This is a genomic window from Gemmatimonas groenlandica (assembly GCF_013004105.1).
GTDB classification, from domain to species: Bacteria; Gemmatimonadota; Gemmatimonadetes; order Gemmatimonadales; family Gemmatimonadaceae; genus Gemmatimonas; species Gemmatimonas groenlandica.
The window spans coordinates 2,593,104-2,650,774 of record NZ_CP053085.1 but is presented as its reverse complement, the minus strand read 5'-3'; the positions used below and the strand labels follow the sequence as shown (position 1 = coordinate 2,650,774).

49 protein-coding genes and 1 pseudogene (2 of these 50 cut by a window edge) are annotated in these 57,671 nt (G+C 66.3%); 21 read left to right on the top strand and 29 right to left on the bottom strand.

Annotated features, from left to right (window positions below; all coding sequences use genetic code 11):
- Nucleotides 1-337, top strand: the 3' portion of a protein-coding gene (locus HKW67_RS11230; protein WP_171225472.1) for a beta strand repeat-containing protein. 3,131 nt of this gene lie to the left of the window's left edge; the window shows 337 of its 3,468 coding nt (coding positions 3,132-3,468); its start codon lies beyond the left edge, outside the window; its stop codon occupies nucleotides 335-337.
- 110 nt (nucleotides 338-447) lie between these two features.
- The gene (locus tag HKW67_RS11225; protein WP_171225471.1) at nucleotides 448-903 is read left to right on the top strand and encodes a hypothetical protein; all 456 of its coding nucleotides are present in this window, start codon (nucleotides 448-450) and stop codon (nucleotides 901-903) included.
- Between the two features lie 96 nt (nucleotides 904-999).
- On the opposite strand, the gene lipB is transcribed toward HKW67_RS11225, so the two are convergent.
- The 8 genes and pseudogenes from lipB to lipA all read right to left on the bottom strand — a co-directional run bounded on the left by lipB (nucleotide 1,000) and on the right by lipA (nucleotide 11,183).
- On the bottom strand, nucleotides 1,000-1,701 hold the full coding sequence (lipB, locus tag HKW67_RS11220) for a lipoyl(octanoyl) transferase LipB (RefSeq protein WP_171225470.1): 702 nt from the start codon (nucleotides 1,699-1,701) through the stop codon (nucleotides 1,000-1,002).
- A gap of 78 nt (nucleotides 1,702-1,779) precedes the next feature.
- Nucleotides 1,780-3,183 carry a dihydrolipoyl dehydrogenase gene (lpdA, locus tag HKW67_RS11215; protein ID WP_171225469.1) on the bottom strand — a complete coding sequence of 468 codons (1,404 nt, stop codon included), beginning with the start codon at nucleotides 3,181-3,183 and terminating at the stop codon, nucleotides 1,780-1,782.
- 59 nt (nucleotides 3,184-3,242) lie between these two features.
- The gene (locus HKW67_RS11210) at nucleotides 3,243-6,734 is read right to left on the bottom strand and encodes a hypothetical protein (protein WP_171225468.1); all 3,492 of its coding nucleotides are present in this window, start codon (nucleotides 6,732-6,734) and stop codon (nucleotides 3,243-3,245) included.
- A gap of 145 nt (nucleotides 6,735-6,879) precedes the next feature.
- Complete coding sequence (locus HKW67_RS22305; RefSeq protein ID WP_206044384.1) at nucleotides 6,880-7,749, bottom strand: dihydrolipoamide acetyltransferase family protein; 870 nt, start codon at nucleotides 7,747-7,749, stop codon at nucleotides 6,880-6,882.
- 280 nt (nucleotides 7,750-8,029) lie between these two features.
- Nucleotides 8,030-8,158: pseudogene (locus HKW67_RS22660) on the bottom strand (biotin/lipoyl-containing protein); the annotation flags it as partial.
- 49 nt (nucleotides 8,159-8,207) lie between these two features.
- Entirely contained in the window at nucleotides 8,208-9,188 is a 981-nt protein-coding gene (locus HKW67_RS11195; protein ID WP_171225465.1) for a pyruvate dehydrogenase complex E1 component subunit beta, read from the bottom strand.
- Between the two features lie 13 nt (nucleotides 9,189-9,201).
- A complete protein-coding gene (pdhA, locus tag HKW67_RS11190; RefSeq protein WP_425486254.1) occupies nucleotides 9,202-10,137 on the bottom strand; it encodes a pyruvate dehydrogenase (acetyl-transferring) E1 component subunit alpha in 936 nt (311 codons plus the stop codon).
- Between the two features lie 161 nt (nucleotides 10,138-10,298).
- Nucleotides 10,299-11,183 (bottom strand): lipoyl synthase, encoded by an 885-nt coding sequence (gene lipA, locus HKW67_RS11185; protein ID WP_206044383.1) that lies wholly within the window; start codon nucleotides 11,181-11,183, stop codon nucleotides 10,299-10,301.
- 205 nt (nucleotides 11,184-11,388) lie between these two features.
- On the opposite strand from lipA, the gene HKW67_RS11180 reads away from it, so the two are divergent.
- Nucleotides 11,389-11,604 carry a hypothetical protein gene (locus HKW67_RS11180; RefSeq protein WP_171225462.1) on the top strand — a complete coding sequence of 72 codons (216 nt, stop codon included), beginning with the start codon at nucleotides 11,389-11,391 and terminating at the stop codon, nucleotides 11,602-11,604.
- A 272-nt stretch (nucleotides 11,605-11,876) separates the two neighbouring features.
- Here the strand turns inward: HKW67_RS11180 and HKW67_RS11175 are convergent, their stop codons facing one another.
- Nucleotides 11,877-13,811 carry a glycosyltransferase family 2 protein gene (locus HKW67_RS11175; RefSeq protein WP_171225461.1) on the bottom strand — a complete coding sequence of 645 codons (1,935 nt, stop codon included), beginning with the start codon at nucleotides 13,809-13,811 and terminating at the stop codon, nucleotides 11,877-11,879.
- A gap of 141 nt (nucleotides 13,812-13,952) precedes the next feature.
- Between HKW67_RS11175 and HKW67_RS11170 the strand changes: the two genes are divergently transcribed.
- Genes HKW67_RS11170 through HKW67_RS11160 form a run of 3 tightly spaced genes read left to right on the top strand, consistent with a single transcriptional unit; the run spans nucleotide 13,953 to nucleotide 17,149 of the window.
- Complete coding sequence (locus tag HKW67_RS11170) at nucleotides 13,953-14,684, top strand: hypothetical protein (protein ID WP_171225460.1); 732 nt, start codon at nucleotides 13,953-13,955, stop codon at nucleotides 14,682-14,684.
- Between the two features lie 54 nt (nucleotides 14,685-14,738).
- A complete protein-coding gene (locus HKW67_RS11165; protein WP_171225459.1) occupies nucleotides 14,739-15,383 on the top strand; it encodes a hypothetical protein in 645 nt (214 codons plus the stop codon).
- The gene (locus tag HKW67_RS11160) at nucleotides 15,380-17,149 is read left to right on the top strand and encodes a BamA/TamA family outer membrane protein (RefSeq protein ID WP_171225458.1); all 1,770 of its coding nucleotides are present in this window, start codon (nucleotides 15,380-15,382) and stop codon (nucleotides 17,147-17,149) included. The genes HKW67_RS11165 and HKW67_RS11160 overlap by 4 nt, the downstream gene beginning before the upstream one ends.
- 14 nt (nucleotides 17,150-17,163) lie before the next feature.
- Here the strand turns inward: HKW67_RS11160 and HKW67_RS11155 are convergent, their stop codons facing one another.
- From HKW67_RS11155 to HKW67_RS11130, 7 genes are all read right to left on the bottom strand, one after another.
- Nucleotides 17,164-18,699: a peptide MFS transporter gene (locus HKW67_RS11155; RefSeq protein WP_171225457.1), complete on the bottom strand. Its 1,536-nt coding sequence runs from the start codon at nucleotides 18,697-18,699 to the stop codon at nucleotides 17,164-17,166.
- 11 nt (nucleotides 18,700-18,710) lie between these two features.
- On the bottom strand, nucleotides 18,711-19,712 hold the full coding sequence (locus HKW67_RS11150; protein WP_171225456.1) for an ABC transporter ATP-binding protein: 1,002 nt from the start codon (nucleotides 19,710-19,712) through the stop codon (nucleotides 18,711-18,713).
- Nucleotides 19,709-20,755, bottom strand: coding sequence for an ABC transporter ATP-binding protein (locus HKW67_RS11145; RefSeq protein WP_230981002.1), 1,047 nt, complete (start codon nucleotides 20,753-20,755; stop codon nucleotides 19,709-19,711). Before HKW67_RS11145 ends, HKW67_RS11150 begins: the two co-directional genes overlap by 4 nt.
- Complete coding sequence (locus tag HKW67_RS22435) at nucleotides 20,752-21,642, bottom strand: ABC transporter permease (RefSeq protein ID WP_230981001.1); 891 nt, start codon at nucleotides 21,640-21,642, stop codon at nucleotides 20,752-20,754. Before HKW67_RS22435 ends, HKW67_RS11145 begins: the two co-directional genes overlap by 4 nt.
- On the bottom strand, nucleotides 21,639-22,586 hold the full coding sequence (locus HKW67_RS11140; protein ID WP_171225454.1) for an ABC transporter permease: 948 nt from the start codon (nucleotides 22,584-22,586) through the stop codon (nucleotides 21,639-21,641). Before HKW67_RS11140 ends, HKW67_RS22435 begins: the two co-directional genes overlap by 4 nt.
- A 17-nt stretch (nucleotides 22,587-22,603) precedes the next feature.
- Nucleotides 22,604-24,274: a peptide ABC transporter substrate-binding protein gene (locus HKW67_RS11135; RefSeq protein WP_171225453.1), complete on the bottom strand. Its 1,671-nt coding sequence runs from the start codon at nucleotides 24,272-24,274 to the stop codon at nucleotides 22,604-22,606.
- Nucleotides 24,275-24,350: 76 nt separating this feature from the next.
- Entirely contained in the window at nucleotides 24,351-25,226 is an 876-nt protein-coding gene (locus HKW67_RS11130; RefSeq protein WP_171225452.1) for a lipoate--protein ligase family protein, read from the bottom strand.
- Nucleotides 25,227-25,316: 90 nt separating this feature from the next.
- Here HKW67_RS11130 and gcvP point away from each other — a divergent pair, with 90 nt between their 5' ends.
- Complete coding sequence (gcvP, locus tag HKW67_RS11125; RefSeq protein WP_171225451.1) at nucleotides 25,317-28,214, top strand: aminomethyl-transferring glycine dehydrogenase; 2,898 nt, start codon at nucleotides 25,317-25,319, stop codon at nucleotides 28,212-28,214.
- A gap of 715 nt (nucleotides 28,215-28,929) precedes the next feature.
- On the opposite strand, the gene gcvH is transcribed toward gcvP, so the two are convergent.
- The 3 genes from gcvH to HKW67_RS11110 all read right to left on the bottom strand — a co-directional run bounded on the left by gcvH (nucleotide 28,930) and on the right by HKW67_RS11110 (nucleotide 30,866).
- The gene (gene gcvH, locus HKW67_RS11120; RefSeq protein WP_171225450.1) at nucleotides 28,930-29,316 is read right to left on the bottom strand and encodes a glycine cleavage system protein GcvH; all 387 of its coding nucleotides are present in this window, start codon (nucleotides 29,314-29,316) and stop codon (nucleotides 28,930-28,932) included.
- A 28-nt stretch (nucleotides 29,317-29,344) separates the two neighbouring features.
- Nucleotides 29,345-29,974 (bottom strand): dephospho-CoA kinase, encoded by a 630-nt coding sequence (gene coaE / locus HKW67_RS11115; RefSeq protein WP_171225449.1) that lies wholly within the window; start codon nucleotides 29,972-29,974, stop codon nucleotides 29,345-29,347.
- Between the two features lie 76 nt (nucleotides 29,975-30,050).
- Nucleotides 30,051-30,866 carry a helix-turn-helix domain-containing protein gene (locus HKW67_RS11110; RefSeq protein ID WP_171225448.1) on the bottom strand — a complete coding sequence of 272 codons (816 nt, stop codon included), beginning with the start codon at nucleotides 30,864-30,866 and terminating at the stop codon, nucleotides 30,051-30,053.
- Between the two features lie 224 nt (nucleotides 30,867-31,090).
- Here HKW67_RS11110 and HKW67_RS11105 point away from each other — a divergent pair, with 224 nt between their 5' ends.
- Nucleotides 31,091-34,174 carry a PAS domain S-box protein gene (locus HKW67_RS11105; RefSeq protein ID WP_171225447.1) on the top strand — a complete coding sequence of 1,028 codons (3,084 nt, stop codon included), beginning with the start codon at nucleotides 31,091-31,093 and terminating at the stop codon, nucleotides 34,172-34,174.
- Here the strand turns inward: HKW67_RS11105 and HKW67_RS11100 are convergent, their stop codons facing one another.
- Nucleotides 34,175-34,786, bottom strand: coding sequence for a thymidine kinase (locus HKW67_RS11100; protein ID WP_171225446.1), 612 nt, complete (start codon nucleotides 34,784-34,786; stop codon nucleotides 34,175-34,177).
- Between the two features lie 2 nt (nucleotides 34,787-34,788).
- Nucleotides 34,789-36,585 carry a DEAD/DEAH box helicase gene (locus HKW67_RS11095; protein WP_171225445.1) on the bottom strand — a complete coding sequence of 599 codons (1,797 nt, stop codon included), beginning with the start codon at nucleotides 36,583-36,585 and terminating at the stop codon, nucleotides 34,789-34,791.
- A gap of 309 nt (nucleotides 36,586-36,894) precedes the next feature.
- On the opposite strand from HKW67_RS11095, the gene HKW67_RS11090 reads away from it, so the two are divergent.
- Nucleotides 36,895-38,088 (top strand): pyridoxal phosphate-dependent aminotransferase, encoded by a 1,194-nt coding sequence (locus HKW67_RS11090; RefSeq protein ID WP_171225444.1) that lies wholly within the window; start codon nucleotides 36,895-36,897, stop codon nucleotides 38,086-38,088.
- Nucleotides 38,089-38,136: 48 nt separating this feature from the next.
- Nucleotides 38,137-38,415 carry an Lrp/AsnC family transcriptional regulator gene (locus HKW67_RS11085; protein WP_171225443.1) on the top strand — a complete coding sequence of 93 codons (279 nt, stop codon included), beginning with the start codon at nucleotides 38,137-38,139 and terminating at the stop codon, nucleotides 38,413-38,415.
- A gap of 12 nt (nucleotides 38,416-38,427) precedes the next feature.
- On the opposite strand, the gene HKW67_RS11080 is transcribed toward HKW67_RS11085, so the two are convergent.
- Nucleotides 38,428-39,411 carry a hypothetical protein gene (locus HKW67_RS11080; protein ID WP_171225442.1) on the bottom strand — a complete coding sequence of 328 codons (984 nt, stop codon included), beginning with the start codon at nucleotides 39,409-39,411 and terminating at the stop codon, nucleotides 38,428-38,430.
- Nucleotides 39,412-39,514: 103 nt separating this feature from the next.
- Here HKW67_RS11080 and HKW67_RS11075 point away from each other — a divergent pair, with 103 nt between their 5' ends.
- The 6 genes from HKW67_RS11075 (at nucleotide 39,515) to HKW67_RS11050 (ending at nucleotide 48,246) form a co-directional block, all read left to right on the top strand.
- Complete coding sequence (locus HKW67_RS11075; protein ID WP_171225441.1) at nucleotides 39,515-40,543, top strand: hypothetical protein; 1,029 nt, start codon at nucleotides 39,515-39,517, stop codon at nucleotides 40,541-40,543.
- A 19-nt stretch (nucleotides 40,544-40,562) separates the two neighbouring features.
- A complete protein-coding gene (locus tag HKW67_RS11070) occupies nucleotides 40,563-42,548 on the top strand; it encodes an ATP-binding protein (RefSeq protein WP_171225440.1) in 1,986 nt (661 codons plus the stop codon).
- Between the two features lie 71 nt (nucleotides 42,549-42,619).
- Nucleotides 42,620-43,537: a hypothetical protein gene (locus tag HKW67_RS11065; protein ID WP_171225439.1), complete on the top strand. Its 918-nt coding sequence runs from the start codon at nucleotides 42,620-42,622 to the stop codon at nucleotides 43,535-43,537.
- 57 nt (nucleotides 43,538-43,594) lie between these two features.
- Nucleotides 43,595-44,791: a metallophosphoesterase family protein gene (locus HKW67_RS11060; RefSeq protein WP_171225438.1), complete on the top strand. Its 1,197-nt coding sequence runs from the start codon at nucleotides 43,595-43,597 to the stop codon at nucleotides 44,789-44,791.
- A 3-nt stretch (nucleotides 44,792-44,794) separates the two neighbouring features.
- Nucleotides 44,795-47,272 carry an AAA family ATPase gene (locus HKW67_RS11055; protein ID WP_171225437.1) on the top strand — a complete coding sequence of 826 codons (2,478 nt, stop codon included), beginning with the start codon at nucleotides 44,795-44,797 and terminating at the stop codon, nucleotides 47,270-47,272.
- Between the two features lie 2 nt (nucleotides 47,273-47,274).
- Nucleotides 47,275-48,246 carry a GNAT family N-acetyltransferase gene (locus HKW67_RS11050; RefSeq protein ID WP_171225436.1) on the top strand — a complete coding sequence of 324 codons (972 nt, stop codon included), beginning with the start codon at nucleotides 47,275-47,277 and terminating at the stop codon, nucleotides 48,244-48,246.
- A gap of 9 nt (nucleotides 48,247-48,255) precedes the next feature.
- Here HKW67_RS11050 and HKW67_RS11045 read toward each other — a convergent pair whose 3' ends face one another.
- The gene (locus HKW67_RS11045; RefSeq protein ID WP_171225435.1) at nucleotides 48,256-48,426 is read right to left on the bottom strand and encodes a hypothetical protein; all 171 of its coding nucleotides are present in this window, start codon (nucleotides 48,424-48,426) and stop codon (nucleotides 48,256-48,258) included.
- A gap of 374 nt (nucleotides 48,427-48,800) precedes the next feature.
- Here HKW67_RS11045 and HKW67_RS11040 point away from each other — a divergent pair, with 374 nt between their 5' ends.
- The 4 genes from HKW67_RS11040 to HKW67_RS11025 are packed head-to-tail and all read left to right on the top strand — an operon-like array spanning nucleotide 48,801 to nucleotide 51,231.
- Entirely contained in the window at nucleotides 48,801-49,214 is a 414-nt protein-coding gene (locus tag HKW67_RS11040) for a 6-carboxytetrahydropterin synthase (protein WP_171225434.1), read from the top strand.
- A gap of 37 nt (nucleotides 49,215-49,251) precedes the next feature.
- Nucleotides 49,252-49,863 (top strand): GTP cyclohydrolase I FolE, encoded by a 612-nt coding sequence (gene folE / locus HKW67_RS11035; RefSeq protein WP_425486253.1) that lies wholly within the window; start codon nucleotides 49,252-49,254, stop codon nucleotides 49,861-49,863.
- Nucleotides 49,863-50,573, top strand: coding sequence for an SDR family oxidoreductase (locus HKW67_RS11030; protein WP_171225432.1), 711 nt, complete (start codon nucleotides 49,863-49,865; stop codon nucleotides 50,571-50,573). Before folE ends, HKW67_RS11030 begins: the two co-directional genes overlap by 1 nt.
- 19 nt (nucleotides 50,574-50,592) lie before the next feature.
- Nucleotides 50,593-51,231, top strand: coding sequence for a hypothetical protein (locus HKW67_RS11025; protein WP_171225431.1), 639 nt, complete (start codon nucleotides 50,593-50,595; stop codon nucleotides 51,229-51,231).
- Nucleotides 51,232-51,233: 2 nt separating this feature from the next.
- Here HKW67_RS11025 and HKW67_RS11020 read toward each other — a convergent pair whose 3' ends face one another.
- From HKW67_RS11020 to HKW67_RS11005, 4 genes are all read right to left on the bottom strand, one after another.
- Nucleotides 51,234-53,114 carry an AMP-dependent synthetase/ligase gene (locus tag HKW67_RS11020; protein WP_171225430.1) on the bottom strand — a complete coding sequence of 627 codons (1,881 nt, stop codon included), beginning with the start codon at nucleotides 53,112-53,114 and terminating at the stop codon, nucleotides 51,234-51,236.
- A 114-nt stretch (nucleotides 53,115-53,228) separates the two neighbouring features.
- Complete coding sequence (locus HKW67_RS11015; RefSeq protein WP_171225429.1) at nucleotides 53,229-54,074, bottom strand: hypothetical protein; 846 nt, start codon at nucleotides 54,072-54,074, stop codon at nucleotides 53,229-53,231.
- Complete coding sequence (locus tag HKW67_RS11010; RefSeq protein WP_171225428.1) at nucleotides 54,071-54,850, bottom strand: ParA family protein; 780 nt, start codon at nucleotides 54,848-54,850, stop codon at nucleotides 54,071-54,073. The genes HKW67_RS11015 and HKW67_RS11010 overlap by 4 nt, the downstream gene beginning before the upstream one ends.
- A gap of 1 nt (nucleotide 54,851) precedes the next feature.
- A complete protein-coding gene (locus HKW67_RS11005) occupies nucleotides 54,852-55,355 on the bottom strand; it encodes a tetratricopeptide repeat protein (RefSeq protein ID WP_171225427.1) in 504 nt (167 codons plus the stop codon).
- Between the two features lie 179 nt (nucleotides 55,356-55,534).
- Here HKW67_RS11005 and HKW67_RS11000 point away from each other — a divergent pair, with 179 nt between their 5' ends.
- The gene (locus tag HKW67_RS11000; RefSeq protein WP_171225426.1) at nucleotides 55,535-56,068 is read left to right on the top strand and encodes a phosphoribosyltransferase; all 534 of its coding nucleotides are present in this window, start codon (nucleotides 55,535-55,537) and stop codon (nucleotides 56,066-56,068) included.
- 21 nt (nucleotides 56,069-56,089) lie between these two features.
- Here HKW67_RS11000 and HKW67_RS10995 read toward each other — a convergent pair whose 3' ends face one another.
- Together HKW67_RS10995 and ligA are read right to left on the bottom strand one after the other, a co-directional pair.
- Complete coding sequence (locus HKW67_RS10995) at nucleotides 56,090-56,635, bottom strand: hypothetical protein (protein ID WP_171225425.1); 546 nt, start codon at nucleotides 56,633-56,635, stop codon at nucleotides 56,090-56,092.
- 79 nt (nucleotides 56,636-56,714) lie between these two features.
- Nucleotides 56,715-57,671, bottom strand: partial view of an NAD-dependent DNA ligase LigA gene (gene ligA, locus HKW67_RS10990; protein WP_171225424.1) — the final stretch only. Its footprint extends 1,068 nt past the window's final position; only the last 957 of its 2,025 coding nucleotides appear in the window; its start codon lies beyond the right edge, outside the window; it ends in the stop codon at nucleotides 56,715-56,717.

Here is a 57,671-nt window from a genome sequence, read left to right as displayed (position 1 = left end):
CAACTCGCCGTTCGATCGCGTCGACTTCTACGAGTTGCTGGCCGGTAACTGGCAGTACATCGGAAGCGTCGATGGCAAGTCCTCACCGAGCGTCTCGCCGGTTGGCGCGGGCCCGGTGTACATCGCCGACAACGGCGCGACCCGCGTGTGGACGTACCGTCTCACGCAGCCGGTCAACGGTGCCAGCAGCCTGAACACGCCTGCTGCCCTGAGCTCGGTCTCCGGTCGCCGCTTCATCGCGGTCGGCACGGGTGGAACGTTCGCCGCTCCGACGGTCCTCAAGGGCCGTGCGCTGTCGACGAACGCTGGTGTGACGCCGTCCACGGTCACGCCGTAATTCGCTCGATCGCATGATCGCATGAAGGTGGGGGGGAGGCCTTCGGGCCTCCCCCCCATTTGCGTTTGCACGACTTCGACGTATTCTCCGCTTCACCCTTTCGTCAGGCTATGCACACTCGTTTTGTCAAATCAGCGCGACTCGCGCTTGTCACTTTCGTTCTCGCGTCACTGGCCGCATGTAGCTCCGACCTCGGTGCCGCCAAGATCAAGAAGATCCCTAAAGAGGGCACGGTCGAGCAGGTCATCGCGGAGCTGGGCGCAGGTCCACTCAAGGCGCCGCTGCCGGCCGATTCAGTGCGCCTGATCAGCGGATTCCGTCGCCAGACCTACATCGCCGGCGGCGGAAAGGTCGACGTGATCTGGTACCGTGAGGAGCCAGGCACTCTCGAAGACGCCATCGCGAAGGCCACAGAAACGCCCGTTGTCCTGAAGGACGGCAAGTTCCAGGGCGGCGGATGGAGCTTCTACGAGGAGTTCGCCGGCAAAGCGGGCATTCCGAACGCCATCCGCGGGCGTGAACGCCTCGACTCGATCAGCAAGGCGCAGTCGGGCGGCAACAAGTAAGTCGCTCGATTCGGTCGCGTCGGCTATGACAAGCGGGCCGCTCTCCTGGAGAGCGGCCCGCTTTCGTGCGTTTCGCAACGTTCGGACACGGCGCGGTTAGAACATCGCGTTCAACGATTCCAGCGTCACCCGCTCGGGCGTGAGTCCGAACACCGACGCCACTCCCCCCGCGACCGCGTGTGATACCTCGCCCAACGACGGTGTCCGCAACCCGGCGACCGCGCTCTCGCGCGCGACAGTGCTCATTTGCACCTGATCGATGCCGCAGGGCACCACGTGGTCGAAGGTCGACAGATCGTTCTCTACGTTGAGCGCCACGCCGTGCCACGTGACCCAATCGCGCGCGTGGACGCCGATGCTGGCCAGCTTGCGCCGCTCGCCGGCGTCCTCCCTCCAGACGCCCGTGAGGCCCGCCACGCGACTCGTCTCGAGGCCAAACGTGCGCAGTGCCAGTATGATCGATTCTTCGACCTGCCGCAGATACCAATGCAGGTCCTGTTTGTGGCGCTTGAGATCAATGATAGGGTAGGCCACCAGTTGCCCCGGCTCGTGGATGGTCACGTCGCCACCGCGCTCGACATCGCGCAGTTCCACGCCGCGCGAGGCCAGATACTCGGGTGTCACCAACAGATTGCCGGGCTTCGTACTCCGCCCCAGCGTTACCACCGGTGGATGCTGCACCAGAATGAGCAGATCCTGATCGAGCGTGCCCGCGCTGCGCGCCAACGCCGCGCGCTTCTGCAGCGACCACGCGACGTCGTAGGGGGTGAGGCCGAGATCCAGGACGTACAGAGACATGGAAGCAGTAAGGGGTAGGGAGGACGGAGTAGGAAGTACCCCATACGCCGTACCCCATACCCCTTACTTCGCAGTTACTTACGCGTGCAGCATCTTCCCCAACGAATCCAGCACCGCTTCGCCGATCGCTTCGCTGAGCGTAGGGTGGGCGTGGACCGCGAGGTCGATCTCTTCGACGGTGAACTCGTTTTCGCGGGCGACCACGAGCTCGTGAATGATCTCGGTGGCGTGCGCGCCCACGATGTGTGCGCCCAGGATCTCACCGTACTTCGCGTCACGGATGATCTTCACGAAGCCGTCAGTCTCTCCGCTGGTGCGTGCGCGGCCGTTCGCCGAGAACGGGAACTTGCCCACTTTGTAATCGAGCTTCTGATCCTTGCACGCCTGCTCGGTGAGGCCGATGCTGGCGACTTCCGGATGGCAGTACGTGCAGCTCGGGATGTTGTTGTAGTTCACGAGATGCGGATGCTCGCCGCCCAGCAGATCGGCCAGCACGTGCCCTTCGCGTGAGCCCTTATGGGCCAGCATCTGATTGCCGGCCACATCGCCGATGGCGTAGTAGCCCGACACGTTGGTCTCGAACTTCGGGTTGATTTTCACGAAGCCGCGTTCCGACTTGGCGATGCCCACCGCCTCGAGGCCGATCTTCTCGACGTTCGGCGCGCGCCCGGCCGCCACCAGCACCTTCTCGACTTCCAGCGTGTGCGTGGTGCCGCCGGCTTCGACGACCAGCGTGGCCCCCGTCTTCGTGACCTTGGTGCTCGTGATCTTGGCGCCGGTGAGGACGTCGATCTTGCGCTTCTTGAACGCCTTCGCGAGTTCCGCGCTGCAATCGGCGTCTTCGATGGGGAGAATCGTGGGAGCGACTTCGACCATCGTGACCTTCGTGCCGAAGGCGGCAAATACGTCGGCGAACTCCACGCCGACCGCACCGGCGCCCACCACCACCATCGACGCCGGCGCCTTCTCGGCGACGAGCACGTCGTCGCTGGAGAGCACGACGTTCTTGTCGAGCTCGAGGCCAGCCTGCGGCAGCCCCTTCACGCGCGATCCGGTGGCGATCACCACGGCCTTCTTGGCCTCGTGCGTCTCCTTCTTTCCGTCGGCAAGCGTGACGCTCACCTTCTTGCCCTTCTCGATCACGCCTTCACCGCGGATCCACTGCACCTTGTACTTCTTGAACAGAAACTCGACACCCTTGGAGTTCTGAGCGCTGATGCTGCGTGAGCGCTTCATCGCCGGGCCGAAGTCGAGCGTGATGCCGTCGATGGTGATGCCGTGTTCGGCGGCCTTGCCGAGCTTGACCGCGAGGCCGGCGCTTTCGAGCAGCGACTTGGCCGGGATGCAGCCCCACAGCACGCAGGTGCCGCCGAGCGCTTCGCGTTCGATAACGGCCACCTGCATGCCCAGCTGGGCGCAGCGGATGGCGCAGACGTAGCCGGCGGGACCGCCGCCAAGAATAATGACGTCGAACAAAGCCATGATAGTCGGGGATAGACGTGTTCTAGGGAGAGCACCCGAAAAGTAGCGGAAAACACACGCTACCGGCGAACCGTGCGCACTCCGTCCGAGAAGATCACGTCTACCGCCCGACCACCGGTCACGACCGCGTCGCCGGAGCGCCGCACGAAGCCCATCAACGCGCCCGTCGACGCGTCACGCACCATGGCCATGGGATAGGCCGAGCTGTTCCACGTGACACGCGCCCGTCCGTCCGTGGTGCGTTCGACCTGCGCCTGCAGTTGCGGCGCGATCGGCGTACCACCTGTACCAGCCGCGGCCGGGGCCGTCATCCGCGCGCTCTTGCGGGCCACGGCCGACAACGGGGAGCGCACGTCGCGTACCCGGATGGAGGCGAGTCGCGCCTCGAGCGTCGTGCTCCACGGCACGATGACCGCGAACTGGCGTTCGTCGGATGCCGTCGCATGATCGACCCGCTGCGCCTCGATGGGCGTATCCAGCAGCGTGGTACCGTCGGCATCGAGCAGCTCGAGCCGGTGCGACGCGGACGGGGCGCTTGCGCTGACCGGGGCAGTGACGCGGAATGCCGGCTCGAGCTGAATCTGTCCGTTCACGACCCGGCCCCACACCAGCAAGCCCTCCCCCGACGCGTCGGCTGACGACACGCCGCCGGAGGCACTGCGATACTGCATCACGGCCGCCCAGTTGTAGTCGCTGATCCACTGGTTGCCGCAGTAGCCCATGACGTCGGTCCAGGTGGGCGACACCAGCGTGTTCGACAAGCTGTTCCAGCCCCAGAAGTTGATCACACCGCCTGCATACGGATAGCTCGCATCGCCCGACGTTCCACAGGGCGCGTGCTGCCGCGAAAAGTTATGGCCCCACTCATGGGCGGCCACCAGATCGCCGCTGGGCAGATAATCCCAGCCGATGGCGGCGCGCCCGGGCACGTAGCCATACCCGGCGATGCCGCTGGTGTACGAGACCTTCAGCACGCCGTAGTAGTGCATCGTGCTCGGCGCGCCATCGGTGGTGCGCAACGCGTTGATCTCGCTCAGCACGGTGAGCCACTGGCCGTTGCCGTCGTTGCTCTGGATCGCGGTGGCGCTCGAGGTGAACGGCGCGCGCACATCCGACGACACCGCGCTCAACGGGAACATGCGCTGCACCGATGACAGGAATGAGGCTTTGTTGCCCGCCGTCACATTGCCGGTGAGCGCGCCGACGACGATCGGCACGAACCGCACGTTGAACGTCGGCACGGTGTTCACGCTGATACTCTGCGGCGTGCCGTTGGTCGGCCACGTGTTGTCGCTGCGGTCCGCGTCGGTGACTGCGAGTGTCGGATCGAGATCGACCAGCACACGCGTGCTGGTGCGGATGTTGGCACCGGCCACCAGCAGGTTCCACGTCGAGGTCAACGTGCCCTCGGCCATCGCGGTGCGGACGCTCGTCTCAGGAGCCGAAATCGTGGTGGTCTGCAGCAACGAGGCGCCGTCGTAGATGCGCACGCGCACATCGGGGCGCGCGGTGTTGGCGGCATTGGCCTGGACGAATACGCGGAGCAGTGCGTCGCGACCCGCCACCAGCGTGACCGAGTTGTCGAGTTTCTGAATGGCCTGCGTGAGGTAGACGTTGGTGATCGCGTAGTTCGTGGCCACCGTCGTCGTATACGCGAAGCTGGCCGTCGCGGTGCCGTTCGGCGTGATCGACACACTCTGCGACGACGGCGCTGGCGTGTAGGTGGTGGCGCCACTCACGATCGTGTTGGCGCTGATGGTCCAGCTCCCGACTTCCAGCGAGGACACCGTGCCGGCGCCGCTGGCCGAACGCGGAGCACCCGTACCGGTAAGCGAGAATGTGGGCGTGACACCGCCCGGCATGCCGCTGGTGGAAATAGCCACGGCGCCGGTGGCCAGCGCATACGACACGGTGGCGGGCGAGGCCACCAGGGAGGCCACCACGGTGACCGATTGCGAGGTGGGCGTCGGCAGGTAGGTGGTGCCGGCCGGCGCGACGCTGGCGGCGGACACGGTGTAGCTGCCCGGCGCGAGCAGGGTGAGCGTGCTGGTGCTGGTCACGTTCTGCGTGTAGCCGCCCGGTCCGGTGACGGTCACGCTGCCGGCGGCGCCACCGGGGAGGCCGCCCACGACTATCGCGATCGACCCGGTGGTGATCGTGTACTGCACCGGCAACCGAAGCGTGTCACCGGGCGTGACCGTGGTGTCGCGCGACGTCGGCGTGGGCAGATAGCTCGCGCCGCCGCTGGTGACACTGCCGGCCGTGAGGCGCCAACGTCCTGCCGCCGCAGGGCTGACGCGGGTGGTCGCCGTCACTGGCGACGCGTCGCCGTTCGGGGCGGTGAGCGAAATGTTCGCGCCGGTGCCGTTCGGCAAACCGGACACGGGTACCTCGACGACCGTCGGCACGACGCTGAACGCCACGTTGACGGTGGTCGTGTTTCCGGTTGTGACTGCCAGACTCTGAGTGGCCGTGGCTGGCATGTAGCGCACCCCGGCGACGGTGAGCAGGCCGGCCGACAGGGCGTAGCTGCCCACGGGGAGCGAATCGAGCGTGGCGGGGCCACTGAGGGCCCGCGCGACGTTGCCGCCGGTCAGGGTCATCGCCGGCGTTGCTTCGCTCGGGAGTCCGCTGGTCGTGACGACCACGCGACCAACCTGGGCGGCATAGGCGACCGTCGCCGGCGCTGCGGTCAGCGAGGCGCTGACGGTGACATTCACGGTATCGGCCGCGGGCCGATAGCTGATGCCGCCCGCGGTGACGGTCGAGGCGATCACCTGATAGGCCCCGGGAGTGAGCTCGGTGAGGGTGACCGTGCCAGTGAGGGCACGATTGAAGCCCTCCGGACCGGTTACCTGCACCGCGCCGGCCAGGCCGGTGGGGAGTCCGGTGAGCGCAACCGCCAGCGCACCACTGGACACGTTATAGCGCACTGTCACGCGCGCCGTGTCGCCGTACAGCACGAGCGTATCGATGGCCGCGGGCGACGGCGCATAGCGGAATCCGCCGGAGAGCAGCGTGCCGGCGGAGACTTTCCAGCGGCCGGTGTTGGCGTTGGTCAGCAGGCGTGAGGCCGGCGCGGCGATATCGCCTCCGCCGGGCGCCGACACAGTGACCGGGGCATCGATGCCACCCGGCACGCCGGCGATCGCCAGGTCGAGTGCGCTGGGCAGCGGCGCGTATGTGATTGTCGCGGTCGTCGGTGTGGATCCGCTGACCACGGTGACGCTGAACGAGGACGGCGTCGCGGCGTAGGTGCCGTCGGCGGTCCGCACGGGACGGACGGAAATCGTATGCTGGCCGGCGGGCACATCGACCCAGCTCACGGTACCGCTGGCGGCGCGCGCGAAGGCGGCGCCGGCAACGGTGATATCCGCGTTGGTGCCGGTGGGTAGCCCCGCTACCGCGATGCTCAGCACGCCCGGCGGAATCGGGGCCGGTGTGGGGGGCGGAGGCAGCGTCGTCGGTCCGGCCGGCGAATCGCCGCCGGAGCAAGCCGAGAGCACTGACAGGACACAGAACAGCGCTAAGCGCGTAGAGAATCGTCGCATTGACCGGGCGTTGAGGGCTGCGTCAAGGACGATCGACAACGCCGAACGCACCAACTGCGCGTGGCGATTGGTGCGTTCGGGTACTGGCGGTGATACTAGCGGCGGTGTCGTAACGATCCGGGATCTGGAACGTTGGAGTCGTGAACTAGAAGAGCATCATCATGGGCGCTTCGAGCAGACTGCGCAGCGTCTGCAGGAATTTGGCGCCGACCGCGCCATCGATCACGCGGTGATCGCAGCTCATCGTGACGCGCATGCGCTGCCGCGGCACGAACTGGCCGTTCTCCCACACCGGCTTCGTCTCCGTCGCGCCGACGGCCAGAATCGCCGCCTCGGGCGGATTGATGATCGCCGTGAACTGATCGATCCCGAACATGCCGAGGTTGGACACGGAGAACGTGCCGCCCGTGAACTCGGCCGGTTGCAGTTTCCGTTCACGTGCCTTCTTGGCGAGCTCGCGCGCCTCCTTACCGATCTGGCCGAGCCCCTTGAGCTGCGCGTCGCGAATCACCGGCACGATCAGACCGTCGTCGGTGGCCACCGCCATGCCGACGTGCGCCGCGCTGAAATAGCGGATGTGATCCGTCATCCAGTGTGCATTGCACTCAGGGTGACGGGTGAGCGCGATGGCGACGGCTTTGATGATGATGTCGTTGACGGACACCTTGTACTGATCGCCGTTCGCTACCATCTGCTCGCGCAACTGTCCCACCTTCGTCATGTCGATTTCCGACGTGAGATAGAACGTCGGTATCGGGCCGATGGACTCGCTCAGGCGACGTGCAATCGTCTTGCGCATCTGCGTGAGGGCCACGTCCTTGAATTCGCCGTCGATCTGCATGGCGGTGGCGACGGCAGTCGGCGCCCCCTTGGACGACGCGTTGGCCGCCGGTGCTGCGGACGGCGCCGGCGCCGGCGCGGCGGCCGCGACTGGTGCCGCGGCGGCTGCGCCTTCGATGTCGCGACGGATTACGCGGCCGCCCGGTCCGCTGCCATGGATGGCGCCGATGTTCACGCCTTTTCTCGGCGGCCATGCGCCGCGCGAGCGGAGACGAACGCACGGGGCCCGATGGCGCCGCGACGTCGGCGGCCGGCTCGACAGCCGGTGCGGCGGCCGGCGCAGCAGCAAGGGCAGCAGCCGGTTCAGCAGCAGGGGCAGCAGGCGCGGGTGAAGCCGCGGCGGGCGCCGGCGCGGATCCGCCGGTGAGCGCCGCGATGTCTTCGTCGGCGGCGGCGATCACCCCGATTACCGCGCCGACGGCAGCCGTGGTGCCCTCGGTGATCAACTGCGCGCGCAACACGCCGTCACCGCGGGCGACGAGTTCCATGATCGCCTTGTCGGTTTCGACTTCACCGATGGTGTCACCGGTCTTCACGGCATCACCGACGTTCCTCACCCACTTCACGAGGCGTCCTTCCTCCATCGTGGGAGAAAGCGCCTCCATCATCACTTTCGTTGCCATGATCGCTCGGTCAGTCGAGGTAGAGAACCTGTCGGATTGCCGCGATCGTCTTCGGCAAGTCGGGCTTGGCGGCCTTTTCGAGACTCTTGGTGTAGGGCATCGGCGCATCGGCCTGATGCACGCGGAGCACCGGTGCATCGAGGTAGTCGAAGCAATGGCGCTGGACGTAGTCCACCACCTGCGCGCCCACGCCGCACACTTCCCATCCTTCTTCCACCACGACGCACCGGCTGGTCTTCTTCACCGACGCGGTGATCGCGTCGACGTCCATCGGGCGGATCGTGCGCAGATCGACGACGTCGCAGGTAATGCCTTCCTTCGCCATCTGATCAGCGGCCTGCAGGGCCACCAGCACCATCTTGCCATGTGACACCAGCGTCACATGCTCGCCTTCACGCTTGAGCTCCGCCTTGCCGATCGGCACGATGTAATCATCGTCGGGCACTTCGCCCTTCGTGTTGTAGAGCATTTCGCCTTCGAGGAAGCACACCGGATTGTCATCGCGGATGGCCGCCTTGAGCAGTCCCTTCGCATCGTACGGCGTGGCCGGCGCCACGACCTTGAGGCCCGGGATGTGCGCCAGCCACGATTCCCACGCCTGCGAGTGCTGCGCGCCGAGTTGCAGCGCGGCGCCGTTCGGGCCACGGAATACCATCGGCATCGGGAACTGACCGCCTGACATGTACAACATTTTCGCTGCGGCGTTGACGACCTGGTCGATCGCCAGCAGCGCGAAGTTCCACGTCATGAACTCGATGATCGGACGCAATCCGGCCATCGCGGCGCCGACGCCGACGCCGGCGAAGCCGAGTTCGGTGATCGGCGTGTCGACCACGCGCATCTCACCGAATTCCTGCAGCAGTCCTTTCGAAACTTTGTACGCGCCCTGATAGACGGCGACTTCCTCACCCATGAGGAATACGCGGTCGTCGCGGTGCATTTCTTCGCGGAGCGCCATGTTGAGCGCATCGCGGTACGTGATCACGGCCATGGTCGTTGGGCTCTCAGCTCGTGGTTTCGACGAGGATGTCTTCCATGAGCGCCTCGAGCGGCAACTCCGGGCTCTGCTCAGCAAAGTCGATGCTGTCCTGCACGATCTTCTTGATCTCTTCGTCCATCGCGGCCACGTCGGCGGGCGAAATCTCTCCTGCCTCTTCCATGCGCTGACGGTGCAGCGCGATGGGGTCGCGCTTGAGGTACTGCTCCAGCTCTTCCTTCGTGCGATACGTGCCGCTCACCGCGTCGGACATCGAGTGGCCCATGAAGCGGTACGTACGGATTTCGAGCAGCGTCGGCGTACCGTCGGTGCGCGCGCGCTCGATCGCTTCTTCGGTCGCTTTGCGCACGGCGTGCACGTCCTGGCCATCGACCACATCGCGCGGCATGTCGTACGACGCGCCGCGCTTGTAGATGTCGTGAATGGCCGAGGCGCGCTCGACGGCGGTGCCCATGCCGTAGCGGTTGTTCTCGATGATGAACAGGCACGGCAGCTTCCACAGCGCCGCCATGTTGAGCGCTTCGTGGAACGCGCCGTTGTTCACGGCCGCCTCGCCCATGAAACAGACAATCACCTGATCGCCGCCGCGGTACTTGATGGCGAAGCCGACACCGGCGGCGATCGGAATGTGACCGCCGACGATGCCATGTCCACCGAGGAATCCGAGCTGCTTGTCGAACATGTGCATGGAGCCGCCCTTACCCTTCGCGCAGCCGTCCTGCCGTCCGAACAACTCCGCCATCGCGGCGCGTGGCGTCATGCCGCGGGCCAGTGCCTGACCATGATCACGGTACGTCGTGATGATGTAATCGTCGGCGCGAAGCAACGAGATCACGCCGGTCGAAATGGCTTCCTGTCCGATGTACAAATGACAGAAGCCGCCGATACGTCCGATGGCATACATCTCGGCGACGCGCTCCTCGAAACGACGCTGCAACAGCATCGAATAGAGCAGCTCACGATTCGTGGCGGCCGACGTGACCTCCGATGCTTTGGCATCAGCCTTGGCATCGGCGCGCACAGTCTCGCCCTTCTTGCGGGTTTTCGCGGTCGACATGGGGAGTGTTCAGGTGTGAAATACGAGGTCGAGCGATGCGCGTCCGGTCAGACGCCGGCGGCCTGCACCTGCTCCCACGCGTGGTAACTGGAGCGCACGAGCGGGCCACTTTCGACATGCTTGAAGCCGAGTTGCATACCGACCAGGTACAGCTCGCGGAACTCCTCGGGCGTGACATAGCGATCGAGCGCGATGTGTCCGTCGGAGGGGCGGAGGTACTGGCCGAGCGTGAGAATGTCGACGTCGACGGAACGGAGCTCCTTCATGACCTCGACGACTTCTTCGTTGGTCTCGCCGAGACCCAGAATGATGCCGGTCTTGGTGGGGATATCGGGGGCGATACGCTTGGCGATCCGGAAAATTTCCAGCAGCCGCTCGTAGCGACCGCCGGGGCGCGCCTTCTTGTAGAGGCGCGGCACCGTTTCCGTATTGTGGTTGTAGATGTCGGGTCGCGCCTCGAGCACGGTGCGGATTGAGTCTTCGTTGCCCTGAAAATCGGGCACGAGCACTTCAATCGAGCAGCCGGGCAGGCGCTGATGGATCTGACGAATCGTTTCGGCGAAGATAAACGCGCCGAAGTCGGGGAGATCGTCACGATCGACCGAGGTAATGACCGCATGCCGCAGATTCAGCTCGGCGATCGCCTGACCGACTCGCGACGGTTCCTCGATGTCGTACTTGGGCGGACGTCCGTGGGAGACGGCGCAATAGGCGCAGTTGCGCGTGCAGACGTCACCGAGAATCATGAAGGTGGCGGTGCCGTGTTCCCAGCATTCGCCGATGTTGGGGCAGTGGGCCTCCTGGCAGACGGTATGCAGGTCGAGTTCCTGCATCATCTGCTTGAGACGCACATAGTTTGCGCCTCCAGGGGCCTTCACCTTGAGCCACGATGGCTTACGCTCGGGGAGCGCTTCGCGGCGGTGGCGTCCCATAATCTGAACCAACTGCTCGGCCATATTCTGCTGGGAAAGGCCCGGGGTGGTCCGGGACGTGATGTGGTGAAGGTAGCCCGGTGCACGGTCTCGGGAAACACGTCAGTAACCATCAAACGCAAAATAGACGGAATGCCGGAGTGCGGAAACTTTGCGGGACGGCTAGCGTACGTGGAAGAAACCCCACTTTGACCTGAGGCAGACCATGCTCCGTACCCTGTTTACCGTCGGCCTGATCGCCATGCTTGGCCTGGTCGCCCTGAAGTTGGTCTTCGGGCTGCTGGGGCCGCTGGTTGGGCTCTTGTTCATGCTGCTGGGCTTCGCGATCCGCGTCGTCCTGATCGGCGCCGTGATCTACTTCGTGATCCGGGTAGTGAGCCCGGCCACGGCGGAGCGGATCGAACGCGCGATCCGGGGATAGGCGGGCGGACCCGACGGATTGGGCGGATCAGTGCTCAGTTTTCTGAGTTCTGGCTTGAGACTTTTTATAGTGTTCGGAGTCGAGCAACGACAGTCCACAGTCGCGAGGCGTTTGATGGAGTGCGCGGTCGGATGTATCGCGCCCACTCAACACTGAACCAAACGCCTCGATACTGTGGACTGCTGTTGCTGAAGTCCGACCGCTATAAAAAGTCTGATCCCTGAGCCTGACTGTCTGAGCTCTGAGCTCGGCGCTTGCGCTGTGCGTGTTGCTCAGCCTTCCGCGTCAGCGCCGCCGGCATCAGCGCCGCCACCCTCTCCGCCGTCCTTGTCGCGACGCCCGCGTGACCGTCGCGCCCCGCCGCGCCGTCCGCGGCGTCCACGCCGCCGCGCGCGTGCCGCGCTATCGAGGTCCGATTCGTCGCCGTCGACCTCGGCCAGCGCACCGCTGGCCTCCTCGTCGCTCTCACCCTCGTCCGCGTCAGCTTTCGGGGCACGACTGCGGGAACGGGGCGGAGCTCCCGCCACGGGAAGGTCCGCGTCGATGGCGCCGGACTCGCTTGAGGAGTCGGCGTCGGCCTCGCCTTCCTCGGAGGTGTCATCATTGGCCGTGCCGTCCGTCTTGGCGCGTCCGCGACGCGACCGGCGGTTACGCCGGCGCTTCTTGCGCGGCGCGGCGCCGTCTTCACCCTCGGCACTCTCCGCACCTTCGGTGCGCTCGCCCAAGTCACCATCGACCTCGCGGCCGTCGTCGCCATCATCATCGCGACGATCGACGGCAGGCGGCATGGCGCTGCGTTCAGCGTACGGCGTCTCGCTGTCGGACGTCCGCGAGCCGGTGGTCGGCTCGCTCGCATCGACGGGTCCAAGGGCACGCTCGAGCGCGCGATCGGGTCCATCGCGCTTCGCCGAGGGAGCCGCGAACGGATCCTCGAGCTCGATTGATGGATCGCTATACGGCGAGCGCGATTCCTCACGCCCGCGCCGTGGCGGTCGCGGGGCGTCGCTTTTTGCCGGACGCTCGCCTCGCGGCAGACGCTCGGGGCGCGCTGGCTTGGCCTCGCCGTCGGCCGTCTCGCCACGCGGGCGCTTGGGGCGCTCCGGGCGCTCGGCGCGCGGCGGCCGCGATTCGGTCACCGGCCGCTCCGGCGCGCGCTCCACGACGCGCTCCGCGACAACAGCGGACGGCGCGCGCTCCACGACGCGCTCCACGACGCGCTCCGCGACAACAGCGGACGGCGCGTCTCCCTGTTCCTCGGCAGGACGCTCGCCCTTCGCCCGTTCACGCTCGCGACGCCGACCTTCGCGCCGGCCGTTGAACGACTCCTCGTCCTCGATACGCGGCCGGTCACGTACACGCTCACGCAGCTTTTCGACCGAGAGTTCGGTCTCTTCGCGTCGCTTGCCGGCGGGTGCGCCTCCGCGGGCCGGACGGCGTTCCGTGTCGCCCGACGTTTCCGCGGCCGATCCAGCCACGGCACGTCGGCCGCGCGCTCCCCAGGCCCATTTGAGGGCGGCGAGGGCATCGCGCACGGCCACGCGGCGTGTATCACGCATGCGCACGCCGTAGGTCGGCTCCATCGGTACGGATTCCACCCGACGGGCCAGCGGGACGAGCTTGAGCAGCAGATCGGCGTTTGCCGTCCACGAATCACCGACACAAATCGGCTCGGCGCCGGCCTGACGCACGAGATCACGCAGCGCGGAAATCCGGATCAGGCGCATCGAGGCGGTGAGGTCATTCACCCCGTCGACCCGCACGAACGGACGCATGGCCCAATGCGCCGCTTTGAACAAGCGGCGGACCGGCACCGGCGCGTCGGCGACCACCATCCGCTCCCCAACCACGAGGTCGGCACCGCCCTCGAAACGACGGGCGAACTCGGGCACGATACCCGGCGGATCGGTGAAATCACCCTGCACCAACAGCATCGCGTCGCGACGCGGATAGCGCGTCTGCGCGGATACGTGCCGGATCAGCGCATCGAGGGCGCCGGCGTAGCCGACGTGCGCCGTGCCGCGGATCACGGTGACCGGCATCGCGTGCGCGTACTGCTCCGCCACCTCCGCCGTTTCGTCGGAGCTCGCGTCATCGTACACGACGACTTCGTACTCGCGAGGAAATTCAGCGAGGACGGTGCGGATCCGCCAAAGCAGGACGCCGATGGTGGCGACCTCATTGTGTGCGGGAATGGCGAGGTAGAGCACAGGAGCCGGTAACGGGACGCGCGAGCCAGCCCAAAAAACGCTGGCGTACTGGGGTGCGTCCGATAATAACAGAGAGAGGCCTCCGGCGGAGCGTTTCCGGCGAGGGGAGATCGGGGTACGTGAAATCTGGGAGGACACGCCATGATTCTCGCGAACACACGCGCTCGGCTGGGGCGCGAAGACGCTCAACTGGTGGTTCGGCTCGTTTCGCGCGGTTCCGGCCGTGCGCAGGACGACGCCGAGGCCAGGTTGGCCGATGAGGGACTCGATGCACTGCTGGATGATCCGCGGCTACTCGAGGGGCTCCTGAGCGCACGGCAAGGCGCCCACGCATCCTGGCCGCTGTTCACCTATGTGCTGGTCCGGCACGCCCTTCGAACCGCCGGCGAAGATGATCGCCCTATCGCCGACTACGTGGCCTCGATCCTGCTTCACTTCGGACTGCGGCAGCGGGCGAGGCAGATCGCCGAGCACGACGACGCGACCTACGACACCCTCGCCTCACTCGGCAACGATCTGGAGAGCGGGGACGCGTCGAGGAGCTTTCTGGCCAGAGCGCATCTGGGCAATTATGCGTTGTGGCTCAGCGGACTCTTTCCCGATCACATCGAACAGCGGCGCTGGCGCCGAGGCGGACCGGATCTGGAGTATTTTGAAACGATGGGACAGCGGGGCTTTCGACTGGCCGCCGACCATCGGCTGGCGGGTGAGCATGGTCTGACCCCACTCTTCGCTGCCGCGGCCGATCGCTTTCCGCGGTTGCGGGTGGCTCTCAACCGCGTGAGCGACCGCTTGCTGTTCCCCAACGTGCACACGCCCGAACGTCTGATGCGCCAGGTGCGCGACGACACGCGGTGGCGGGCTTCCAGCTAGCCCGATTCTCCTTCGGACGCACGACGGGTAGTTTCCCCGATCTCCTTCCCGCCCATGTTCGAACCGCTTCGAGACGCCTTGCGCGGATTTTCCACGCGCCTTGATCCAGATGAACGCCGCACGGCAACGCAGGCCATGCGCGACGCCCTCGTGCACGCGAAGCTGGGGCTCAACGACCTGCGCGCGTCACTTGCTTCGACGAACGCGCGTCTGGCCTCGGAGCGTGCGGAACTCGAGACGGTGCGCCGTCGGCAGGGATTGGCCGCGCAGATCCACGATGAGGAGACGGTCGCGATCGCCGAACGCTTCGCCGTGCAGCACCAGGAACGCGTCGCAATGCTCGAGACCAAACAGATGGTGCAACAACATGAGCTCTCTCTTGCCGAGCGCGACTACGAAGAGATGGCGGGGGAACTGCGCATGATTCTGTCCGGTGTCGCTCCCGGCGCGCGGTCGAACACGACCGCGGCGAGGGAACCGATGGCGCCAGACGACATGTCAGCCGGGACGTCGTTCGAACACGGCGGCGCGGCCGACATCGACAGCGAGCTCGACGACCCGATGTTGGATCCCATCTCCGACTCAATGTCAGCCACGGACGCGGATCCGACGAACGCACCGACGCGCCGCACGCGCGCCGAGCGCGAGGCAGACGCCGAGCAGCGATTGGCGGCCCTCAAGCGTCGAATGGGCAAGTGATCCACCGCCGTGTGTTGGTCGGGGTCCTGTGGTCCATGTGTCTGCCGTGGCGTACCGCGGCTGGGCAAGAGGTGCGCGCCAACGGTCAGAAGCAGCCGCCGGTCTCGAGTCGCGGCCGCTTGCCGGTGACAGGATGCGCCGGGCAGCCGATCAGCGACATCATTGTCATCACGCAGCCCCCGTTCACGGAACGTCTTCCGACACGTCTCGAGTGGGTGCGCCGTACGGTCCGGCGGACGCACGCGAACACGCGCGACGACGTGGTGAGGCGCTTCCTCCTGATGAAGGTCGGCGAGGCGTGTAATCAGATCCGCCGGGCCGAATCGGAGCGCATACTGCGTGCGCAGCCTTTCCTGGTCGACGCTCGTATCCGGGTGTTCGACGACGAGGCCGGCGGTGTGCGGCTCGAGGTCGAGACGCGCGACGACTTCAGCCTGGTGTTCGAGCCGACGTTGCAGTCGAAGTCGCCGATGGTGCGCGGCATGCGCTTCGGTGACTCGAACCTTGGCGGATCGGCCACGCTGGCGGCGATCAATTGGCGCGATGGCCGCGCCTACAACGATCTGTTGGGAATCGACCTCGCCAACTACGCCTTCGGCCGTGGGCGAAACGAATTCCGGCTCTCCGCGCAGCGGAATCGATTTGGGCAGGACATGCGGCTCGAGCTGGTCCGGCCGTACTACACCGACCTGCAGCGGTACGCGTGGATCGGCAGTCTCGGAGGCACGCGCGAGCCTATGGAGTTCCGGCGCGGTGCGCTGCCGCGCAATGCACTGACGGTGCGTCGCGAATTCGCGAACATCGGCGCGGTTTCGCGTCTGGGTTCGGTCGGTCGGCTCAAACTGCTCGGGGCATCGATTACGCGCGAAGTGCAGCGCACCGACGAGCAATCGTTGCTCCTCACGCGCGAGGGCGTCATCGCGGACACGACCGACGCCGCGGTGCCGACCTTCCGACCGCAGCGGGTCGTGCGCGCCAACGCGCTGCTCGGCGTGCGTGCGATTCGATTTGTGCAGGTGCAAGGCTTCGACGCACTGACCGGCGCGCAGGACGTTCGTGTCGGCATGCAGCTCGGACTCGTCGCCGGTCGATCGATCGTCGTGCGGCAGGCCCGCGACCGCGATCATTTCGTGGCGGCCAACCTGTATGGCGGATATGGCGGTACGCGCAGCTTTGTCGGACTGCAGGCGGTCACCGAAGCGCGGTACGATCGCGACGCGAAGGTGTGGGACAACTTTGTCACCAGCGGAAGGCTCGCCTGGTACTTCCGGCCGGCCGTGCGGCAGACCACCGTCGTGGAGTCGGAGTGGAGCGCCGGGCGCGACATGCGGGTGCCCTTCCAGCTGTCGCTCGCCGATCGCGAAGGCGGCATCATGGGCCACCGCGCGTCGAGTCAGGCCGGCGCGCGGCGTCTAGTGCTTCGCGCGGAGCAGCGGCTCGTGGTGCCCACCCGACTGAATGTGGCCGACATCGGCTTTGCCGGATTTGCCGAGGCTGGTCGACTCTGGGCCGAGCAGTCGGTGCCGTACTCGCTCTCGACACCGTGGCGCGGGGCGGTCGGTGTGTCGGTGCTGGCCGCGGTGCCGCCGCGTTCGCGTCGCTTATGGCGCGTGGACCTCGCGCTGCCGATCAGTGCCGATCCGCAGCGTCGATTCGAAGTGCGCTTCTCGAGCGTCGACCGTTCGCGTGTGTTCTGGAACGAGCCGCGTGACGTGCAGGCTGGACGCGAGCGCACCGCACCGTCCAGCCTCTTCACCTGGCCGTAGCCGGCCGCTGGTTGCTACTTCGCCGTGGCCATCATGCGGCGAATCGGCACGATCATCAACGCCAGAATCACGGTCGCGCCGAAGAGCGCGATGGCGGTGCCGGTGAACACGAGCGGCGTCTGGTCGAGCTTCGTGGGATCGACGTGTCCGCCCACGAGACCGGCGACGAGGTTGCCGACCGAAGTGGCCAGGAACCAGATGCCCATCATCTGTCCGACGTAGCGACGCGGGGCCAGTTTCGTCATCGATGACAGACCGACCGGGCTCACGAAGAGTTCGCCCAGGGTCTGGAACATGTAGCTGATGATGAGCCACCACGGAGACACGAGCACCGTGCCACCGCTGGCGACGACGCGATTGGCGGCGAATATCATGACGAGAAATCCGACACCGGCGAGCGCGAGGCCGAGCGCGAACTTTGCCGGACTCGAGAGATCGATGTTGCGCTTCGCGAGCATGATCCAGAGCGCTGCGAAGAGCGGCGAGAAGAGGATGATGAACGCCGAATTCACCGACTGGAACCACGTGGCGGGAATTTCGAAGCCGAAGAGATTGCGGTCGGTGAAGTCGTTGGCGAACAGCTGCAATGACGTCGGCGCCTGCTCGAAGGCCGCCCAGAAGATCGCGGCGAACGCGAAGAGGACGAAGATCACACCGGAGCGCAATTTTTCATCGCGCGTCAGTCCGCCGAACGCAAACAGGAATCCGAAGAACGCGACCGCGATGCCGACGAGGACGAATGTCATCGCGCCACCGATCGCCTGCGGATCGAGCGTGATGACACCCGTGCTGGCGAGCACGAACACCAGCGCGAGGACGGCAAGACCGGCGATCGTATACATGCGAACGGTGCCCTCGCGTTTCGCCTGTACTGCGGGATCGGGATCACGCACGATGTCCTGCCCGAGGCTGCCGAGCATGTCTTTCGCCTTGAGCCAGAACATCAGCAGGCCGCAGAGCATGCCGAAACCAGCCGCACCAAATCCCCAATGCCAGCTCACCCGCTCGCCCAGGTATCCCGTGACCAGCTGCCCGATGAACGCACCGGTGTTGATACCCATGTAGAAGATCGAGAAGCCGGCATCGCGGCGCGCGCCGCCTTCGGGATACAGATCGCCGACGAGCGCCGAGATGTTCGGCTTGAGCAGTCCGGTGCCCAGCACGATCAGCACGAGGCCGAGGAAGAAGAAGATCTTGCCCACGCCCGCGCCGGCCATTCCCGAGATACCGATAGACAAGTGTCCCGACGTGATCAGCATGGCCCCGATCAGGATCGAGCGGCGGAGACCAAGCCAACGGTCGGCGATCCAGCCACCCGGCAATGATGCGAGATACACCGACGCCGCATAGATGCCCACGATCGCCGATGCCGCGGGACGATCGAATCCGAAGCCGCCGTCGGCGAGTGCCGCCGCCATGAACAACACCAACAGCGGGCGCAGTCCGTAGAAGGAGAAGCGCTCCCACATCTCGGTCATGAAGAGCAGGCCGAGTCCGCGAGGATGACCGAAGAACGCGCGGTCCTGCGAAGGGTGCGATGGTGAGGTCACGACGCGTGGGATCAAAGGTGAAGAAGCGGCTGCTTGATGCAGGCCACGAAATGTCCGGGAGACTTCTCTTCGAGCGGAGGGACCACGCGCGTGCACTCCGCATCTTTGAGCGGATTCGGACAGCGCGGATGAAACACACAGCCGCTGGGCGGATTCGCCGGCGACGGCGGATCCCCGGGCAAGAGAATGCGCTGGCGCTTGGCCAGCGGGTCGGGCACCGGCACGGCCGACAGCAGCGCCTGCGTGTATGGCATCAGCGGCGTGCTGAAGATCGTGCGACGCGGCGCCAACTCTACGATGCGGCCGAGATACATCACGGCGACGCGATCCGCCATGTGCGCGACGACCGCGAGATCGTGCGCGATGAAGAGGTAGGAGAGGCCGCGCTCGCGCTGCAGGTCGCGCAGCAGATTCACCACTTGTGCCTGCACGCTCACGTCGAGCGCGGAGACGGGCTCGTCGCATACGATGAACGATGGCTCTACGGCCAGCGCGCGTGCGATGCCGATGCGCTGTCGCTGACCGCCGGAGAATTCGTGCGGATAGCGCGCAGCATACTCCGGGCGCAGGCCAACTTCATCGAGCAACGTGGCGACGCGACGGTCGGCCGCACTGCCTTCGGCCAGCCCGTGGACGATCAAGCCTTCCTTGATTGCGGCGCCCACGGTCATGCGCGGATTGAGCGAGCCGTAGGGATCCTGAAAAATGATCTGCATACGTCGTCGCATACGGCGCAGCGTTTCGCCGCGCAGGGCCAGCACATCGGTCCCATCGAAACGCACTTCACCCGACGTCGGCTCCACGAGGCGCAGGATCGAGCGGCCGGTGGTCGTCTTGCCGCATCCCGACTCACCCACGAGCGCGAGCGTCTCGCCGGCGTGTACGTCGAACGAGACGCCGTCCACCGCTTTCACGGCGCCGGTCACGCGCTGTAGCAGGCCTGTGCGAATGGGGAAATGCTTGGTGAGGTTGCGCACCTCGAGCAGCGGCGTGGTGCTCGGCGTGGTGCTCATGTGCGTACGACCTCGTGACGTGTGGCGCGTCGTGCGGGCTCTTCGATCAGATGGCAGCGCGCCCGATGGGCCGATCCCACCTGCAACAGGGCCGGCTCCTCCGTCGCGCAGCGCTCGAACGCGTACGGGCACCGGTCGCGAAACGTGCAGCCGCTGGGCAGCGCGGTCGGCGGCGGCACCGATCCGGCAATCGTCTGCAGGCGTTCTTCTTCCTGCCCCAGCTTCGGAATCGCCGCCAGCAGTCCCTCGGTGTACGGATGGCTGGGCGCCGAAAACAGATCTTCCACGTTCGCCTCTTCGACGACACGGCCGGCATACATCACGATCACGCGCGACGCCATTTCGGCGACGACGCCCAAATCATGTGTGATCAGCAGCAGGGCCATGCCCGTCCGTGCGCGCAGATCGCGCAGCAGTTCGAGAATCTGCGCCTGAATGGTGACGTCGAGGGCCGTCGTCGGTTCGTCGGCGATGACGAGCTTCGGCGACATGATGAGCGCCATCGCGATCATCACACGCTGTCGCATGCCGCCGGAGAGTTCGTGCGGATACTGCTTGGCCCGTGCGGCCGCATCGGCGATGCCAACCTGCGCGAGCATGTCCACCGTGCGCGACCACGTCTCCTGCCGGGAAAGTCTCGTGTGCACGCGCAGCACTTCGGCGATCTGATCGCCGACAGTGAGCACGGGATTGAGCGCCGTCATCGGCTCCTGAAAAATCATGGCCATGTGCTGACCACGAATCGCCCGCAGCCGCTCGTCGTCGAGCGTCAGCATGTCACCGCCGTCGAACATGATCCGGCTTCCCGACTCGATGCGGCCCGGCGGAGGCACCAGGCGGAGCAGCGACAGCGCCGTCAGCGACTTCCCACATCCGGATTCACCGACCAGGCAGACCGTTTCGCCGCGGGCGACCGTGAACGAAACGCCGTCCACGGCGCGCGCTACGCTGTTGCCCGCCGGAAAGGCGATCTGCAGCGCATGGACATCGAGCAGCGGACGATCGGGCGCGGTGGTCGAGTCGCGTGTGGCAGAAATCGTCACGGGCGCACGGTGCGAGAAGAGGAGAAGGCGGGCGGCGACGCAACGCCGGCCAAGCGGGCAGGCGCGGCGTCGAGACTCGGAACGTGATTCGGTGCGAACCGCTCGCGCAAGGCGTCGCCAAGCGCATTGCAGGCGAGAACAGCGAAGACGGTGGCCAGTCCGGGGAACAGGGTCAGCCACCATTCGCTCTCTACGACCCCGGCACCATCGCGAAGAATCGTTCCCCAGCTGGCTTGCGGCGCCTGAATGCCGAGGCCGAGATAGCTGAGACCCGCTTCCAGCGCGATCGTCCCCGCCACACCGAAACTGGCATTGATCACGAGCGTCGGCAGCAGATGGGGCAACAGGTGCCGCCAAAGGAGACGGGGGCCGCGAACCCCGACCGCGCGCGCGGCGACAGCGAACTCGCGTCCGTCCAGCGCGCGCAACTCATCGGTGACGAGGCGCGCGGTGTCGAACCATCCGGTGAGGCCGATCAGCAGCACGAGCGCCGGAAACGAGAGCGCGCCCCAGAGCGCGCCGACGGCCAGCAGCACCAGAAGGCGCGGAATGGACAACGCCACATCCAACAGACGTCGCATCGTGGTGTCGATGACGCCACCGGCCAAGGTGGACACGGCGCCATACAACGTTCCGACGACGAGTGACAACAACACCGAGAGAACGGCGAGCGCGAGCGAGACCCGGCCCCCGTCGAGCACGCGACTGAGCACATCGCGACTCACCGCATCGGTGCCGAAGGGATGTGCCACCGACGGGGCCTGGCTGCGCAAGGCGATGATATCGAGCTGGGCGTTCGGAGCGTACGGCGACAACAGCGGACCGGCCGCCACGACCAGCACCAGCAGAACGATCAGCACGACGGCTGGTGAAAGTCGACGCTTCACTGGCTGCGCAACCGTGGGTCGGCGATATCCCGTGCGATGTCGGCCAGCGCCGCGCCGAATGTCGTGACGGCGCTACCCAGAATCACGCCGGCCGACACGACCTGATAGTCGCGCGCTTCGATCGCGCGGATCATGGCGAAGCCCATGCCTGGCCAGGAGAACACGCGCTCGACAAACACGGCGCCGGTAATCAGCGCTGGCAGCATCAGGCCGGTGACGGTGATGACGGGCAAGAGCGCGTTGCGCCACGCCTGCCGACGGACGCCTGCTTCAGTAAGTCCTTTCGCCCGCGCCGTGCGCACGAAGGCCTGTGTCATGCTCTCCTGCATCGCGTCGCGTTGATAGCGCGCGAAGACCGACACGCCAACCAGGGAGAGTGAGACCAACGGCAACACCAGATGGCTCAACCGATCGCAAAGCTTGTCGAACGGACTCATGTAATCGTATGTCTCGCTGGTGATCCCCGTGGCGGGAAGCCAGCCGAGGTGATACGAGAACACGACGAGCAGCACGAGCGCCAGCCAGAACTCGGGCAGAGAATAGAGGACCAGCAAGGCGGTCGACGTGGTGCGATCGCGCCGAGAGCCTGCCCGCGCCCCCTGCCAGGCACCGATCAGCATGCCGCCGATCAGACTCACGCTCAGGGCGCATCCCATGAGGAAGAGCGATCGCGGCAGCGCATCGCCCAGCACGGCGGCAACCGGTCGATGCTGATCTCGTGAAAATCCGAGATCACCGCGCAAGAATGACGAGAGCCATCGGCCGTACTGCGTGGCCAGTGACTCGTCGAGCCCCCATTGGGCGCGGAGCGCCGCACGCACCTCGGGCGAAACGCCTTCGCCGAGTGCGGTGGCGGCATCGCCAGGCGCGAGATGGAGCAGCACGAAGGCCAGCGTGGCCGCCGTGAAGACGACGGCCACGCTCTGCAACAGGCGCAGGACCACGCGTCGGGCGATCGTGGTCAGGGAGGCGTCCCCAACCCGATGCGATCGCGATCGATGCGCTGCGCCGGATCGACGCGCCAGTCGGCGAGACCGACGAACCATCCATCGGCGCGCAACGGCTTCGTGATGAATCGACGATGGATCGCGACCGGCGAGCGCTGTTCGTACAACCAGACCGCCGGCACGTCATCGTCGATCTGCTGGAAGGCCCGCGCCCAATACCGGCGGCTCGCCGTCGGATCGAAGGTCGTGAGCGCGCTGTCGAGCAGGGCGTCGAACACGGGACTGTCATAACGGCCGGCGTTGGAGCTACCGCGCGACGCCCACGTTTGTGTCAATCCAACCAGCCCGGGGCTTGGCTGCCACCCGCCGAGATAGGCGTCGAAGGCGTGGCTGTCGACGGCGTCGCTCCACGCGTTGTTCTCGAGTACCTGCGGCGTCGCCTTCACGCCGATCGCCCGGTACTGCTCCTGCAGCAGCACCGCATACCGTTGCCGTGACGTACTACTGCTGGGGATGAGAATGCCGAAGGCGAGCGGCACGCCATTGCGATCGCGCACGCCGTCGTTGTCGCTGTCGCGCCACCCCGCCGAGTCGAGCAACGCGCGCGCCGCGGCGACGTCGTAGGGTAGCTGTTTGAAGGCGGCCGTATCGGGGATCAGCGCGCGCGGAGCCGGTGCAAGCGCGACCATCCCCAGCGAATCGAACACGTTGCGGACGAGTCGCTCGCGGTCGACAGCCATGTGCAAGGCGCGCCGCACGCGCAGATCGCCGAACAGGGGGTTTGGGCGCGCCTGGTCCTTGCTGTCTCGGAGATTGAAACCCAGATAGCCGTAGCTCAGCGTGCGGTTGTCGATCAGGCGCAACGATGGGGTGCGCGCGACCTGCGCCAGATTCTCGGGGCGGAGTTGCTCGAGGAAATCGGCTTCCCCGGCGAACAGCTTGACGGTCGACGCCCCGAAGTCGGGCGCGATGCTCCAGATTACGCGGTCCAGCTTAGCCCGGCCGCGTCTGTTGGCCGTGTCAGCGATGATCTCGATGCGCTGCCCGGGCTCCCAACGCGCGAAGCGGAAGCGTCCCGTGCCAACCGGATTACGGCCGAACGGCGCGCTCTCGAGCTTGGCCATGGGGATGGTGTCGAGCAGGTGCGCTGGCAACACATACATGTGGTACGTCGCGTCGTAGAACTGCCGCGGCATACGTCGCTTGAACCAGAAGACGGCGGTGCGTGGGTCGCGCACCGACACCGAATCGATGTTATCCAGCAACGACTTCTGTTCGAGCACGAGCGAGTCGCTGGTGTACACGCGAAACGTGTAGCGCACGTCGTCGGCGGTGACCGGCTGCCCGTCGTGCCACCGCGCCAGCGAATCGAGCGTGAACGCGATCGAGAGCGAGTCGGTCGACCACGTCCACGAACTCGCCAGGCGCTTCTGAAATCCTTGGTCGCCGTACGTTTCCAGTCCGTCACCGATTTCCGCGAGTCGATCGAAGATCACCCCGACGATCGCCGCGCCTTGCGTTCCCGACATCAACGGCGGGAAGAGCGTGGACGGTTCAGCCGGCACCGTCACGATCAAGGTGCCGCCGGTATCGCCGTCGGCCTTGGGAGGCGGGCCTTCGCCGGGACAGGCCACCAGCGAAAACGAGAGCAGACCAGCCAGCCAACGGGTTTTCGAGAGGCGCATGTGAGTCGGTGTTCCGTGAAGGACAGGTCGGGCGATCCGTGTGGCGATCACATCAGGGTACGATGCCCGACGCTCACTATCGGCGCCAGAGCCAGTCGTCATTGCCAAGGATGGCGCGATGGGACGCCACCCGTTGCGGAAAGTCAGGAGGCGGCACGAACGGGACGACCCGCGTGCACAGAAGTGGTGCCGCCCCCGCCGCGAGCGACGCGGCAAGGGCGTCTACGACGAGGTCCCACCGCGCCTGCGCCGGCGCACAGGCGTCCAGCGACGCCGCCGGTGGCGGCGGTGGCAGCGGCACGTCCGCCGCGTCGGCCAGCTGGGCCTGATCGTCCGCCAGCAGAATGCTGCCGTGCTGCAGATACGCGCCGCCTTGTCGCCAGACCGCACTGCCCACGAGCTTCCGGCCGTGCACCGTGATCTCTCCGGCGGCCGGTCGGTCGAAGCAGACCGGCCCATCCGGCGCGACCGCCGCCGCGTCCTGGTCGGCGACCAATTGTGCTGGCACGCCGAGTGACTGGAGGGCGCGAAGGAGGACCTGGTTCACCGCGGCGTACGCCACTCGCCACGACTGCTGTTCGTCGAGCGGCATGGCCACACTGTACGTCACTTCGCGAGCGTGCAGGAGCGCGCGACCACCGGTCGGGCGACGGACGGCGCAGAGTCCGACGTCGCGCAGGCGCTGCGCCGAAAATGTGCCCTGGGTGCGCTCATTCCTGCCGAACGAAACAGTCGGCTTTTCCCACGCGTAGCAGCGCCATACCGCACATGCCGACTCGCTGGCGAGGTCCAGTAGCGCCGAGTCGATGGCCATGTTCGTGACGCCGTCCGAGGCGGGAGAGCGCAGAAAGCCCCATTGCCGTGGCATCACGTCTGGCGACGCGCTGGCGGCGGCCAGTCCGGACTGCGCTGTCTCGGTGGCGATCGAGGGAACGACTCGGGAAATGCTCACGTCGGTTAAATTTATGATGTCACGGGCGAAACGCGCCTTTGTGGCCCCCAACGATTTCACGACGCTTACGCGGGCTTGGCCCGTTTGAGGATGGTCATGGGTACGCGCACCATCTCGCCCGCGCCGGTCGCGGTCGATTCGTTCATTCCGCGCCATATCGGTCCGAGTGCCGCCGAACAGCAGGCGATGCTCGCCGCGCTCGGTTACGACTCCCTTGAAGCATTCATCGACGCCGTCGTGCCGGAAAGCATCCGCTTTCGCGGCACGCTCAACACCGGACCCGAGCGCAGCGAAGCCGAGGTTCTGGGGTCGTTGAAGGAGATGGCGTCGCGCAACGCGGTGTACCGCTCGTTCATCGGCATGGGCTACTACGGTACGCACACGCCGAATGTGATTCTGCGCAACGTCATGGAGAATCCGGCGTGGTATACGGCCTACACGCCGTATCAGGCCGAGATCGCGCAGGGACGTCTGGAAGCGCTGCTCAATTATCAGACGATGGTGATCGACCTCACGGGTCTCGAGATCGCCAATGCGTCGCTGCTCGACGAAGGCACCGCCGCTGCGGAAGCGATGGCGCTCTGCTTTGGATCGCGTGGCAGTGCCACGCGCAACGTCTTCCTGATCGGCAGTGACTGTCATCCGCAGACGATCGCGGTGGTCGAGGCGCGCGCGTCGGCCCGTGGCATCGTGGTGCAAGTGGGAGATCCGCGCACCTTCGCGTTCGATGACACGGTGTTCGGCGCGCTCCTGCAGTATCCGGGCACCGATGGCGCGGTCGTCGATTACCGTGGCCTCTGCGAGACGGCCCACACCGCCGGCGCGCTGGTCACCGTCGCGAGCGACCTGCTGGCGTTGTGTCTGCTGGCACCGCCGGGCGAGTGGGGTGCCGACATTGTGGTCGGCAACACGCAGCGCTTCGGCGTGCCGATGGGATACGGCGGACCGCACGCGGCGTTCTTCGCCACGCGTGATGAATTCAAGCGCCTGCTGCCGGGCCGTATCATCGGACTCTCGCGCGATACGGAAGGCAAGCCCGCGCTGCGCATGGCGCTGCAGACGCGCGAACAGCACATCCGTCGCGAGAAGGCCACCAGCAATGTCTGCACGGCGCAGGTGCTGTTGTCGGTGATGGCCGGCATGTACGCCGTGTATCACGGGCCCGCGGGCCTCGTGCAGATCGCCGAGCGCGTGCACCGCAATGCGGTCACGCTGGCCGCTGGTTTCGAGCGTCTCGGCTTCGCGATCACGCACGAGCATTTCTTCGACACCGTTCGCGTGGAAGTCGGCGCGCACGGGCAGGAAGACATTCTGGCGGCCGCGACGGCGCATCGGATGAATCTGCGTGTACTCGAGCCGGGCACGATCACGGTTGCGCTCGACGAGACCACGACGCAGCAGGATATCGCCGATCTGTGGACGGTGTTCAACAACAACGCGACCGTCGACTTTTCGTACGCCGAGGTCGCCGCCGGCGTAGATGCGCGCTACGACGAGCGTTTCCGCCGTGTCTCGCCGTTCCTCACGCATCCCACGTTCCATCGCTATCACAGCGAGACGGAGATGCTGCGCTACATGTACGCGTTGCAGGCGCGCGATTTCTCGCTCGTACACGGGATGATCCCGCTGGGCTCGTGCACGATGAAGCTGAACGCGACGGCCGAGATGATTCCGGTGACGTGGCCCGAATTCGGTCAGCTGCATCCCTTCGCGCCGACCGAGCAGGCGCAAGGCTATGCGCAGATGTTCGACGAACTCGAGCGCGACCTCGCGGACGTCACGGGCTTTGCGGGTGTATCGTTGCAGCCGAACGCCGGCTCGCAGGGTGAGTATGCCGGTCTGCTGGTGATTCGCGCGTACCACCAGTCGCGTAGCGATGCCCATCGCACGGTCTGTCTGATCCCGCAGTCGGCGCACGGGACGAATCCCGCGAGCGCAGTGATGGCGGGCTTCTCGGTGGTCGTCGTGAAGACGGACACCGACGGCAACATCGATGTGGACGACCTGCGCGAGAAAGCCGAGCAGCACGCCGCCAACCTGGGTGCGTTGATGGTGACCTATCCGAGCACGCACGGCGTGTTCGAGGCGCGCATCAAGGAGATCACGGCGATCATTCACGAGCATGGCGGCCAGGTGTACATGGACGGTGCCAACATGAACGCGATGGTCGGCGTGTCGCGTCCCGGTGATCTCGGGGCCGACGTGTGCCACCTCAATCTGCACAAGACGTTCTGCATTCCGCACGGCGGTGGTGGACCGGGCATGGGCCCGATCGGCGTGGCGTCACAACTCGTGCCGTTCCTTCCGACGCATCCGGTGATCTCCACCGGTGGCACGCACGCGATCGGTCCGATCTCGGCCGCGCCGTGGGGTAGCGCGAGCATCCTGCCGATTTCGTACGTGTACATCAAGCTGATGGGCGGCGAAGGCCTCGCGACGGCGACGAAGGTCGCGATCCTCAACGCGAACTACGTGGCGAAGCAGCTGGAAGCGCACTATCCGGTGCTCTATCGCGGCCAGAATGGTCTGGTGGCGCATGAGTGCATTCTCGACACGCGCGGCGTGAAGAGCGCGTCGGGTGTGGAAGCGGAAGACATCGCGAAGCGTCTCATGGACTATGGCTTCCATGCACCGACGTTGTCTTTCCCCGTGGCCGGCACGCTGATGGTGGAGCCCACGGAAAGCGAGTCGAAGGCGGAGCTCGACCGCTTTATCGAAGCGATGATCGGTATTCGCGAGGAGATCGCGGCGGTCGAGCGCGGCGAGTCGGATCGTGAGAACAACGTGCTCAAGCGCGCGCCGCACACGGCCGCGCATGTGACCAGCGACGAGTGGGATCGCCCGTATACGCGTCAGCAGGCGGCGTATCCGACGCAGTTCACGCGCGAGCGGAAGTTCTGGCCGTACGTCGGTCGCGTCGAAAGCGCGTTCGGGGATCGCAACTTGGTGTGCGCGTGTCCGCCGATCGAGTCGTACGCGACGTCGTGAGTTTTGAGTGATGAGTAGGTGAGAACGGCGTGACTGCTTCGGTGGTCACGCCGTTCTTGGCTGTCGGCTGTGGGCTGTGGGCTGTGGGCTTTGCTGGGCTGGAGCTGGTGTGCGGCGAGCCGCGGCTCCGGGCGCGGGTCATCCCCTTCGCGGCCTTGCTGTGGCGGCGAACGCTGGTACGCCGCGCAGCGTTCGTGCGCCCGCCACAGAGGGCCGCTCACGGGACGCCCGGCCCGGCAGCCGCTCGCCTCGGCGTGGCGACGGGGCAGGGCACGGCACGGAACGGCTCCGTGCGCCGCGCACGGTACGGTGTGACGACCGAAAAGCTCGCGACGGGATCTCCCATCCCCTGGTGTGACGACGTCGCGCGGCGGATGGGGAGTGGCACCCGCGCACCACGGGCGATTGGGGGCTCATCGCGGTCTGGGGCGTGGATGTTGCCGGTCCCGTGGAATTGCTCAGCCTCCGTGAAGGGCGCTGGTGCCGCGCTGCTTCCCTCAAGCCCCGCGAGGGGCGTGGGTCCACTGAGCGGCCCTCTGTGGCGGGCGCGCCGACCGCGCGCGGCGTGCCGACGTTCGCCGCCACAGCAAGGCCGCGAAGGGGATCCCACGGTCCGACCGGGGCGGTCGAACACACCCACCCCGCCGCAAGCACAAGCAAAGGGCCCCGAGCACACAGCCCGGGGCCCCGCGTATCACGAACCGTCCGAAAAGCCTTACTCGCCCACCACGCCCTTGTACTCGGTAGCCGAAAGCAGACCAGCGTCACCGCCGGCCGCGACGCGCACCTTGATCATCCAGCCGTCGCCGTAGGGGTCGGTGTTGATCAGCGCCGGCTCGCCGTCGAGGCGCCCGTTGATCTCGACCACTTCGCCGGCCACCGGCATGTACAGCTCGGACACGGCCTTCACCGCTTCCACGGTGCCGAAGACATCGTGCGATCCGTACGTCGCGCCGACCTTGGGCAGCTCGACATACACGATGTCGCCCAATTCACCCTGCGCGAAATCCGTGATCCCGATCGCGACGATCGCGGCATCGGCCGTGGTGCGAATGTATTCGTGTTCCTTGGTGTAGCGCAGATCGGCGGGGATGTTCGACACGAGGACTCCAGATGGGGAAAAAGAACGGTCAGAGTGAAGTATCCGCAGAGGAGCCGCGGAGGGGAAGCGCCTGAATCGTCTGCCAGAGCTCGGCGACAAGGGTGGGAAGCTGCTCTCGCGGACCGTCGTTGTCGATGATCCACGTCGCGCCCGACCGTTTGCGCGAGGACGACCACTGCGCGTCGATCATCGCCTGGGCCTCCTCGTGCAACAGCCCGCGGTCGCGCTGGAGCCGCGCCAAGCGCTCCGACTCGGGAGCGTCGACCAGAATGACACCATCGAACGCGTGCTCGAGGCCGACTTCGAAGAGCAGGGGGATGTCGGAAATCACCACCGCGTCGCCGCGTCGCCTGGCCGCCGCCACCTGCTCGTCGCGCAGTCGGCCTACTGCGGGATGCACGATGGCGTTGAGCGCATCGCGCGCGACCGGGTCCCGGAACACGCGGCGGCGCAGCGCCGGCCGATCGAGGGTGCCATCCGGTTGCACGGCCGACGGTCCGAAGCGTTCGACGATGGCGTCGAGAGCCGCGGTGCCCGGACGCACGGCGTCCCGGGCCAGCAGATCGGCGTCGATGATGGTTGCCCCGTGCGCCGCCAGCAGCGACGCGACGGTACTCTTGCCGCTGGCAATATTTCCGGTGAGCGCGAGGTGAAGCATGCGGAAACTTACCACCAACGCCAAAGGGCTCCGGCATTGCCGGAGCCCTTTGGTTCGTCGGTCGCTGCGAGCGGAGCTACGCCGCCGCGCTGTCGTGCATGTCGTCTTCCGATTCCGAGATTTCGCGCCGCTTCTCACGGTTCACGAGCAACTCCTGAATCACCCAGCTCGCACCGCCGCGCAATCGGATCTGGTGCGGTGTGCAGCCGAGATAGCGCTGGCAGGTGTTGCGGAATGCGCTGCCCGACGGGAAGTCGAGGGCACTGGCTACGCCGTCGGCGCTGCGCGACCCGTCTTCCAACATGCTGGCGGCCACGATCAGCCGGCCCCACGTGAGCAGCTGGTGGGGTGGCGGCAGCTCCGCCCCTTCCAGACGCTTCGAGAGCAATCGCCGCGACACCGCGATGAGGCGCGCGAGGCTGTCCGGCGTCAGGCGCTCGTGCGCCCGGGTCACCGACAGCATCACCGCGTCGCGTACCACGCTGCGCAGTCCGGCGAGATGTGGCTTGAGCAGACTCGAGACACTGCGCGCTTCGGCCTGATCCAGAAGCGCCGCGAGCATCTGCGGCGTATCTGTTTCCTCGGCGACCACGAGCACATCGATACCGCAACGACCGGCGTCGAACATGTCCTTGGCTCGCTCACGCGTCATGTCCACGTAGGCCACCAGGGCCGCTCGCGGTACACGAACGCGCAGCTGGCGCACCCGCTCGAAATCCGCGCGGCCGTCGACATACAAATCGAAGACCACCACGTTGATTGGCCCGCGCTCGCAAGCGCGGGTCAGAGACGTCCAGTCCTCGCAAGGCACGAAGCGATAACGGTCCCGCGCGGCGGTACGCAGCCGTGCGAGTCGGGGCTCGTGTGCGAGGAGCGTCGCGATTACACCCATGCGACGATCCGTTCGGGGAAAAGGGGACTTGACACTGACATCAGCCCAAAGACGCGGCGGGCTGGTCAATGGTCACTATCCGTCACACGATTGCCCCGTTGTCCACTAACGGACGCCCCTTCTCCCTTACACATTTCCCGTCTTCGCCACCGGCGCCGCCGCCCGAGATGGCTCAAATAGTCCGCGTTCGCCTCGTGCCCCCAAGCCCTCCCGATTCCCCCGCGTTGCTCCGGTCGGCCGCGATGGTCCTGCGTGATGTCCTGTTCGTGACGGACGAGCAGGGGCGAATTCTCGGCGCGAACGCGGCCGCGGGCAGCTTGATCGGCTTCCCGCCCGACGCGCTCACGGGACAGCGGCTGGAGCAGTGCGCCAAGCACGTGGGCGACGGCGCGTTCTCGGCGTGGCTCGCGGAATCCCGCGTAGACGCCGTGGCGTCACCGTTCGAGTTCTCGGTCGGAAACGATGCGCGCGAACGCGTCTGGGAGGCACTCCGGATCTCCGGAACGGACGCTGACGGGACGCCCTTCCTGACGGTGCAGCTTCGCGATGTGACGGCGCGGGCGCTTGCGGCGCGCGAGGCGGGTCGCCGGGAATCGCGACTCCGGATGCTCACGGAGCACATGCACGAGATGGCGTTCGTCCTCCGCATCGAAGCGCCCGGGGTGTACCGCTGCGAGTCTGTGAACGAGACCTATCTCGCGGCCGCTGGGCTCGACGCTGAGCAGCTGGTCGGGCGCATCCCGGAGGAGGTCTTCCCGCCGGCGGAAGCGGCGCTCATGCGTTCGCGCTGCGAGGAAGTGCTCGCCATCGGGGGGCCAATCTCCTACCGCGAGGTGGTGACGCTCGATGGACGCCGTCTCGTGCTCGAAACGCGCCTGAGTGCGATCCGCGATGCCGACGGCACTGCGACCCATCTGCTGGGGCTCGCGCGCAACGTCACCGAGGAAGCGGAGGCATCACAGGCGTTGCGCGAATCGGAGAGTCGACTTCGCGGCGTTATCGAGGCAGGACTCGACGCCTTCGTCATTGCTCGCGCCCACCGCACCGGCGACGGCACGATCGATCGCTTCGAGATTCTCGATGTGAACGCCCGGGCCGCCAGCATGGTGAAGCGTTCGCGTGAAGAGCTCCTCGGTCATTCGCTGATGGAGATGTTCCCGAACAGCCGTGACTGGAATCTGTGGGAACAGTGCTGCTCGGTCCTCATCACCGGCGCGCCGTTGGAAACGACGCAGCACGCACCAACGGCCGAGCAGCCGCTCCGCTGGCTGCAACGTCAGCTCGTACCCGTGCTCGAGGACACCGTCGCGATCGCCTCGCGTGACATTACGCCGCGGCAACTCGAGCGCCTCGCGCTCGAGGAGAGCGAAGCGAGACATCGCGAGCTTTTCGAGAACAATGGTGCGGTACAGCTGCTCGCCGACATCGAGACGGCCCGCATCGTCGACGTGAATCCGGCCGCCGTAACGTTCTATGGCTGGCCGCGTGACACGATGCGGGCGATGTACGTGACGGACCTCGAAGCGGTCGCCCTCGAGCACTGGCGCGACACCACCTCGACCATCGCTACGGGAACCGGGCTGCGCGTGCAGCGTGAGCATCGCGTCGCCAATCGTGAGCTGCGTCAGGTCGAGGCGTTCATCGGCGTGGTCGCGATCGCGGGGCGTCGCGTGTTGCACATCATCATTCAGGACATCACCGATCGTGTGCGCGTCGAACGACAGCTGCGCGAGTCGGAAGCGCGCTTCCGCGCTGTTATTGCCGGCATGCAGGAAGGTGTCGTGGTACACGACGAAACGGGCGCGATTCGCGCCTACAACCCCAGTGCCGAGCGCATTCTGGGATTGACGGGCGCACAACTGCTGGGACTCAAGCTGGTGGATCGCGAGTGGAGCGCGTTGCGTGAAGACGGTACGCCGTGGCCTCCCGAGACACATCCCGCCATCGTCGCCCTACAGACCGGCCAGAGCCAGGCGCGGTCACTGATGGGCGTGCAGCGGGGCGATGGTACGTTTGGTTGGCTGAACGTCACGGCCGATCCGCTCGTCCGCTCGGGCGAGCAACGCCCTTATGCCTCCGTGGCCGTCTTTACTGACGTCACCAACGCCAGAAGCTCCGAAGATCGCCTGCGTCAGGCGCAGAAGCTCGAAGCCGTTGGCCAGCTGGCGGGTGGTATCGCCCACGACTTCAACAATTTGCTCACGGTGATTCGCGGTTCGACCGGGTTCCTGCGAGAGGGGTTTGGACCGACGTCGCCCTACGCCGAGGATCTCGACGCGATCGAGCGCGCCACGGAGCGCGCCGAAGAGCTTACGCGTCGACTGCTCGCGGTTGGACGTCGCCAGATGCTGCGGGCGGAGTCGGTGGAGCTCAATCAGCTGCTCCGCGATCAGCTCCCGGTCATTCGCGAAGAAGTCCCACTATCGATTCACGTGCGGCTCGACGTCGGCGACGCGCCGGTCACTGCGGTCGTCGACCGCACGCGACTCCTCGACGCGCTACGTACGCTGGTGGACAATGCACGCGCGTCGATGATCGCCAAGGCGGAGAGCGGAACGCTGTCACTGGCGACGGCGATCGTACTGATGCGGCATCCGCAGGCCGCGGCCGGCGACGACCCGCGCCCGTTCGCGCTGCTCTCGGTCTCCGATACGGGCACCGGCATGCGTGACGAATTGAAGGCCCGGCTCTTCGAGCCGTTCTTCTCGACCCAGGAATTCGGCGCGAACAAGGGAATGGGACTGGCCTCTGTGCACGGCCTCGTGCACCAGAGTCGCGGCTTCATCGAATGCGAGTCGGCGGCCGGCGAGGGGACAACGCTCCGCTTGTACTTTCCGGCGGCATCGGTACCCGAGCCGCGCGTCACGCCGTTGTCGTCGCCCCGCGTACTGCCTCGCGACACGTCGGAGACGATACCGATCGCGGTCCCCGCCGCGCGCAGCATCCTGCTCGTGGACGACGATCCGATGCTGCTCGACCTCGGTCGGCGAATGCTGGAAAAACTGGGGCACGCGGTCGTGGTGGCACCGTCTGCGCAGCATGCGCTCGAAGTCCTGGCCTCGCACGCCGCCGACGTCTCGGTGATGGTCACCGATTTGACGATGCCGGGCATGAACGGTATCGAGCTGATCGAGACCGTGGCCGTCCGGTATCCGCTCCTGCCGATGGTGGCGGTCAGCGGCTACAGCATCAATCCGGGAGCGCGAGCGGCGATCGACGCGCGACGTGTGCCCTTCGTGAGCAAGCCATTCACCAGCGGTCAGCTCGCCGACGCGATGTCCCTGGCCCGCGCGCGCGCGGCCAACTGACTACAGCAGCTGCTGCTGTCCTTCGTTCGGACGTGGCACGATGTGACAGGCGCGGCAGCGCGCTTCGTACGAATCGGCCGCGCCCACCATGATCGTGGGTGAGTCATACGGCGCGGGCTTGCCGCCGATGAGTCGTTGATTGCGACTGGCCGGCGATCCGCACAGCACGCAGATCGCGTGCAGCTTGTCGACCATTTCCGCGACCGCCATGAGCTGCGGCATCGGCCCGAACGGCTCACCGCGGAAGTCGCTGTCGATGCCGGCGAGAATGACCCGCCGGCCACGGTCGGCCAGACTCGACGCCACCTGCACGATCCCGGCATCGAGGAACTGCGCCTCGTCGATGGCGATCACCTGTGCCATCGGGTCGAGACGCAGCAGAATCTGCGACGACGAGTCGACGGGAATCGCCTCGAAGGTCCGCCGGTCGTGGCTGGAGACATTCCACAGGCCGGCGTACCGGTCGTCGAGGTGCGACTTGAACACCTGCACGCGCTTGCGGGCGATCGTCGCCCGCCGCACGCGCCGCAACAGCTCCTCGGTCTTGCCGCTGAACATCGAGCCAGCGACGACCTCCATCCACCCGCCAGAGACCTGAAAGCTGCCGCTCATGATCAGCTCTCGACGCTCCCGTCGGGTTTCCCTTCAGGATTCGCGTCGGTGTTCGGACGCGGCTTCCGACTCGCATTCTGCATGCGCGCCCCACGCTCCGACCACTCCTCCCGACCTTCCGCGCGCTCACGCACGGGACGGTCGCCGAAGGCGCGACGCTCTTCGTCGGCACGCGGTGGACGGTCATTGCCACCACGCGGCGGGCCGCCGCGGCCTTCCGGACGCGGACCACGGTCACCACCGAACGACGGGCGGGCCGGCCGGTCGCCGCCAAAGGACGGACGGGCAGGCCGCTCCCCCCGATCATTGCCACGATCGTTGCCGCGAGGCGGACGATCACCGGCGTCGCGACGCGGCGGGCCGAACGTGCGCTCGCTGCGAGGACTACTACGCGGGCCACGATCGCCACCGCGATCGCCACCGCGCGGCGCTTCACCACTGCGCTCGTCGATGCGTGCGCTGAGACGACGGCCGCGGAGCGAGACGGAACCCAGCGCCTGGACGACCTTGGCGGCATCGTCGGCATTGAGTTCGACGATCGCGTGCGATTCGAACAGTTCGACCTGACCGATTCGGTCGCCCGGGATGCCCGCTTCGTTCGCAACGGCGCCGACGATGTCTCCAACGCGCACGCCATCGCGCTTGCCGGCGGCGAGGAACACGCGCTGCTTGCCGTCAGCGGCCGGCGCGTCCGGCTTGTGACCGGCGGCCAGCGGAGTACGCACCGGTCCGGCGATCGTGGCCTTGGTGCGCGCCGTGACCAGGTCGCGACGGGCCCCTTCGTACAACCGCAGGGCCGCGGCGGCGATCTCGAGCGAGTCATGCGTTTCCAGCAACGGCGCAAGCAACGCCATTTCGCTGGCCGACGTACCGCCGGAATTCGAGAGCGTCGTGCGCAGTGCCGCGCGCAACGCCTGCACGCGGCTTTCCGCGTTCGCCTTGCGGGCGGCCGGCGTCCAGGCTTCGGCCAGACCGGCCGTCATGCGACGGAAGGCCGCGAGTTCGTCGGCCATCAGCAGGGCCACCGCATCGACCGGTCGCGCGGCGAGCGCGTCGACCAGCGCGTCGTACGACACCGGCGACTCCCAGAGCACGACCAGTGCGACGTGCTGCGACGTGGCCTGGCGCACGACCTGCACGTTGAGCCCATCGACCACCATGCCGATGCGCGTGATGGCTGCATGCGCCTCGCGCTGTCCGGCTTCCGTCGTGGCGACCACTACGACCGAGGGCGGATCGACTTCATCGAGAATCGCGCGCAACGCATCGGCACGCCCCGAGGCCGACGTGATTACGAAGCTCGGCGTCATCGCCAGCGGCGTGTCACCGGCCAACATCGGCGTGAGACGACGCGCCCGGCGCATCTGTGCTTCGAGGAAGGCGTCGATCTCGTCCGACTCGCTGTCGATGGTGCCGACGCGCATCATCTCGTCGGGCGAATCGCCAAGCAGCGCCTGCAACGTGTCGCCCATCTTGTCGGCGAGGATCTCGTCGAGACTGAACACCACGAGTACCTGCAGTTGCTGCAGGTCGATGGCGGCTTCCTTGCGAAGCGCGAGCAGGTCGGCGGCCGTGCCGGTGACTACCGCGACGGGACCGGCGGCCAACACGCGACGGGCACGGGTGGCGGACGTCACGGGCACAACCCGTAGATTCTCGTCAGCCAGCAGCGAGCGTGCCTGCTCGGCGGCGCTCAGCGCCTGCTCGACGGTAGGGGTGATCACCAGGCAGGCCGGTGCGGCCACGCCCTGCATGCGTCGGCTGCGTTCGATCCCCGGACGCATAGCGGCAGTCATCATCCGCAGATCTGCGGGTCCCTGCAGCACAACGTGCTGGCTCCGCGTCGCCCCTGGCGACGTCTCTTCCCGTTCTTGCTCGCCCACGCCCCACCCCATCGATTGTCGGTCAGCCTGGCCGCCCAACGGCCAGTGATTGTCGCGCCCCTATGGCGCACACCTGCGTAGCACACCGCACCCGCGTAGCGCACCTCTGACGGTCGCGCTTAATTGCTTCATGTCCAGCATCTGAAAATAGCCAATTCCGGCCCTGAACTGCAGGGGGGCCGGCAAGTTTGCCCTGGGCATCCACCTCCGTTCCGCGCCTCGATCATGTCTCTGGTCTTCCAGCCGTCCGCCAACATCGCCCGACTCAAGGAATCTGCGACGCTGGCGGTGGCCGCCAAGGCAAGAGCGCTCAAGGCTGCCGGTCACGCGATCATCGACCTTGGCGCCGGCGAGCCGGACTTCGATACCCCGGCCTTTATCCGTGAGGCGGCCGAGGCGGCCGTCGAAGCGGGGGCGACCCGCTACACCGCCACCGAAGGCATTCTGCCGCTTCGTGAAGCGATCGCTGCCGACGCCAACCGTCTACTCGCGCATGGCGCGCAGATCACGGCGGCGGAAATCGTAGTGTCCAACGGGTCCAAGCAGTCGCTCTACAACGCGTGCGTTTGCTGCTTTGGCCCCGGTGATGAGGTGCTGATTCCCACGCCAGCGTGGACGAGCTACTTCGAAATGGTCGAGTTGGCGCGCGCGGTATCGGTTCCGGTATACGGCGACGAAGCCAACGACCTCAAGGTGACGTCCGCCCAGCTAGCCGCCGCCGCGACGCCGCGAACGAAGGGGCTCATGCTCAATTCGCCGAGCAACCCCACCGGTGCGGTGTACACGCGCGACGAGCTCACGGCGATTCTCGACCTTGCGGCCGAGAAGGGATGGTGGGTGCTCGCCGACGAGATCTATCTGCGCATTGCGTACGAGGGCGGTGCACAGTCGGCGCTCGAAGTCGCGAAGACGCGCGACAACCTGATCGTGATCAACGGCGTCGCGAAAGCCTACGCGATGACGGGATGGCGGATCGGCTGGACGATCGCGCCGGTAGCGGTCTCGAAGGCGATGACGGCGTTTCAGTCGCACACGACGTCGAACGCGGCGGCCGTGTCGCAACATGCCGCGCTCGCGGCCCTCGAGCGGCAGTCGGAGGCGAATGCTGCCGTGAACTACATGGTCAAGGAGTTCCGTCAGCGCCGTGATGCGGTGGTGGCGGCGCTGGCAAAGTTTCCGACGATCCGGTACGTGCATCCGGCCGGCGCGTTCTACGTGTACATCAACGTTGCCGGGTTCCGCGGTGCCGCCGATGCCGGTGCGGCATTCGCGGCGGCCGTGCTCGAGGAACACCAAGTGGCGGTCGTACCGGGCAGCGCGTTTCTCACGCCCGACTGGATCCGCGCGAGCTACGCCACGACGGAGTCAGTGGCCGTCGAAGGCGTGACGCGCATCGCCCGCTGCCTCACTGGCACCTGAGGCAGCGCGTTCGCGCGCGCCGACTACTTCACGCTTTTCGAGGCGATCATGATCACGACCATCGTGCTGGTGCAGGCTGATCCGAAAACCATCCCCGCGTGTGCGACGGCGCTGGCGGGCATCGAAGGCGTGAGCGAGGTCTACTCGGTGTCAGGCGCATGGGACCTCGTGGCGATCGTGCGCGTACCCGATCTCGAACGCATCGCGACCGTGGTGACCGAGGAGTTTGCCAAAGTGCCCGGGATCATCCGGACGCAGACGCTCACGGCCTTTCGCGCCTACAGCCGCAACGATCTCGAGCAGGCGTGGGACATCGGAGTCGAGTAGGCGACTCCGATGTCAGGCGTGGCAGCGCTGCCGCTCGTTGCGCAGTAGCTCACGCCACGCCTCCGCTTCGTACCGGAGCACGATGGTATAGAGCGGCGCACCCTTGATCTTGAGACCGAAGAAGAGCTCCGACTTACCGTCATCGTCCACGTCGATGTGGTCGAGATAGCGATAGCGCGGCGGTGACAGCTTGTTGCCGAGGGTCGTGTAGGTAAACGTCGGCTTGTAGCCGTACACGCCCTTGTCTAGCACGACCACCAGGTGGCGAGGGCGCGCGCCCATCTGGCGAACGCTGTCGGCCACGACTTCGGGGTCGTCGTACACCACGACGATCGTGGGACGCGGGCCATTGCCGGTTTCGGCGACGAACACCTCGCGCTTGTAGCGCGGCAGCATCGACATCGAAATGCCAGCCGCCGGCGCGATCAGGGTGGGAATGGCGTCGATCGCCGTCTGCAGTTCTCCCGCCGACAACGACGTGACCGCTTTCAGGGGCGGTCGCTTCCCACTGGTGAAGAACTCGACGCCATCGGGGATCGATGCCAGCGCGCCAGGGAGAATGAGCGAGCAGCCGCGGATCGTGTCGAGCGGCGCCCCCTCCCACATGCCGCGGGTGGAGCTGACCGGCGCCAGCGGCCGACCACCGCGATACGGCGTGAGTGACTTGCCCGCGTTGAGATAATCGATATCGAACGAGCGCCAGCCGCGATCGCTCATGGTGAGCAGGCGGAATCCCTGCGGTCCCATCGTGGCCAGCGGCACGATGCGCGGACCGGTGCTGTCACGCGTCACGCGGAACAGCACTTCAGGATGCGGAGCGAGGAGTGTGCTGTCGCCCTGCCAGACCGGATCGCCTTGGTCGGCCTTGAGCGCATTCTTGACTCGCTCCGTGGTGTCGCAGGCGGCGGACAGCAGCGCGAGCGCGAGGGGCAGCGCACGAAGGGCCACGCCGCGGAGTCGCGGGGTGACGATGGCAGAAGGTCGGGAGAGTCTCACCCTCTGAGTTTCGTGGACCGGGGCGCCGAAGTCCACCACCGGGGCCGTCGCGGACGCGCCGGGCTGATTGTCTGCGGGCGCCCGTCCCGCTAGCGTGCCCCTCGTGACTGACGAACGCCCACCGGCTGATGCCTCGCTCCGCGGCGCCCTCCGCTCCCTCCGCGCGCTGTTCGGCGACGGGGCGCTGCTGTCGGCCGGAAGTGGTCCGCCGCTCGAACGTATCGCCCTGCGCAGTGATCCCCCCTCCGTGGCGCCCTGTGTGCCGCTGGAGGGGCCCGGGGCGCGGCTGGTCGCGGTGCCGGCCGCGCCGTTGGTCGCCGGTTTTCTCGACGGGGTACAGCGAAGCCGTGTGGTGGGCTACGTCGCCGGATCGCCGTTGATCTATGCCTCGGTCGCGGCGGCGGTCCGCGAGCGCGTAGCGCGCCGACTGGAGACGTGGCGCGAACCCAGCGTGCGTCGCGCCCTGTTCGTGTCGCGCGGCAGGCTCGGCGAGACCGCGTGGAACCAACTGCGGGAAAGTGGGGTCCCCGTGGTGGATATCACCGCGGACATGACCGACGACGCGATCCCGGTGCATCCCTTTGCACTCCGCGCCCGCGCCCTCGATCTGGTGGCGCTGGAGCGGGAAGGGCTCGAACGGCGACTCGCCGCGGAATGGTGTCGCAGTGAATCGCGATGGCTCTGGATCGACGGCGGCATTTCCGGCAATCTGGCGGTGGACGAACGGGCAACGGCATTCGGCGTCGTGAAGTCGCATACGACGCTGTACGGTACCGCGGAACAGGTCGCGTCGGTGCTCGCGCTCGAAGAAGCGGCGCGTTCGCCGGCCTTCCTCGTCGGGCATCGTCCGCGCCGCGCGGTGGCGAGTTGGTATCTGCGACTGCGCACGGCCGCCGGTGGTGATCCGTTGCATGGACTGGTACGCGTGGAAGTGTCCCCGCCCGCCGATATGCTCGACCCCGAGCAGATCACCGACGAGGCGCGGGCGCGGCTCACGGCGCACTGCGACCGGATCTCCGCCGGCATCCTCGCCGAGCGGGCCCCGCTCTCGCTTCCCGATCCACGATGGGATACCCTCACCTACGGCATTCACGCCTGTGAGATGTATCTCGATGCGCTCGTGGGCCACTGACCTTCTTCGCCGTGACGCTGTGACCTCGCCTTCCGTAGTCCCCGCTGTTGTATCGCTTCCGCTCGGTCGTGTCGTGGCGACGGAGAAGAAACCCAATACGCCGCACGAGTTCCATTTCTGGACGGCCATCGACGCCCCGATCGGCATCGGTACGATTGTGCGCGTTGAAGGCAATACACCGGTGGAGAACGTGATTCCGCGCGTGTACGGTGTCGTGGTGGAAGGCTTCAGCTACAGCGACCTCCAGTCCCCGCTGCACGATGTGCTCGGGCACGATGGGCGGCCCCACGACGGACCGCTGTCGCACACCGATCGCACCGAGATCCGGCTGTACACGGCGTCGGTGTTGCGACACATCCCCGAGGAACCGTTGCAACCGGTGCCGCTCGGCGCGGTGTACCTCGCTGATGATGCCGACGTCGCCGTAGCCCTGCGCATGGACGGCTACATCACCGGTGAATCGTCGACGGGCATTCCGGTCGGCGTGTACCGGGCCGGCGGCATGCGGTCGCCGATCTTTCTCGACGCCGACTTTCTCGTGGGGCCGGAAGCGGCGCACCTGAACATCTCCGGCGTGTCCGGTCTCGCGACGAAGACCAGTGCGATCGAGTGGCTGTTGCAGTCGATCTTCGCGCATTTCCCGGCGCATCGCGGTACCGTGGCGGCGGTGTGCTTCAACGTGAAGGGTCCCGACCTCTGTTTCCTCGACCAGCCAGGAAAGCTCGAGCCGGCCGATCTCGAGATGTACGAGATGCTCGGTGTACCCCCGACGCCGTTTCAGGACGTGCGCTACTTCGCGCCGTTCACGGCCCGCGGCTTCGCCCTGAACACACTGCGCACGCATCCTGCCCTCGCCGACAGTGTGTCGCCGCTCACATGGGGACTCGGCGAAGTGCTGCAGTTCGCGGAAGTGTTGCTGAACAAGGACGACATCGACGCGAAGGCCGATGCGCTCATCGACTTCATTCGCGAGCGCGTCGTCGGCAAGGACTTCGAGGAGCCGGGTTTTTCGCGAACGCACCGCGTGCAGTCGTTCGCCGACCTGGACGCATGGTTCCGTGATGTGCTCCGCAAGCTCGAGGATTCGAACGGCGACACGTGGCGCACACACCACGCGGCGACCGTACGGAAAGTCCGGAACCGGCTGTCCAATCTGTCCACGCGCTGCGCGGGGTTGGTCACCGATGACGGCGCTGTGTCCGATCTGCCGTTCGGGAGCTTTGTGGATCGCGCGGTGTACGTGGTCGATGTCGCCAATGTGGAGGAAGACGCGCAGGACCTCGTCTTCGCCCGTGTGGTGTCCCGACTGCGTGAACAACTCGAGCGGCGGGAGCTTGGCGTCGATCATGTCATCGTCTTCGTCGATGAGCTGAACAAGTATGCGCCTCATGATGGTCCCGATACCTATGTCCGCAAAATGCTGCTCGATATCGCCGAACGTGGTCGGTATCTCGGTCTCGTGCTGTTCGGCGCACAGCAGTTTCGCTCGCAGGTGCATCGTCGCGTGACGGGGAATGCAGGCACGGCGCTCTATGGGCGCATGGATGGCGACGAGTTGGCCTCACCGGGGTATCAGGTGCTGAGTCCGGCGATCAAAGCGCGTATGGCCACCCTCGACAAGGGACAGCTCATGGTGCGTCATCCGCATTTCACACAGCCGGTGTTCGTGCGTTTTCCGCGCCCCTCGGTGATGTCCGGACGGGAGGGTGTGGAGCGGTTTCCGCAGGCACCCGAACCCTCGTTGGCGCAAGCCGTCACGCGCGAGCTGCGCCGTCTCGACGACACCATCGATCTTGGCTTCGTGCAGCAAACCATTCTGCTGTACGACGAACATGTCGTGCTGGCGGCGCGCAATGCGGTCGTGCGCACGCGCCCTGACGACGTGAAGCGCGCCTTCACCCGTGAACTGGCGCGTCGCGCGCGACCGACCGCCAGTGAAGTCGAAGCCGTGACACCGCGTCCCCGCGCGCTCCGCTCCTTCTCGCCCGACGAATACGGCGGATGACATCGCCGAGTGGAATCCGTGAGTGGCTGCTCACCCGGGCGTGCTGCGTGCGGACCGGTTCCTGCACGCTCATGCTCGCGGGTCTATTCGTGGCCACGCCGCAGCTGTCCGCGCAATCACTGCGGCCGGGTCCCGACGGGGTGACACTCATCGTGCGTCCGCGGGTGGGTGATCTGCTGCGTCTGCAGATGGAGCAGACCATCGAGATGAGCGGACGCCGTACGCAATCCTCGGTTCCGCCCGTGGGGTCAGGGACCGGTATCGACGGACGTCGCGCCGGCGGCACGCTGCCGCCCGCGTCGAAGTCACCGGATTACGGGCCGCGCCGTGCACGTGCGTCGCTTCGTGTGACCAAGCTGGTCATGTACGCCCACTCCTTGGTCGAGGCGAGTGATCTGACGTCCACGACCCTGCTGGCGACGACCGATTCGATGGCCATGTGGGCCGGGACCGCCGCCGAACAGGCACGTCCCGAGATGCTGCCACTTCCCGCCGATGGGCGGCAGGTGCGCGTGCGCGTCACTCCCGACGGGGCGATGCGGGTGAGCGATCCCCCACCGGGCGCTATGGAACTCGGCGCCACGCTGGCCTCGATGCCCGCTCTGCTGCCTGAGCACGCCGTGCAGGTCGGCGAGCGCTGGGTGCGCGATATCGTGCTGCCTTCGCTCCCCGTCAGTGGCTATCGCGCCGACGGCGTGGTGCGCACGCGCTTCCGCCTCGATTCCCTTACGCAGGGCGGGCGGAGTGCATGGATCTCGATGGAGGGTGAACTCCGTCGGGACGGCGCTGCCCGTGAACTGCCGGCCGGCACGCGGGTGGTCACCGCCGGGACCGTGCGCGGCACGATGGTCCTCGACCGCCTGCGCGCGTGGATCGTCGACGCCCGAACCGTCATCGACGTGCAGTCCGAAGTCACACCCGGCCCGGCCGAAGCCGCCCAGCCGATGTTGCTCGATCTGCGCATCGTCCAGCGCATTCGTATTCGCTGACCGGCGCCGGGCAGCCCCCACGCTTTGAGCGGACGGGGTCGTTCTGTAGGTTGCAGCATGCGCCTGGTCCACCTCAGCGATCTCCATCTCGGATTCCGCCAGTATCAGCGGCTCACGCCGACCGGAATCAACCAGCGCGAGGCGGATGTCGCCGCGACGGTGTCGCGTGCCGTGGCCCAGATCATCGAATGTGCGCCCGACCTGATCGTGGTCGGCGGCGATGTATTCCACACCGTGCGCCCGTCGAACCCCGCCATTCTGCACGCCTTCCGCACATTCTCCGCCCTGCGCGATCGACTCCCCGACACCCCGGTCGTGATGGTGGCGGGCAATCACGATGCGCCGCGCACGTCGGAAACGGGATGCATCCTGCGGCTGTTCCGCGAAATCGGTGTGTATGTCGCCGATGCCAAGGCCGAGTTGTTCACCTTCGCCGGGCGTTCACTCGCGGTACTGGCGGTGCCCGATGTTCCCGGCATCGACCGACCGCCGTTCGTGCCCCCCGAAGGCTTCGATCACACGGTGCTGCTGCTGCACGGTGAGATCGCCGGTATGCTGCCCGCGCACGCGGCCCCGGCCGATCGCGCGGCCATCGAGATCGATCCGGCAGAGCTGCACGCCGAGCAGTGGAGTTACGTCGCGCTCGGGCACTATCACGTCTATCGCGAGGTGGCCACGCGCGCCTACTACAGCGGATCACTCGACTACACGAGTTCGAACCCCTGGGGCGAGTTGCGCGAGGAACGCGAGCAGCGCATCCCGGGCAAGGGGTTCATCGAACACGATCTGGTGTCGGGCGCGCATCGCTTTCATCCGGTGGCGCCATCGCGCCCGCTACTCGATCTCGAGCCGATCGATGCGAGTGGCATGGGCGCGGCCGAAGTCGACAGCGCGCTGCGCGCGCGTGTGGACAGTGCGATCGGCGGCATCGACGATCGCGTCGTGCGGGTGACGGTGCGCAACATTGCGCGCCACATCGTGCGCGAACTCAGTCACGACGCGCTGCGTGAGTACCGACGGCGTGCGACGCACTTTCATCTCGACGCGCGACGGCCGGAAGTGTTGGCTCGTCGCGGCAAGGGCGAAGGCGCACCGGGTCGTCGGGCTACGCTGCCGGAGCTGGTCGCGGAGCGCCTCAACGAGCGGCCGTTGCCGCCCGGCGTCGATCGCGAGGCCTTGGTCTCCCTCGGCCTGCGGTATCTGCAGCAGGCCGAAGACGCGGCCATGGCCGCCCTTCCTGTGCTGGAGGGCTGACGGATGCGACTGATCTCACTCCGTTTGCAGAACTTCCGCCAGCACGCCGACACCCGCATCGAATTCGAACGCGGCCTGACGGGCATCATCGGCCCCAACGGCTCCGGCAAGTCCACGCTGCTGGAAGCGATCGCGTGGTCGTTGTACGGCACACCGGCGGCGCGCGGCACACGCGATTCCATCCGCTTCTCGCGCGCGGCGCCGCGCGCCTCAGTGAAGGTGGAGCTGGAGTTCGAGCTCGCCGGCCACCGCTATCGGGTGATGCGCGGCCTCACGAACGCCGAGGTCTTTCTCGACGGCGGCGATGTGCCGATCGCCAACACGATCACCGGCGCCACGGAGTTGCTGCAGCGGCGGCTCGGCATGACGCGCTCCGAGTTCTTTCACACGTACTTCACCGGACAGAAAGAGCTCGATGTCATGGCCTCGCTCGGTGCGGCGGAGCGGGCCCGCTTTCTCTCGCGTGTGCTGGGTTACGACCGCATCAGCGGAGCACAGGAGATTGCGCGCGAGCGTCGTCGCGCGCTGATGGCCGAGATCAATGGACTGAAACAGGGCATGCCCGACGCCGATGCCATCTGGCGCGGCGTGGCCGACGCGGAAGCGCGACTCGCCGTCGCGCGCACGCGCGCAGCGGAAGCCGAAGTCGCGCGCGTCGGCACGTCCGAGCGGCTGAGCGCCGTCGCGCCGCAGTGGCTCGATGCCCAGGCGCAGCGAGATCAGATGCAGCAGCTGCTGGCCGAGCTACGCGTGGCCGAGAGCGAGGCGATGGGTTTCGCCCGCGAAGTCGATCGGCTCGATCGCGAGCTCGATGCCGTGGCGCTCGCGCACCGCGAACTCGCGCCGTTGCGGCATGCCATTCTGCCGCTGCTCTCATTGCGGTCCGAACTGGAAGCGTTGGAGCAGCTCGCGGCGGCCGATGCGCGTCGGCAGGCGCTCATGGAACGCGTGCGCACGGTGGCCGAGGAAGATGCCAAGCTCGCTGAGCGCGCCGCCCGACTGGAATCGGCGCCGACGCTGGAGCGTGATACGCAACTGCAGATCACGACGCTTCGTGGCACACTGACCGAGGTCGAGCGAACGTTCGACGCGGAGAGCAAAGCCTGGACGAGGGACGGACAGGAAGCCGAGACGCGTCTCGAAGCCCTCCGACGCCAGTACTCGGAGTTGACCGAGCAGCGTGATACGCTCGAAGGACTTGGCGAGGAGTCACCGTGCCCGACCTGCGGGCGGCCGCTCGGCGCGTCGTATCGGGGCGTGCTCGACCTGCTCAACGAGCAGATCGAGACCGTGCGTATTGATGGCAACTACTACCGCCAGCGCGTCGAGCAGCTCGCCGCGGTGCCGGCCGCCATCGAGGCGTTGGACGAGCAGCGTCGCACCATGCAGACGGAGCTCTCCGCCGCCGAGCGGAGGCTGCTGCGGATCCAGAACGCGCTGGTCGAGGCGACGCAGGTGGCCGACTCGCGAACCGATCTCGCCGCGCGACTCGCACAGGCCACGGAGCAGCTGGCGGCGTTGCCGCTGGGCTACGATGCGCATCGGCATCGCGCGCTCCGCGAGGACGTGGTGCGATTGCAGGAGCTTGAAACGAAGGCGGCGCGGGTGGGCGGGCTCGTGGAGCGCGAGGATGTCACGCGCACCGAGCGCGGGCGCGTATCGGTGTTGCGCGATGCGGCGCGCACGAAGGTCGTCGAGCTCGAACGGCAGCGCACCGCGCTCGGCATGGATGACACGTCGTATCAGCGCGTACGTGACGCGCATGAGCGCGCCGCCGCCGAGGCCCGCCGTGCTGAGCTCGATGCCGTCAGCGCAGCGGGTGAAGCGGAGCGGGCGCGGGCGGCACTCGACAGCGCCGAGCAGGGCCGGCGCGATCTCGCGCGTCTGCAGGAAACACTCGATGCACTCGAGAAGGACAAGCAGCTGCATGATGAGCTCGATCGCGCGCTGACCGATCTGCGCACGGATCTCAACTTCCAGCTGCGCCCGGAACTGGCCGAAATCGCCAGCGGATTCCTCGACGGACTGACCGACGGACGATATAGTGCGCTGGAGTTCGACGAAGAGTACAAAGTGCTCGTGATGGAAGAGGGGCTGCCCAAGCCCGTGATCTCGGGTGGCGAAGAAGATCTCTGCAATCTCGTGCTGCGACTGGCGATTTCGCAGATGATCGCCGAACGGGCCGGACAGGCATTTTCCTTGCTGATTCTCGACGAAGTGTTCGGGTCACTCGACGAAACACGTCGGGCGAATGTGGTCGAACTCCTGCGGCATCTGCATGATCGATTCGAGCAGGTCATCGTGATTACGCACATCGAACAGGTCCGGGAAGGACTCGATCGTGTGCTGCTGGTGCGTTTCGACGAAACGCGCGGGTGCAGTGTGGTGCACACCAGCGCGCCCGTGTTGGTCGACGAGCCACTCGACACCGAACTCTTCGGGGCCGGCAGTGGCGATACGCTGTCGCTGGCGGAAGCGTGACCGTGTCGTCGCGCACTTGGCGCAGTGCCCGTCCGCTCGAGGGGCCGATGGTGGCGACCGTCGAGGATATCCCGCAACTCAACGAGGTGTTCGCCGAGGCGTTCACGGAGCGCTATCGGAAGGACGGTATGACCGGCGTGCGCGTGCCGCCGCTCAATCCGGCGATCTGGCGCTACGCGATCGAAGATGCGGGCGACGGTGCGTTGTGCTGGCGCGACGAACGCGGGCGCATCGCCGCGTTCAACATCGTCCACCATTCGGGGACCGAAGGCTGGATGGGGCCGCTGTGCGTCCGCCCCGACAGCCAAGGCGCGGGACTTGGCAAGATCATCGTGCAGAGCGGCATGCGGTGGCTGCGTCAGCAGTCGGTGAAGGTGATCGGACTCGAGACGATGCCACGCACGATGGACAACATCGGCTTCTACTCGAATCTCGGCTTCATTCCCGGACATCTCACGGTCACGCTCACGCTTGATGCGGCGCTCGGCGAGCGGGGCCCAGAGCTGCTGTCGCGGTTGTCCGCACTCGAAAAGGAAGCCGCGATTGCCGCGTGCCGCGAGCTCACGATGCGCGTGATGCCGGGGTACGACTTCACGCGTGAACTCGAGCTCACTGATCGTTTAACGCTGGGTGACACCATTCTGATGGGGCCGCTCGACGCGCCCACCGGCTTCGCCGTGTGCCATACGGCGCCGCTGGTCGAGGGGCGGACACGGGACGAACTGCGCGTCCTCAAGCTCGTGCTGGCCCGTCGAAGCAGTCTGCCGCAGTTGCTGGGCAATCTGGCGGATCTGGCGCGCCGGACGGGCACGCGTCGCGTCGCCATTCGATTGCAGGGCGACTATCCGGACGCGTACCGCACTCTCGTGGCCTTGGGCGCGCGGGTGAGGTGGACGGACCTACGGATGAGCGCCTATGGCTGGACTGAAATCCCTCCCGTCGAGGGCATGGTGCTCTCGAACTGGGAGATCTAGAACCGTCCGTTAGCGCTTCTGGTCCGGACCGGAGGGCGTGTCGCGCACGACGATTCGCCAGATGATGAGGAAGACGCCACCGGTCAGCATCAGATGGATCCAACCGGGGGCATCGGTCGTATATGTGATACCGCCCCACGCGACGAGCATCACGATTCCGGCAAGCATGTAGAAGTCCATACCGTAATCTCGCATTGCGCGCGCCGTGGCGCACCATATACAATATCGGCGTGTAGTACGGCCCGTCCGGTGTCGATACTCGACCAGTGTGCGGGGCGGAGAGAATTACCTCTTGAGCCGATAAGTCCTAAGAAAAGGTCCGACAGACTGCGTTCACGTCATGCCCCAGTGCGGGGAAGGCGACCGCGTGGTGAGGACCTTATCAGTATTCTTTGGGCTTCAAGACCTCCTCTTCGTTCCGTATCTTTTGCGAAAGCCCCGCCAATCGGCGGGGCTTTCGTGTGTCCACCGCCCGCCCCGATTGCTTGCCGTGGCGGACCGGGAGTACGAGTTTGGGGATGGAACCTCTCCCCCTTTCGGACTGTTTGGTCCGTATGCCTATCGTTACCGCGACGCGACTGCTGCGCTTCAACGCGGCCCACCGCGTGCACAATCCCGCCCTCTCCGACGAGGAGAACACCCGCCTGTTCGGCAAGTGCAACAACCCGAACTGGCACGGCCACAACTACACGCTCGAAGTCTCGGTCAAGGGGCCGATCGACGAGCGCACCGGGTATGTGATCGATCTCGGGATGCTGCGCGATACGGTGGAACGGCATGTGGTCAATGTCACCGACCACCGCAACTTCAACATCGACGTGCCGTACATGCAGGGCGTGAACCCGACGACGGAGAATGTGGTCGTGGGCATGTGGCGCGTGCTGGAACCCGTCGTGGCGCCCGGAAAACTGGTGCGGCTGCGTCTCTGGGAAACCGAAAATAATTATGTCGACTACGAGGGGGAGTAAGAACGTGATCCGACCGACAATGGCGGCGCGCGGAAGCATGGCGACGGTCGATCCCGACGACATGGAGACGGACAACGCGACGCAGGTGGAATTCGAAGGGCTCATCCGGCGCCAACTGGAACTCCTGGGCGAAGATCCCGAGCGCGACGGTCTCCTCAAAACGCCGAGCCGCGTCGCGAAATCGATGGCTTGGCTGACGCGCGGCTACGACCTCGACGCGCGCCAGGTCATCGGCGACGCGATGTTCGCGGAGAATCACGAGAACATGGTGATGGTACGTGACATCGAGATGTATTCGATGTGCGAGCATCACATGCTCCCGTTCTTCGGCAAGGTGCATGTGGCGTACATCCCGAACGGGAAGATCGTCGGGCTCTCCAAGCTCCCGCGCGTCGTCGAAGTCTTCGCGCGTCGGTTGCAGGTGCAGGAGCGGCTCGGCGAACAGATTGCCAACGCGCTCGACGAAGTGCTGCAGCCCAAGGGTGTCGGCGTCGTGATTGAAGCGGTGCACCTGTGCATGATGATGCGCGGCGTGGAGAAGCAGAGTTCGCGCACGATAACATCGTCGTTGCGCGGGCTGTTTCGTGACGACTCGAAAACACGGAGCGAGTTTCTGCGCCTCGCGCACGGCCCGTCGGCGTCGTACTGATGCTCCACGGCGTATCCGCCGTGGTGACAGGGGCATCGCGCGGCATCGGCCGCGCGGTGTCCGCCGCACTCGCCTCGGCGGGTGCTCGAATCTTCTTGATCTCGCGTTCTGAGGGCGACCTTGCGCAGGCTGCCAACGAGATCGGTCGCGGCGCGGTCGCAGTGCCGTGCGATGTCACGAATGCCGGCGCGGTTGCGCGCGCCGTGCGCGTCATTCTCCAGCACGGCGCCGAGGGACCGTCGCTCCTCGTAAACAACGCGGGGGTGTTCCCGCTCGGCGCCATCGAGAGCACCGAGCCCGCGAATTTCGAGCACACGCTGCAGGCGAATCTGCTTGCGCCGTTTCGCTTTCTGCATGCGTTCGTGCCGCTCATGCGCGCGGCCGGACGTGGCCATGTGATTACCATCGGCTCGGTGGCCGACCGCAGCATCTACAGCGGCAACGGCGCCTACTCCGCCAGCAAGTTCGGCGCCCGTGCTCTTCACGAAGTGTTGCGTGAAGAGCTGCGCGGCAGCGGAATTCGCTCCACGCTCGTAGCACCGTCGGCCACCGACACACCGATCTGGGATCCCATCGATCCAGACAACCGTCCCGGCTTCCCGCCCCGCGTTTCCATGCTGCGCCCCGAAGACGTGGCTGATGCCGTGCTCTGGGCGGTCACGCGAGCGCCGCACGTCAATGTGGACGAAGTGCGCATCAGCCGGGCGTAGTCCGTCGTTATCTTCCGGGATGCAACGCGATCTGCTCGACGCCCTGCGCTGTCCCGGCACACACGAAGAAAGCTGGCTGGTGGCCATGGTCTCGCACGCCGAGGGACCGGAGCTGCTCGAGGCGGAGCTCGCCTGTCCGGTGTGTGCAGCGGAGTACCGGATCACCGGCGGCGTCGCGCTCTTCGCTGATCGCCAGCCCGTCGACGACGACGAGCCCTACACCAGCGATATGGTGCTTCGCCTGGCCGCGATGCTTGGCGTCGCCGAGAGCCCGCTGCCAGTGGCTCTGGTTGGCCGCTATGCGGCCGCCAGCGGCGTGCTGGCGTCGTTTGTAGCGGCGCCACAGCTGCTGGTCAACAGCGGGGCCCCGACGAATGCCCCTGGCGTGTCGCACATCGTGGTCGCTGATCGCCTACCGCTCGGCGTGGAAACGCTGGCGGCCATTGCGGTCGACGAGGACTACGCCAGCCCCGCGTTGCTCGAAAGTGCGGCACGGGCGCTTCGACTGGGCGGCCGTCTGGTGGCGCCAGCCGATGTACCGATTCCCGCCGGCATGCGCGAGCTCGCGCGTGATGAAGTCGAGTGGGTCGCGGAAACGACCGTGCGCGCCAGCGGACTGATCGAGCTCCGCCGGCGCGCACCTGAATCGGTCCAGTAAGACTACTCCTCGTACAAGCTGTCGATGAGTGGCTTGTAGCTCTTGTCGATGACGCGGCGCTTCACCTTGAGCGTCGGCGTGAGTTCGCCGCGCTCTACGCTGAAGTCATGCTCCAGCAAGGCGATCTTCTTGGGCGTCTCGTAGTGCGCAAGGCCCTCGAGCTTCGCGTTCACTTCCTTTTCCATCTTCGCGTTGATCGTCGGCATGGCCAGCAGCTCGGCGCGGCTCGTCCACACGATGCTCTGCGAGGCGGCCCACTTCTCAAGCTGATCCCAGTTCGGCACGATGAGTACGATGGGAAACTTGCGTTTGTCGCCGATCATGACGGCCTGAGACACATACTTGTTGGTCCGCAGCATGTTCTCGATCGGCTGTGGCGCAATGTTCTTGCCGCCCGCCGTCACGATGATGTCCTTCTTGCGATCGGTGATGCGCAGGAAGCCGTCGGTGAGTTCGCCGATGTCACCGGTGTGAAACCATCCCTCCTCGTCAATGGCGTCCTTCGTCGCCTCAGGATGGTTGTAGTAGCCGCGCATGATGTGCGGTCCGCGAGAGAGGATTTCGCCGTCGGCGGCGATCATCACTTCCACGCCGGGAATCGGTCGGCCCACGCTGCCAAGCCGGTAGTTCTCGAAGGTGTTCGTCGAAATCACCGGCGACGTCTCGGTGAGACCGTAGCCTTCGAGAATGATCAATCCCGCCGAGTAGAAGAACTTCGCGATGTCGGGTGAGAGTGGCGCACCGCCGGACACGAAGAAGCGCAGGTTCCCACCGGTGCGTTCCTTGAGCTTGGAGAACACGAGCTTCTGTGCCAGCGCGTACTGCATGGCGAGCACGCCGCCGGGTTCGCGTCCCGCCAGCTTTTCGTCGGCCCACTTTTCTCCCACGTTCTTGGCCCAGAAGAAAATGCGCTTCTTGAGGCCCCCGCCCGCCACGGCGTTCTCCACCACGCGCGCGTAGATCTTCTCGTACAGTCGCGGCACCGACATCATCATGGTCGGCTTCACTTCGCTCATGTTGACCGGCACGGTGTCGATCGACTCGGCGTACGCGATACGTACGCCGTTCGAGAACAGGAAGTAGTCGCCGGTACGTTCGAAGATGTGGCTGAGCGGAAGGAAGCTGAGCGCGAGGTCGCTGGTGCTTACATGCAGCGTCGTCTTGGTGGAGATGACGTTCGAATACAGGTTGTCCTGCGTGAGCATCACGCCCTTCGGATTGCCCGTCGTGCCCGATGTGTAGATCAGCGTCACGAGCTGGTCCGGCGTCACCGCCAGCGCATCACGCTTGAACGTGGTCGCGCGCTCGGCGTTGTCGACGGCGGCACCCTTGGCCTCGATCTCGGCGAGCGTGAGATCGCAGCCGTCGGCGGTCGTCGCGGCGAAGCCGATGATCCACTGCAGCCCCGGCACTTCACTGCGAATCGACGCGACCTTCTTCGCCTGATCGGCGTTGGACACGAAGATGGCGCGGGCTCCCGAATTGTTCAGCAGATAGGGCAGCTGATCGGCGGGAAGCGTGGGATAAATCGGCACGTCGGTGATCGCGCTGCAGATGCAGGCGAAATCGGCGATCAGCCACTCGGGGCGGTTCTCCGATAGAATCGCCACGCGATCCTGCGCGACGATCCCCATCTCGGCGAGGCCGAGCGCCGTGCGTCGCACGCGGTCCATGATCGTGCGGTGGGACATTGGCTCCCACACCCCGCGTACCTTGGTACTCAGCGCATCAGCGCGGTCGAACCGCTCCACGGCGTCGAAGAACAGCGCGTTGATCGTGCCGTGTGGTGGACGCGGTCCGCCGGAGGCATAGCGTGACGAGGCCGGCAGGCCGTTCATCGTCACGTTGAGGGCAGGATTGGAATCAGCCGCGACCGAAGTCATCGCCATCTCCGACTGGAGCGAAAGGCAGGGCAGAGGCGCATCGGCACAACGAACCGGAGCGACGCCAGGTGGGATGAACTGAAATTGCCCCCGGACGTCGTCTGGCGGGAGTCCTCAGGACGATCCGGACCCGCGACGTACCGGGGCGGTGACCCGAACCGGCGATCCCTTGAGCGGCTTCCCCTTGTAGGTCACGGTTGCGCGGACCACCACCGACTCCACGGCCGCACCGCTTGGAAACCGCAGGGCGCGCACACGCACGCGGCGCCCGGCGACACCGCTGTCATCGGTCGTGTCGATCGTGCTGGCGCGTCCCTGATCGTCGATCAGGTACGCCGCCGCCGTGGTATCGTTGGTGGGGTTGGCCGGATTCAGCAACTCGAACCGCACGGGCCACGAGCGCACACCGGTCAACGCCGTCGAATCGCGATGCCGCACCGTGACGGTGAGGGCCTTGGTCGAGTTGCTGTCGAGACCACGGCGGCCGGTGTCCGGCAGGCTCGTGCCGAGGATGTCCGTGAGGTTCGCGCCGTCGACGGAGTCGGGTCGCGTCGTGACACGAATGCCGCGCAACACCTGCAGCGATCCGCCGATGCGCGCCGCGATGCGCTTGTCGCCCGACACCAGCTTCTTCGCGACGACAATGCCGGTGGCGGAATCGATCGTGAGCGCCGAGTCGACGTTGAAATCGGCGTACAAATAGCGTGGCGCTGCGTCGTCGATCAGATCGCCGCGTACGTTGAACACGCGGGCACGCACTGGTGTTGCGACGCCATCGATGTTGCGCAGCGTGTCGCCGACCACCACCGACGGTGACGGGAACGGATCGAGTTCGATCGCTGCTGCTTCATTCGGTCCAAGCCCGACTTCTGAGCAGGCCGTACCAACGCCGGTGGCGGCGACGACGGCCGAGACGAGCAGCCAACTGGCGCGACGCCGCGCACGTACCGACGGTGTCACGCGAAGCGCTCGGCGAGGCGCTCGGCGAGGCGCGTGGCGATGTTCACGTAGGCCTGGCTCGCCGCGTCGGCGGGATTACGCAACACCACCGGCTGACCGGCGGCGAAGGCGTCGGCGGTGGCGGGCGTGCGCGGAATCGGGGTGTCGAACACGAGATGCTGTGGGAGATGTTCGCGCACGTAGTGCACGACACGTTCCGACGCCGGATTCCCCGCTTCGAACATCGTGAGCAGAATGCCTTCGAGCGTGAGCTCGTCGTTGATGCTGATCACGTCCTGAATGGCGCGCAGAATCTGCGGCGTGGTCTGCAACGCGAGCGGCTCGCACTGCAGAGGCACGACCACGTGCTGACTCGCGGCGAGCACGCGACGCGTGATGGCCCCGAGCCCCGGCGGCGTATCGACCACCACCACGTGACAGCGTTCGCGGGCCATGGCGAGCAGATCGGCGAGCACCGTGCTCTCGCCGACGCGATGCTGAAAGTCCGAGTGGTCGGCCGATTCGCTGACGCTTCCGGCGAGAATCACCCGCAGCCACGGCAGCGCGGTGGGCAGGATCACTTCGCGCAGCGCTTTCTCGCCTCGCAGATAGTCATCGAACCCGACCGTGGGGTGCCCGCGGCGCAGGCCGACGCCGTACCGTACCGCACCCTGTGGGTCGGCGTCGATCAAGAGCGTCTTGAGCCCACGGCGCGCGAACGCGACCGCCAGATTCACGGCGGTGGTCGTCTTCCCGACGCCACCCTTCTGGCTCACGATGGAGAGCACGCGTCCCACGTCAGCCCTCGTCCGTGTAGGCCGATCCATCATCATCGCCGGAGCGCGCCGATGGATCCTGATACTGGCCGTCTGCATCGTCCGGGGCACCCTGCAATTGGGCCAGCGTACGCTCGGCGTGGGCACGGAACCGTGCGGACGTCGGGTCCTGCTCGGTACTGAATTGGAGGAACGACTCGAGATGCATTGCGGCGTGCGCCGTGTCTCCCCGCTTCAGGAGCAGAAACGCCAGGCCATAGTGGGCCCCCGGCGATTCTGCATCGAGTTGCAGGGCGCGACGATACGTCCGAATGGCCTCTTCGGGCTGCCCGGTCTTCGAGAACGCGATCGCGATGTTCTGCAACACGCCGAGGTCGTCGGGCCGCTCGCGCAGGGCGAGACGATACGACGTCAAGGCATTTGCATAATCGCCGCGCGACTCGAGATCGAGCGCTTCAGCCAGGAAGTCCGTGTGGCGCGGATCGCGCCCGGACGAGCCGCCCACGAGGCGGCGCCACCAAGTCATGCGCTCGCAGTGGATCGGAGAAAGAAAAAAGGAGAGCTGCGATCGATGCGCTAAGCTATCGGCACAGCGCGTTGCCAACAAGTTGCCGTGCGTGTTGTCCGGGGAATCCGCGTTGCTGCATTCCCCTAGTGGGGCTACACTCGGTGTACACTGCGGGATCCCACTACCGGAGCACCACGATGACCGCACCCCAGCCGTACGCACCTGACCCGTCGAAGGGCGTGATGATCGTGGATTGGCCACTCTTCGGGGAGCTGGCCCGCGCCCTCGCCGTGCGCGTGGCGCGCGAGTGGACCCCCGAGCTCGTCGTCGGTATCGCGACGGCCGGCGTCGTGCCTGGCGCCGCCGTCGCGGCCATTCTCGACCTGCCGTTCCACTCGATTCTGGTGTCGCGTCGCTACAGCGCGTCCCAGGTGCGCGAAACACCGGCGGTGTTCGGTGCGGCGCCGCTCGAAGTGCGGGGCAAGCGCGTGCTCGTCGTGGACGAGACCTGTGACTCCGGGCAGACGATGCGCTTGGCCGTCGGGGCGGTGGGAAACGGGGGCGCCAAAGAAGTGCGCACCGCGGTCAGCTTCAAGACGGGCAGTTTTGCCCCGGATTACTTCGCGCTGGCGACCCAGAGCATGATCGTATTGCCATGGGACCGCGAAATTCTGATCGACGGGGAGCTCCAGCCCAACCCGAAGTACGCGGGGCTCATCCCGGAGGTCTGAGCCGACTCCAGCCAGCGCCAATCAGGCGCTGGTCGCCGCCCGATCGTATGGAATGCCGCGTTCCATCGCTTCCCAGACGTAATTCAGCACGTCGACCGAGCCGAGCAGGAAACGGCACTGCCCCTCGGCGGCGGAATCAGGGGTGACCTCGAGCACCGAGATCGGTGCGTCGGCCAACCGTCCGAAAAAGCCGGCGAAGAGCCCGGTCGAAACGGGGCAGCCGCTGGCCTCGGCCGCCGCTTCGCCCCAGTTGTTGGCGTCGAGCACCATGACCGCTTCGCTCAGCGACGAGAGCTGGACCAGCCCCCAGCCGATCTCGAAGAAGTACTCGCGCAGCAGGATCGGAAATCGACTGTCGAGCAGATCATCGGGACCATGCTCGCTACGATCCGCCAGCCACGCCGAAAAATGATCGAACAGCGCCTGTCCTGCCACGTAGCCGGCGTCACGAACGGCGTCGACCGGAACGGCAGGATGTGCCAGCTGCGTAGACCGGCGGAGCCCGTCGAAGAATTCGACCGGCACCGTGACGGTGCGGGTGGTCAGGAAAGGAAGCGAAGTGCTCATGTTCCCGTGACGCTCGCGCAATGAAGGGGTCACGTCAAGCGGGGGAGACGTGATGGATGGTGCCGGGAGTGAATCGGTCTCATCGCCCGGTACGACGGATCAGCTCGGCTTCGTCGATCACTTCGATGCCCAGCTCGACGGCCTTCTCGAGCTTACTCCCCGCTTCCTCGCCGGCCACGACGAATGTGGTCTTTTTCGATACGCCGCTCGTCACCCGCCCTCCGGCCGCTTCCACCAAGGCCGCCGCGTCGGTCCTGGAAAGCGACGGCAGGGAGCCGGTGAGGACCACGGTGGCCCCGGTCAGCGGGCCGTCGGCCTGCACCGCGTTCGGCTCGTCGAAGCGCACACTGCGCTCGCGCAACCGCTCCACCAACGCGCGCGAGGTGGGATCGTCGAAATACGACCGCACCGACGCCGCGATGATGTCGCCGATGCCGCGCACCGCGCCCAGTTGTTCGGGCGTGGAAGCGATGATGGCGTCCATGCTGCCGAACTGCTTGGCCAGCAACTGCGCGGCCTGCGCGCCCACATGACGGATGCCGAGCCCGAAGAGCAATCGCGACAGCGGCTGCTGCTTCGCGGCGGCGATCGACGCCACCAGATTCTCGGCGCTCTTGGTACCGAAACGCTCGAGTGACACGAGCTGCGCGACTGAAAGGTCGAACAGATCGGCGAAGTCGGTGATGAAGCCCGCTTGGAGGAACTGCTGAATGCGCGCGTACGAGAGCCCGTCGATATCGAGCGCGTCTTTGCTCGAGAAATGCACGAGGCCTTCGAGCTGGCGACCGGGGCAGGCGACATTCGGACAATACGTCGCGACATCATCGCCGTACCGATGCGTGGGCGAATCGCAGCGCGGGCATCGCGGTGGCATGGTCCACGGCTGCTCGCTCCCATCACGTTTCTCGGGCACCGGACCAAGCACGTACGGAATGACGTCACCGGCGCGTACCACCTGCACCCGATCCCCGTCGCGCAGATCCTTCTTCGCAATCTGGTCGGCGTTGTGCAGCGAGGCATACGTGACCGTCGCGCC

What these genes read in the sequence shown, in the direction of transcription:
- HKW67_RS11225 (WP_171225471.1), top strand. Translation starts at nt 448, where the DNA reads ATGCACACTCGTTTTGTCAAATCAGCGCGACTCGCGCTTGTCACTTTC.
- lipB (WP_171225470.1), bottom strand. Translation starts at nt 1,701, where the DNA reads ATGTCTCTGTACGTCCTGGATCTCGGCCTCACCCCCTACGACGTCGCG.
- lpdA (WP_171225469.1), bottom strand. Translation starts at nt 3,183, where the DNA reads ATGGCTTTGTTCGACGTCATTATTCTTGGCGGCGGTCCCGCCGGCTAC.
- HKW67_RS11210 (WP_171225468.1), bottom strand. Translation starts at nt 6,734, where the DNA reads ATGCGACGATTCTCTACGCGCTTAGCGCTGTTCTGTGTCCTGTCAGTG.
- HKW67_RS11195 (WP_171225465.1), bottom strand. Translation starts at nt 9,188, where the DNA reads ATGGCCGTGATCACGTACCGCGATGCGCTCAACATGGCGCTCCGCGAA.
- pdhA (WP_425486254.1), bottom strand. Translation starts at nt 10,137, where the DNA reads ATGCTGTTGCAGCGTCGTTTCGAGGAGCGCGTCGCCGAGATGTATGCC.
- lipA (WP_206044383.1), bottom strand. Translation starts at nt 11,183, where the DNA reads ATGGGACGCCACCGCCGCGAAGCGCTCCCCGAGCGTAAGCCATCGTGG.
- HKW67_RS11180 (WP_171225462.1), top strand. Translation starts at nt 11,389, where the DNA reads ATGCTCCGTACCCTGTTTACCGTCGGCCTGATCGCCATGCTTGGCCTG.
- HKW67_RS11170 (WP_171225460.1), top strand. Translation starts at nt 13,953, where the DNA reads ATGATTCTCGCGAACACACGCGCTCGGCTGGGGCGCGAAGACGCTCAA.
- HKW67_RS11165 (WP_171225459.1), top strand. Translation starts at nt 14,739, where the DNA reads ATGTTCGAACCGCTTCGAGACGCCTTGCGCGGATTTTCCACGCGCCTT.
- HKW67_RS11150 (WP_171225456.1), bottom strand. Translation starts at nt 19,712, where the DNA reads ATGAGCACCACGCCGAGCACCACGCCGCTGCTCGAGGTGCGCAACCTC.
- HKW67_RS11135 (WP_171225453.1), bottom strand. Translation starts at nt 24,274, where the DNA reads ATGCGCCTCTCGAAAACCCGTTGGCTGGCTGGTCTGCTCTCGTTTTCG.
- gcvP (WP_171225451.1), top strand. Translation starts at nt 25,317, where the DNA reads ATGGTCATGGGTACGCGCACCATCTCGCCCGCGCCGGTCGCGGTCGAT.
- coaE (WP_171225449.1), bottom strand. Translation starts at nt 29,974, where the DNA reads ATGCTTCACCTCGCGCTCACCGGAAATATTGCCAGCGGCAAGAGTACC.
- HKW67_RS11110 (WP_171225448.1), bottom strand. Translation starts at nt 30,866, where the DNA reads ATGGGTGTAATCGCGACGCTCCTCGCACACGAGCCCCGACTCGCACGG.
- HKW67_RS11100 (WP_171225446.1), bottom strand. Translation starts at nt 34,786, where the DNA reads ATGAGCGGCAGCTTTCAGGTCTCTGGCGGGTGGATGGAGGTCGTCGCT.
- HKW67_RS11095 (WP_171225445.1), bottom strand. Translation starts at nt 36,585, where the DNA reads ATGATGACTGCCGCTATGCGTCCGGGGATCGAACGCAGCCGACGCATG.
- HKW67_RS11090 (WP_171225444.1), top strand. Translation starts at nt 36,895, where the DNA reads ATGTCTCTGGTCTTCCAGCCGTCCGCCAACATCGCCCGACTCAAGGAA.
- HKW67_RS11085 (WP_171225443.1), top strand. Translation starts at nt 38,137, where the DNA reads ATGATCACGACCATCGTGCTGGTGCAGGCTGATCCGAAAACCATCCCC.
- HKW67_RS11065 (WP_171225439.1), top strand. Translation starts at nt 42,620, where the DNA reads ATGCTCGCGGGTCTATTCGTGGCCACGCCGCAGCTGTCCGCGCAATCA.
- HKW67_RS11060 (WP_171225438.1), top strand. Translation starts at nt 43,595, where the DNA reads ATGCGCCTGGTCCACCTCAGCGATCTCCATCTCGGATTCCGCCAGTAT.
- HKW67_RS11055 (WP_171225437.1), top strand. Translation starts at nt 44,795, where the DNA reads ATGCGACTGATCTCACTCCGTTTGCAGAACTTCCGCCAGCACGCCGAC.
- HKW67_RS11045 (WP_171225435.1), bottom strand. Translation starts at nt 48,426, where the DNA reads ATGGACTTCTACATGCTTGCCGGAATCGTGATGCTCGTCGCGTGGGGC.
- HKW67_RS11040 (WP_171225434.1), top strand. Translation starts at nt 48,801, where the DNA reads ATGCCTATCGTTACCGCGACGCGACTGCTGCGCTTCAACGCGGCCCAC.
- folE (WP_425486253.1), top strand. Translation starts at nt 49,252, where the DNA reads ATGGCGACGGTCGATCCCGACGACATGGAGACGGACAACGCGACGCAG.
- HKW67_RS11030 (WP_171225432.1), top strand. Translation starts at nt 49,863, where the DNA reads ATGCTCCACGGCGTATCCGCCGTGGTGACAGGGGCATCGCGCGGCATC.
- HKW67_RS11025 (WP_171225431.1), top strand. Translation starts at nt 50,593, where the DNA reads ATGCAACGCGATCTGCTCGACGCCCTGCGCTGTCCCGGCACACACGAA.
- HKW67_RS11020 (WP_171225430.1), bottom strand. Translation starts at nt 53,114, where the DNA reads ATGACTTCGGTCGCGGCTGATTCCAATCCTGCCCTCAACGTGACGATG.
- HKW67_RS11005 (WP_171225427.1), bottom strand. Translation starts at nt 55,355, where the DNA reads ATGACTTGGTGGCGCCGCCTCGTGGGCGGCTCGTCCGGGCGCGATCCG.
- HKW67_RS11000 (WP_171225426.1), top strand. Translation starts at nt 55,535, where the DNA reads ATGACCGCACCCCAGCCGTACGCACCTGACCCGTCGAAGGGCGTGATG.
- HKW67_RS10995 (WP_171225425.1), bottom strand. Translation starts at nt 56,635, where the DNA reads ATGAGCACTTCGCTTCCTTTCCTGACCACCCGCACCGTCACGGTGCCG.